42 protein-coding genes (2 of these 42 cut by a window edge) are annotated in these 57671 nt (G+C 34.8%); 31 read left to right on the top strand and 11 right to left on the bottom strand.

What is annotated here, in order from left to right:
* The 3 genes in view from ACHRV5_RS10950 to ACHRV5_RS10940 are tightly spaced (at most 18 nt apart) and all read left to right on the top strand, a layout consistent with a single transcriptional unit that may run on beyond the window.
* Positions 1-333, top strand: the final stretch of a protein-coding gene (locus ACHRV5_RS10950) for a SusC/RagA family TonB-linked outer membrane protein (RefSeq protein WP_395426761.1). The gene continues 2631 nt to the left of window position 1, outside the view; only the last 333 of its 2964 coding nucleotides appear in the window; its start codon lies beyond the left edge, outside the window; it ends in the stop codon at positions 331-333.
* Positions 334-351: 18 nt separating this feature from the next.
* Positions 352-1782 carry a RagB/SusD family nutrient uptake outer membrane protein gene (locus ACHRV5_RS10945; RefSeq protein WP_395426760.1) on the top strand — a complete coding sequence of 477 codons (1431 nt, stop codon included), beginning with the start codon at positions 352-354 and terminating at the stop codon, positions 1780-1782.
* Positions 1769-4411: a S9 family peptidase gene (locus ACHRV5_RS10940; RefSeq protein ID WP_395426759.1), complete on the top strand. Its 2643-nt coding sequence runs from the start codon at positions 1769-1771 to the stop codon at positions 4409-4411. Before ACHRV5_RS10945 ends, ACHRV5_RS10940 begins: the two co-directional genes overlap by 14 nt.
* 78 nt (positions 4412-4489) lie before the next feature.
* Here ACHRV5_RS10940 and ACHRV5_RS10935 read toward each other — a convergent pair whose 3' ends face one another.
* The 3 genes from ACHRV5_RS10935 to ACHRV5_RS10925 form a co-directional block, all read right to left on the bottom strand.
* Positions 4490-4756 carry a hypothetical protein gene (locus ACHRV5_RS10935; protein ID WP_395426758.1) on the bottom strand — a complete coding sequence of 89 codons (267 nt, stop codon included), beginning with the start codon at positions 4754-4756 and terminating at the stop codon, positions 4490-4492.
* A gap of 106 nt (positions 4757-4862) precedes the next feature.
* Positions 4863-6377: a DoxX family protein gene (locus ACHRV5_RS10930; protein ID WP_395426757.1), complete on the bottom strand. Its 1515-nt coding sequence runs from the start codon at positions 6375-6377 to the stop codon at positions 4863-4865.
* A gap of 380 nt (positions 6378-6757) precedes the next feature.
* Positions 6758-7051, bottom strand: a complete 294-nt coding sequence (locus ACHRV5_RS10925; protein WP_395426756.1) for a hypothetical protein — start codon at positions 7049-7051, stop codon at positions 6758-6760.
* Positions 7052-7831: 780 nt separating this feature from the next.
* Here ACHRV5_RS10925 and ACHRV5_RS10920 point away from each other — a divergent pair.
* From ACHRV5_RS10920 to ACHRV5_RS10890, 7 genes are all read left to right on the top strand, one after another.
* Positions 7832-8227, top strand: a complete 396-nt coding sequence (locus ACHRV5_RS10920) for a plasmid mobilization protein (protein ID WP_395426755.1) — start codon at positions 7832-7834, stop codon at positions 8225-8227.
* Positions 8212-9519: a relaxase/mobilization nuclease domain-containing protein gene (locus ACHRV5_RS10915; protein ID WP_395426754.1), complete on the top strand. Its 1308-nt coding sequence runs from the start codon at positions 8212-8214 to the stop codon at positions 9517-9519. Before ACHRV5_RS10920 ends, ACHRV5_RS10915 begins: the two co-directional genes overlap by 16 nt.
* Positions 9520-9536: 17 nt before the next feature.
* Positions 9537-11513, top strand: coding sequence for a conjugal transfer protein MobC (gene mobC / locus ACHRV5_RS10910; RefSeq protein ID WP_395426933.1), 1977 nt, complete (start codon positions 9537-9539; stop codon positions 11511-11513).
* A 331-nt stretch (positions 11514-11844) separates the two neighbouring features.
* Positions 11845-13401 (top strand): S8 family serine peptidase, encoded by a 1557-nt coding sequence (locus ACHRV5_RS10905; RefSeq protein WP_395426753.1) that lies wholly within the window; start codon positions 11845-11847, stop codon positions 13399-13401.
* A complete protein-coding gene (locus tag ACHRV5_RS10900; RefSeq protein ID WP_395426935.1) occupies positions 13355-14830 on the top strand; it encodes a hypothetical protein in 1476 nt (491 codons plus the stop codon). The genes ACHRV5_RS10905 and ACHRV5_RS10900 overlap by 47 nt, the downstream gene beginning before the upstream one ends.
* A gap of 1 nt (position 14831) precedes the next feature.
* Complete coding sequence (locus ACHRV5_RS10895) at positions 14832-15845, top strand: caspase domain-containing protein (protein ID WP_395426752.1); 1014 nt, start codon at positions 14832-14834, stop codon at positions 15843-15845.
* 2 nt (positions 15846-15847) lie between these two features.
* Positions 15848-17560 (top strand): hypothetical protein, encoded by a 1713-nt coding sequence (locus tag ACHRV5_RS10890; RefSeq protein ID WP_395426751.1) that lies wholly within the window; start codon positions 15848-15850, stop codon positions 17558-17560.
* 285 nt (positions 17561-17845) lie between these two features.
* Here the strand turns inward: ACHRV5_RS10890 and ACHRV5_RS10885 are convergent, their stop codons facing one another.
* Positions 17846-18895, bottom strand: coding sequence for a hypothetical protein (locus ACHRV5_RS10885; protein WP_395426750.1), 1050 nt, complete (start codon positions 18893-18895; stop codon positions 17846-17848).
* 343 nt (positions 18896-19238) lie between these two features.
* Between ACHRV5_RS10885 and ACHRV5_RS10880 the strand changes: the two genes are divergently transcribed.
* The 14 genes from ACHRV5_RS10880 to ACHRV5_RS10815 all read left to right on the top strand — a co-directional run bounded on the left by ACHRV5_RS10880 (position 19239) and on the right by ACHRV5_RS10815 (position 34108).
* A complete protein-coding gene (locus ACHRV5_RS10880; RefSeq protein WP_395426749.1) occupies positions 19239-19616 on the top strand; it encodes a single-stranded DNA-binding protein in 378 nt (125 codons plus the stop codon).
* 35 nt (positions 19617-19651) lie between these two features.
* The gene (locus ACHRV5_RS10875; RefSeq protein WP_395426748.1) at positions 19652-20713 is read left to right on the top strand and encodes a DUF932 domain-containing protein; all 1062 of its coding nucleotides are present in this window, start codon (positions 19652-19654) and stop codon (positions 20711-20713) included.
* Positions 20714-20775: 62 nt separating this feature from the next.
* Positions 20776-21309, top strand: a complete 534-nt coding sequence (locus tag ACHRV5_RS10870) for a prtrc system protein e (protein ID WP_395426747.1) — start codon at positions 20776-20778, stop codon at positions 21307-21309.
* On the top strand, positions 21303-21521 hold the full coding sequence (locus tag ACHRV5_RS10865) for a PRTRC system protein C (RefSeq protein ID WP_395426746.1): 219 nt from the start codon (positions 21303-21305) through the stop codon (positions 21519-21521). The genes ACHRV5_RS10870 and ACHRV5_RS10865 overlap by 7 nt, the downstream gene beginning before the upstream one ends.
* Positions 21522-21578: 57 nt before the next feature.
* Positions 21579-22670 carry a hypothetical protein gene (locus ACHRV5_RS10860; RefSeq protein ID WP_395426745.1) on the top strand — a complete coding sequence of 364 codons (1092 nt, stop codon included), beginning with the start codon at positions 21579-21581 and terminating at the stop codon, positions 22668-22670.
* The gene (locus ACHRV5_RS10855) at positions 22667-23383 is read left to right on the top strand and encodes a PRTRC system protein B (RefSeq protein ID WP_395426744.1); all 717 of its coding nucleotides are present in this window, start codon (positions 22667-22669) and stop codon (positions 23381-23383) included. The genes ACHRV5_RS10860 and ACHRV5_RS10855 overlap by 4 nt, the downstream gene beginning before the upstream one ends.
* Positions 23380-24183 (top strand): PRTRC system ThiF family protein, encoded by an 804-nt coding sequence (locus ACHRV5_RS10850; protein WP_395426743.1) that lies wholly within the window; start codon positions 23380-23382, stop codon positions 24181-24183. The genes ACHRV5_RS10855 and ACHRV5_RS10850 overlap by 4 nt, the downstream gene beginning before the upstream one ends.
* Before the next feature lie 365 nt (positions 24184-24548).
* On the top strand, positions 24549-25466 hold the full coding sequence (locus ACHRV5_RS10845; RefSeq protein WP_395426742.1) for a DUF4007 family protein: 918 nt from the start codon (positions 24549-24551) through the stop codon (positions 25464-25466).
* Positions 25456-28671, top strand: coding sequence for a hypothetical protein (locus ACHRV5_RS10840; protein WP_395426741.1), 3216 nt, complete (start codon positions 25456-25458; stop codon positions 28669-28671). Before ACHRV5_RS10845 ends, ACHRV5_RS10840 begins: the two co-directional genes overlap by 11 nt.
* On the top strand, positions 28671-29777 hold the full coding sequence (locus ACHRV5_RS10835) for a phosphoadenosine phosphosulfate reductase family protein (RefSeq protein WP_395426740.1): 1107 nt from the start codon (positions 28671-28673) through the stop codon (positions 29775-29777). The genes ACHRV5_RS10840 and ACHRV5_RS10835 overlap by 1 nt, the downstream gene beginning before the upstream one ends.
* A gap of 10 nt (positions 29778-29787) precedes the next feature.
* The gene (locus ACHRV5_RS10830; protein WP_395426739.1) at positions 29788-30951 is read left to right on the top strand and encodes a DUF262 domain-containing protein; all 1164 of its coding nucleotides are present in this window, start codon (positions 29788-29790) and stop codon (positions 30949-30951) included.
* Between the two features lie 5 nt (positions 30952-30956).
* Positions 30957-31961: a protein kinase gene (locus ACHRV5_RS10825; RefSeq protein WP_395426738.1), complete on the top strand. Its 1005-nt coding sequence runs from the start codon at positions 30957-30959 to the stop codon at positions 31959-31961.
* A 171-nt stretch (positions 31962-32132) separates the two neighbouring features.
* The gene (locus tag ACHRV5_RS10820) at positions 32133-33320 is read left to right on the top strand and encodes a DUF262 domain-containing protein (protein WP_395426737.1); all 1188 of its coding nucleotides are present in this window, start codon (positions 32133-32135) and stop codon (positions 33318-33320) included.
* Positions 33317-34108, top strand: coding sequence for a HEPN domain-containing protein (locus ACHRV5_RS10815; protein WP_395426736.1), 792 nt, complete (start codon positions 33317-33319; stop codon positions 34106-34108). Before ACHRV5_RS10820 ends, ACHRV5_RS10815 begins: the two co-directional genes overlap by 4 nt.
* A 37-nt stretch (positions 34109-34145) precedes the next feature.
* Here ACHRV5_RS10815 and ACHRV5_RS10810 read toward each other — a convergent pair whose 3' ends face one another.
* From ACHRV5_RS10810 to ACHRV5_RS10800, 3 genes are read right to left on the bottom strand one after another with little or no spacing between them, the layout of a single operon-like run.
* Positions 34146-35582: a restriction endonuclease gene (locus tag ACHRV5_RS10810; RefSeq protein WP_395426735.1), complete on the bottom strand. Its 1437-nt coding sequence runs from the start codon at positions 35580-35582 to the stop codon at positions 34146-34148.
* Positions 35582-37966, bottom strand: a complete 2385-nt coding sequence (locus tag ACHRV5_RS10805) for a hypothetical protein (protein ID WP_395426734.1) — start codon at positions 37964-37966, stop codon at positions 35582-35584. The genes ACHRV5_RS10810 and ACHRV5_RS10805 overlap by 1 nt, the downstream gene beginning before the upstream one ends.
* A 19-nt stretch (positions 37967-37985) precedes the next feature.
* The gene (locus ACHRV5_RS10800) at positions 37986-39125 is read right to left on the bottom strand and encodes a cysteine desulfurase family protein (RefSeq protein WP_395426733.1); all 1140 of its coding nucleotides are present in this window, start codon (positions 39123-39125) and stop codon (positions 37986-37988) included.
* 937 nt (positions 39126-40062) lie between these two features.
* Between ACHRV5_RS10800 and ACHRV5_RS10795 the strand changes: the two genes are divergently transcribed.
* The gene (locus ACHRV5_RS10795; RefSeq protein WP_047778161.1) at positions 40063-40350 is read left to right on the top strand and encodes a helix-turn-helix transcriptional regulator; all 288 of its coding nucleotides are present in this window, start codon (positions 40063-40065) and stop codon (positions 40348-40350) included.
* Positions 40351-40359: 9 nt separating this feature from the next.
* Complete coding sequence (locus ACHRV5_RS10790) at positions 40360-41610, top strand: type II toxin-antitoxin system HipA family toxin (RefSeq protein ID WP_395426732.1); 1251 nt, start codon at positions 40360-40362, stop codon at positions 41608-41610.
* Between the two features lie 614 nt (positions 41611-42224).
* Here the strand turns inward: ACHRV5_RS10790 and ACHRV5_RS10785 are convergent.
* The 4 genes from ACHRV5_RS10785 to ACHRV5_RS10770 all read right to left on the bottom strand — a co-directional run bounded on the left by ACHRV5_RS10785 (position 42225) and on the right by ACHRV5_RS10770 (position 46262).
* Positions 42225-43004, bottom strand: coding sequence for a hypothetical protein (locus ACHRV5_RS10785; protein ID WP_395426731.1), 780 nt, complete (start codon positions 43002-43004; stop codon positions 42225-42227).
* Positions 43005-43050: 46 nt separating this feature from the next.
* Entirely contained in the window at positions 43051-44088 is a 1038-nt protein-coding gene (locus tag ACHRV5_RS10780) for a hypothetical protein (protein ID WP_395426730.1), read from the bottom strand.
* 114 nt (positions 44089-44202) lie between these two features.
* A complete protein-coding gene (locus ACHRV5_RS10775; RefSeq protein ID WP_047778153.1) occupies positions 44203-45621 on the bottom strand; it encodes a hypothetical protein in 1419 nt (472 codons plus the stop codon).
* Between the two features lie 71 nt (positions 45622-45692).
* Positions 45693-46262 carry a hypothetical protein gene (locus ACHRV5_RS10770; RefSeq protein ID WP_395426729.1) on the bottom strand — a complete coding sequence of 190 codons (570 nt, stop codon included), beginning with the start codon at positions 46260-46262 and terminating at the stop codon, positions 45693-45695.
* A 132-nt stretch (positions 46263-46394) separates the two neighbouring features.
* Between ACHRV5_RS10770 and ACHRV5_RS10765 the strand changes: the two genes are divergently transcribed.
* The 5 genes from ACHRV5_RS10765 to ACHRV5_RS10745 form a co-directional block, all read left to right on the top strand.
* Positions 46395-46676, top strand: coding sequence for a DDE-type integrase/transposase/recombinase (locus ACHRV5_RS10765; protein WP_395426728.1), 282 nt, complete (start codon positions 46395-46397; stop codon positions 46674-46676).
* Positions 46677-47316: 640 nt separating this feature from the next.
* Positions 47317-48507, top strand: a complete 1191-nt coding sequence (locus ACHRV5_RS10760) for a glycoside hydrolase family 88 protein (RefSeq protein WP_395426727.1) — start codon at positions 47317-47319, stop codon at positions 48505-48507.
* A 244-nt stretch (positions 48508-48751) separates the two neighbouring features.
* Positions 48752-52351 carry a heparin lyase I family protein gene (locus tag ACHRV5_RS10755; RefSeq protein ID WP_395426726.1) on the top strand — a complete coding sequence of 1200 codons (3600 nt, stop codon included), beginning with the start codon at positions 48752-48754 and terminating at the stop codon, positions 52349-52351.
* 12 nt (positions 52352-52363) lie between these two features.
* Positions 52364-54346: a heparin-sulfate lyase HepC gene (gene hepC, locus ACHRV5_RS10750; RefSeq protein ID WP_395426725.1), complete on the top strand. Its 1983-nt coding sequence runs from the start codon at positions 52364-52366 to the stop codon at positions 54344-54346.
* Positions 54347-55078: 732 nt separating this feature from the next.
* Positions 55079-57671 carry the 5' portion of a SusC/RagA family TonB-linked outer membrane protein gene (locus tag ACHRV5_RS10745; RefSeq protein WP_395426724.1) on the top strand. It continues 563 nt past the right edge of the window, so only the first 2593 of its 3156 coding nucleotides appear in the window; its start codon is at positions 55079-55081; its stop codon lies off the right edge, out of view.

The following is a 57671-nucleotide window of genomic DNA, read 5'->3' as shown; positions in this document are numbered from 1 at the left end:
CCTGAAGGAGTCACCGAGCACTGGCAGAATCCCGGAGATACCGGTCCCTATCAATCCTACAGCAACAGTAATGCGCAAAAAAGAGCCGCAAGTATCCGTTATTCCCAAAGTGATGCTGCCATTAGTGACGCCTCCTTTATTCGTTTAAAGAATGTTGCCATTTCTTTTGATCTGCCTCAAAGCTGGACCAAGAAATTCTTCTGTAAAATTAGCCTTCAGGGACAGAACCTACTGACGATAACACCGTACAAAGGGATTGATCCAGAGTTTCGCTCATCAGGATACCTCCCCCCGCTTCGAATTATCACAACAAGTCTTCACATTAGTTTCTAACCTTAAAAATATAACCTTATGAAAAATCGTAAATTATTCCAAGGTCTTAGGCATTTTTCAAATGACACGATAAAAATACTGTCTTTAGTACTACTGTGGATCGTTCTTTTCTGCTTTACAATAGCCTGCGACAGTTTTACAGAAGTAGACTTACCCTCTTCCCAGTTAACAGCAAAAGACGTCTTTAAAGACAAAGTCACAGCCAATGCCGCAATGGTAGACATCTACACTAAAATTCGCGAACAGGGCATACTTAACGGAGGTCCGTCGGGTATTTCAAGTCAGTTCGGGCTTTATACCGACGAACTTACCTATTATGGTGTATCTAATAGCATTCAGGCTAATTTTTACACGAATTCACTTTTGGCTTCCGATAACGAAATTTTGCAGTTATGGACCAACAGCTACAACCAAATCTACGCTGCCAATGCCGTCATTGAAGGAGTCACCGCTTCGGATGCCTTAAAACCGGAAGATAAAGAGCAATTGATCGGAGAAGCCTTATTTGTACGGGCATTAATCCATTTTTATCTCACTACTATTTTTGGGGATGTTCCCTACATCGTAACCACCGACTACAAGCAGAATACTACAGTCCCGAGAATGTCCGAAAGTGAAGTATATCAACTAATCAAAAAAGACCTTCTACAAGCAAGTAAGCTATTACCTGAAGAATATGTTACAGCAGAAAGGATACGTCCTAACAAGTGGGCATCACAGGCTGTATTGGCAAGGGTATGTCTTTATTTACAACAATGGGATGAAGCTTCAGACGCAGCCTCTTCTGTATTAAACCAATCGGGTTTGTATGAGTGGCCTTCTGATCCTGCTACAGTATTTCTTAAAGGAAGTCCTTCGACCGTCTGGCAATTAATGCCTGCCTCTGATGGAATGAATACACATGAGGCTGAAACCTTTGTTTTCTATCAGGGTCCACCCCCATCATTAGCCATCGCTGATGAACTTGTGAATACTTTTAGTGCTGCCGATCTTCGAAAAGAGAACTGGATAAAAGCCGTTACAGATGGTACAAGCACATGGTACCATGCTAACAAGTACAAGGAAGCGACTAATACAGGCTCTTCCGTAGAATACTCTATTGTCCTTAGGTTAGCCGAACAATACCTCATAAGAGCAGAAGCTCGTGCACATGCGGGTGATATCATTGGGGCAAAAGAAGATTTAAATAAAACCCGAAATCTCGCAGGACTTGACAATACCACAGCGGTTACAGCGGATGAAATTATAACTGCGGTACTCTTAGAACGTCGTTTGGAATTCTTTACAGAATTTGGTCATCGCTTTTTCGATTTAAAAAGAACAGGTCGCTTAGATACCACACTATCACCCGTTAAACCCCAATGGGAAACAACCGACCGTTTACTGCCAATACCGGAATCAGAACTTTTGCTTAATCCCAATTTAGCCCCTCAAAATGAAGGTTATTAATCCAATACAAGCCTCTCATAAATTTAAAAGGTACAAAAACCTTTTAATGGGTTTATTGTATTCTATAGCATGGTTTTTAACCACACCTTGTTGCGCACAGGAAATACCTAAACGTACCTTAACCAAATCGGACTATTCACTTTGGAGCAAACTCCTTGCAGGAAAACTATCCAATAAGGGTCACTGGGCAAGTTATGTATTGATGTACGAGTCTAAAAAAGATACCTTGTTTGTGAAAAGTACCAAAAGGAATATCACCTACTCTTTTCCAAAGGCAAAAGAAGGTGCTTTTAATGGGGAGTCCGAATTTGCCTGTATGGCACGTGATACGCTGCTGCTTATGAATTTAAAAAGTGGGTTACTCACCAAAACTGGTGATGTTGATGATTTTTCATTTTCCGGTAATACTATGTTTTTATCGCTGCTGCTACAACAGTCCAATGATAAATTTAAGCTTGTTGTTCAGGATGTAAAAGGAAATAAAAAGCTGGAAATACCCAATATAAGTCAGTGGCATCATGAGCCCAATCGAAACGGCTTATTGTACTGCGCAACGTCAGAGACCGGCAATGAGATTGGCTATATAATGCTGGGATCAGAAATAAAAAGACATGTTATACTATCTGGTAGTAAAGAAAAGTTTCAGAACCTAAACTGGCGTGGTACTGCCATTGCTTTTGTACAGTATGATAAAAAAGCGCCACAACTTTATAGCTATACTACAAAAAGTGGCAAACTTCACTGTTTTGATTCGCGTAAGGTATCGGGTTTTCCAAAGGATATGAAAGTTTCAGACGCGACGTATCAAACCCTTACCCTCTCGGATGATGGAGAACGTATCTTTTTCTGGATGAAAGAAGCCAATAAAGACCATTTAAATATTGATCCCAAAACCGTACAGGTTTGGAATACAGCGGACAAATTAGTCTTCGATCATAAGAAATTTATAGGCGAGTATACTCTTATGGATAAGATGGCGGTATGGTTTGTCAAAAGCAATCAGTTTCTTCAAATTACAAACCGGCAGCATCCAAGGGGATTTCTAAGTGGTGATTGTAAAAATGCATTTATTTATGATCCTGTGGCTTACGAACCTCAAAGCAGTTTTGACGGTCCTATAGATTTGTATATTATTAATCTGCACACAGGCAATAAAAAACGAATTCTTGAAAAATATTCCGGTGATCATCTGACAATTCCTTCTCCCGGCGGGAAATATTTAGCCTATCCAAAAGAAGGACACTGGTGGATCTATGATATAAATACTGACATTCATGCCAATATCTCTGCTTCGGTTCCACTGTCTTTTTTCAGGCAGAATCAGGATAAACCCACCGAAAAAGCTCCTTACGGACTCGGTGGGTGGACGGTACAGGACAATAGCATTGTCCTGTACGATCAGTATGATCTATGGCAGGTATCAGTTGATGGCAAGATCAAAAAACGACTTACCAAAGGCAGGGAAATTGAAAGAACCTACCGTATTAAAGACCTGACTCCAGCACCTATCTATCCTGAAGATCAAATTGTGGCTAAGGGTAAAGCTTTGTCCTTAGAAAAAGGGCTTTTACTTGAAGCAATACATAAAAATTCAGGGGTATCAGGATTCTTTACATGGACTTCTACAATCGGAGAAAAAAAGAAAGTGTGGGAAGCCAAAAAGATTAATCAGATCATCAAAGCTTCTGACAGTCATAGTTATACGTATGTACAGCAAAGTTATGAAACAGCTCCAGCACTTATGCATTACCAAAAGACATCCAAGAAGATCTTTCAAAGCAATCCGCAACAGCAGCATTTTTATTGGGGTAAAACTGAGGCGGTACGGTATACAATTGGAGACGAAAATTTATCGGGTATTTTGTATTATCCTACAGACTATAAGAAGGAATTTAAGTATCCCATGATCGTCCATATATACGAAAGACAATTTCAATATTTCAATAACTATATGCCTCCTTCTTCTTTTGCTTCAGATGGATTTAATATTACCAATCTTACCTCGCAAGGCTATTTTGTTTTTCTACCCGATATGATTTTTGAAAAAGGCAATGTAGGCGAGTCGGCAACTCAGTGTGTCTTAACAGCAATTGATGCTGTTATTGCCAAAGGTGTTATTGCTCCCAATAAAATAGGACTTATTGGACATTCCTTTGGCGGGTATCTAACGGATCTGATCATAACACAAACGGACCGCTTTGCTACAGCTGTTTCCGGAGCAGCATGGACCGATCTTGTCAGCAGTTATCTCTATATCGGAACTACTTTTAGCAGACCCGATTTCTACCGCGCAGAACACGATCAGCTCCGTATCGGTAAATCATTATTTGAAGACATGGAAAGTTATCTGGATAATTCACCTGTTTTAAAAGCATCCAATGTTACCACTCCTTTACTGGGGTGGACAGGCGAAGACGACAGGCATATCCATTACCTTCAAAGTATGGAATTTTATCTGGCGCTCAGAAGACTTAATAAACGGCACATACTGCTTGTTTATCCTGAAGAGGGTCACAATTTAGTAAAACGGGAAAATCAAAAAGATTTGGGAGAGCGTATCGAAGAGTGGTTTGGATATCATCTGAAGAACAACAAACCCAAAGACTGGATGGCAAACGATTTTCAATAAAAAAACACTTCCTACTATTACTAAAAAAAGATGCCGTCTACTCTTAGACGGCATCACTATTTACTCCAAAAGCTTCAACTATTCTACATTCCTTTTTAAAGGTGTCAGGCAGGTTGAGATTGGTCTGGCATAAAGCTGGCTATCATCGGGCGCAGTGCAGTCAAAATTTCCAGAATTGGAACATTCTTCTACTTTTTCACAAGGAACAGGACCGGAAATATGTTTCCAACCCATAATTGGTGCTGCCTCTGCACTTTTATCAATACCGCTTGTACTCATGGCACTTGTCAATCCAAGTGCAACTACTGCCAATGGCAGAACGAATTTAAAAAGATTACTTTTCATAATAATAAAATTTCATGGTTGATGATCTACTCTTTTACAGGTTTTCGATCTAATCCCTGCTATCGGCCAATAGATTTTTAATACCATCCTAAACAGGACAGTTTGTTTATTTCTTATACTTATATATCAATTTTCTATCAAGATCATAACGAACAATATGACTGCCGATCAAGGCAAATAATTTGTTGTCATACACCACAAAGTTTCTGACTTTTTTGCCCTTTATATCATAGATGCAGAAACTAAACAGATACCGGTTTTTAATAATGTCATAAACATCGATTATACTGGCATTCTTCCATATATCTTTCTCTTCATACCGACCAGGTATAGCGGAATTAACAAACAACAGATCATTGTAAACCGCGCTGCTTTTATTAACGAACAAAGGTGGTTTGCTAAATTTTCTCTGATGGTGTTTTTCGACTTTTACAATACTCAGCTTTGCCCGTGTAATGGTATCAATAGTATTGCCCCTAAAATCAATTTTTAGATCATGGTTAGCAACCGTAAATTGATTTCTATAAGCGTACAGAAATACTATTCTTTTGAGGCCGGAACTATAGAGCAGCTGGCCGTCCGTATCAAATACACCATCAAACTGTTTTTCTAAAATTTTAGGATTTAAAATGGTTTTCGTTGTGTCCCCGAGGTTGATTACTCCCAAAATACTTTCACCATTTATCGCAGAATGTGTCCGCACCGCAATTGCCGTGGAGTCTATAGCTTCTGCTGTTGTAAAGTACTCCCCTCCTTTTTTCCTGATTTTAGCTTTCCAGTCTTTTATAGTTCCTTTGTAAACACAAGGTATTCTTCCATCAACTACAAAGAAATATGGAGCGTGTACTATAATTTTCACGGCTTGAAATGGAAGGTCTTTCCTATCAAGATCAATAACTTTTTTTTCGATCTGATCCAGCTTCATATCCAGGACGGTCATCAATAAAGGAGCGGTAGTATTTCCTAAATAGACCCTATTACTATCAACTCCTGTTATGTAATACGAGTTAAGCAGGATGTCTTGGTTATAAGCTATCGTAACGGGGGTATGAGGAAAACGCCTGATTAATCTGTTATGGTACTGTACAATATTCTCAGATAGCAAGAATAAGACAATCACGATCACTATACTACAGAGTGTAGTGCTGAAAAATACCCCATAAAGTGTCTTCGATTTTACTTTGTCCTTTGCTGCAGCATCAACGGATTTATATAGAAATATAGCCAGGGCAGCCATCACAATAAAAACACAGTTAAAGATTAAATGTTCTGTCCAATTCAATTTCTCCAGGACACCGCCACAAGAACATGGAACAAAGGTGGTATAATGAAGTACTATAAAAATATAAGCGGTGAACATAACCATTAAACCATAGGAGGTAAATAGCCCAATAAAACGAAATCTTGGGACAATAAGTAATATACAGATTACGAGTTCTGTAGCGGGGACCAATACAGAAATCCAATCGGCAAAGGCGCTTAGTAAAGGGGACTGCCCTAACTGTACTTTGAAGTTTTGAAAATCAAACAGTTTACTTGTGGAGGCATACACAAATAAAAAGACATATAGCAGGCAGATTACATCTATAATTATTCTCTTCGTCTTGATATTGAATCTCATAACATGAATGTTTAATTGTCAATAGATACATTACACTGCGCTCAAAATACCTAAGCTCCGGTGCCGGACTAATGCTTTATAAATAATTTTGATGCGCTTTTAGAATTCGTTTTCAATCTCTGTAAGGGGTAAAGTTTCTGGTGTTTATGATTGGGGTAGCTATCTTGAGATTGAAGCATAGTCAAAATTACAGTGGTTTGTTTAACAATAGGTTGCGAAAATCCTGCGAAAACAGCCTGAAATTTTAGAAAATCCTGCCATTTATAATCAAATACAATACGATCGCTTCTTTTCTTACAAAACGAAGCGATAAATGCAAAAATGCCATTCAATAGCTACTATTGAATGGCATTGCCTTTTTTTGAAATAGATCTTTTGATTTACTTACTGCTCTCACCCAGCAGGGTCAGCTTTTCACTGAGTTCGATCAGGCCGGCTTTCTGGAGACATTCATCTGCCAGTACTTTTAATTCCTGTAGCGTTTCATCCGGAATACTTTTCAAAAGGATCGATGGTTTTTCAGTGTCTTTGTTTGATAAACCACGTTCAATAACATGGTTTAATAACAGTACATTCTTTCGTGAAATTTTCAAATCAATCTTCACTACCTCATTCATCCCGGGGATACTAAGTATAGTATCGAACACCTGGGCTACTTCATTTGTTGTTAGCATAATTTTCACTTTTTAAGTTACTACTCTAATTCCCAAAGATAGTAAGCCGGCATCAAAATATCATGGGCATAATATACCCATGTTAGGCGGGATTCATACAGCTTATCTAACTTCGTATTTGAAATGAAGTAGTACAGTTTAAAAAACAAAAAGGTATCGATAGTAGACCTATTAAAATAGGCAAGACATAAAGCAGGATCGTCATGTCTTTAGAATGTTATTTAGTAAAAAATACTATTTCAAAAGACAGTTCACTTTGACTGTATTCCGCTTGTTTTTTATTCCATGAGTCCCCTTAAAAACCTTCCTGAAAACAGTCAGGATTTTAGGGTTTCACAAGGGATTTATTTCTTGGAAAGAGCACGCTTTTTTGATGAGATTGTGCGGAGATGAATTGGCTTGGTTGCTTAGTAATTACAACAAGGGGGAATTATGCGCAGCGTGCACTTTCCTTGAATACGTCAACGTCGAACTGAACTATTTTTTAGTAAAGCTGTAACTATTTTTATTCCATTAGCGAAAATCTTGTGGAAGGGCTGAAATGATGGTGTAAATATAAAATTCTATAAAAAGAGTTTAAAAACCAAAACGTTACGTTTTGAACCTCCTAAAAATGCTAAAATGCCTAAAAACCATTTAAAGCAGCAGGAAGATTGCAACGTTCCTGCAATCGGCAAGATGTCCGGTTGTTAAACAACCGAATCTTGCTGCCCCATACTCCGGAGTCGTGGGCAGTGACACTGAAAAGGAAAAAGAGTTTGAAAATAATGAAAAGGAAAGATGATGAAAAAAGAAGATTCAAACAGGACACGCATAGTCGGGTTGCGGTTCACACCTGAAGAATATGCGAAAATTGAACGCAAATGGAAAGCGAGTACCTGCCAAAAGCTAAGCGAATATGTTCGCAGAATTCTATTTAATAAGGCCATAACAACTAATTATCGGAACCAGTCGGTCGATGAATTTATGGCAGAGATGATACGATTACGAGCCGAGCTGAATGCCATAGGAAGCAACTTCAATCAGGCTGTAAAAAAGCTTCACACCCTTTACCAAATTCCTGAGTTTAAAGAATGGATTATCAGTAGTGAACTGGAGCGAAAAATCCTCTTGAATAAGATTGAAGAGATCAAAAAAAACATCCAGAAAATTGCAGAGAAATGGTTGCTATCATAAAGACAGGACATTTCCTGCACAACATTTTCAACTACAATGAAAATAAGGTAAAACAAGAAGTTGCGCTATGCATTGGTGAAGGTAATTATCCCATTGATGCAGATAAAATGAGCCTTACGATGAAGCTAAACAGGTTACTGAAACAGACGGCGCTCAATGATAAAGTAAAACGAAATAGCGTTCATATTTCATTGAATTTTGATCCGTCAGAAAACCATTCAAAAGAAAAACTGATGGATATTGCCAACACCTATATGAATAAAATTGGCTTTGGAAACCAGCCTTATTTAGTCTATGAACATTACGATTCCGGACACCCTCACCTGCATATTGTTTCAATAAAAATAAGAGCCGATGGAAGCAGGATTGATATGCAAAATATCGGTAGAAACCAATCTGAAACCGCAAGAAAGCAAATTGAGGATTCTTTCGGACTTGTTAAAGCACAGGGACATAAAAATAATGAGGTTACCAAGCTTCGGCCTATTGTTTCAGCTAAGATCAAATACGGGCAAAGTGAATCTAAAAGGGCTATAAACAATGTACTGGAAGAGGTACTCTCTACTTACAAATATTCAAGTCTTGCACAACTCAATGCGATCTTACAACAGTATCGTGTTTTTGCAGATCGTGGCAGTGAAAATTCAAGGCTGTTTAAAACAAAAGGATTAGTATATCGGATACTCGATGAGAAAGGTAATCCCATTGGTGTACCCATAAAAGCCAGCTTGTTTTACAATAAGCCTACTCTGAAGTTTTTAGAAGAAAAATTTGTGGCAAATACTACTGTTAAAATCTCCGATAGGAATAAGATAAAAAATGCAATAGACAAAGCTTTATTAAGAACAAAAATATCAATGACAGAATTAATAACAGTATTGGAAAAAGAAGGAATCAATACTGTTTTTAGGGAAAACGCAGAAGGATTACTATATGGAATTACCTATGTGGACCACGCAACAAAATGCGTTTTTAATGGCAGTACACTTGGAAAAGAATATAGTGCTAAGGCGATACAGCAGCGTTGCTTATCTTCTGAAAAAGCCGAGCCTATGCAAATTTCCAATGTTGAAAAAACAGATCAAACAATATCTCAAACAACCAATCCTATTAGTGCTAAAATTCCTTTTAACGGCGCAACAGAAAATAGTAAAACGGTTGCATCTAATACAAATACGGGACAGCTTCTCGAACAGCTAACCCAGTTCGAGCAAAACCCCAATTATATTCCAAACCAGCTAAAGGGAAAACGAAAAAAGAAAAAGAGAAAAGGACAATCTGATAATCAATAAAATTTGAAACCATGGCAATGCAGACAGGAGAAAACGAACAGGCACTGAGAAAGATCTTAGATATGACAAGACTTATCAGCATCATTATCTTAAGTATTCACTTTTATTACTATTGTTATGCTGCTTTTAAAGAGTGGCATCTTGTAAGTGCTTTTAGTGATAAAATTTTAGGCAACATTTACAACACCGGATTATTCAGCAATTTTCATAAGTCCAAAGGATTTGCCCTGGGATTTTTGATTATTTCACTCCTTGGTGCTAAAGGCCGCAAGGATGAAAAGCTCCAGCACAAAACGGCTTTTGCCTATATAATCACAGGTCTTTTGATCTACTTTATAAGTTACCTTACGATGGTATTGAAAATAGAAATTGTGTTCGCTGCAGCTCTTTATATTGGCATGACTATACTTGGATTTCTATTAATGCTTTCAGGAGGTACGCTCCTATCGCGTATCATAAAGAACAGATTAAATCAAAAGGATATTTTCAATAAAGAAAACGAAACATTCCCCCAGGAGGAACGGCTCTTGGAAAACGAGTATTCTATTAATCTACCGGCCCGTTATCATCTAAAAGATAAGGTGCGTAGCAGTTGGATAAATATTATCAATCCCTTCAGGGCATTAATGGTTTTAGGAACTCCCGGTTCGGGTAAATCGTATTTTGTAATCAGGCATGTGATCACCCAGCACATCAAAAAAGGGTTTAGCCTATTTGTCTATGATTTTAAATACGACGACCTCTCCAAAATAGTCTATAATACCTTTGAAAAATACAAATCCGTTTATAAAGTAATGCCAAAATGTTACTTTATCAATTTTGATAACATCATGCATCGTTGTAACCCATTAGACCCTCAGAGTATGGAAGATATTACGGATGCTTCAGAGTCTGCCCGGACTATTTTAATGGGACTTAACAGAGAATGGATCAAACGGCAAGGCGACTTTTTTGTAGAGTCTCCCATTAATTTTTTATCTGGTATTATCTGGTATTTAAGACGATACAAAGACGGGGAATTCTGTACCCTGCCTCATGTTATTGAACTCATGCAGGTCGATTATGATAGCCTCTTTACCTTACTCAGAACAGAAAAAGAAATCGAGGTGCTCATTAACCCCTTTGTGAATGCCTATCTTAATGATGTTATGGAGCAGTTAGAGGGACAAATTGCTTCTGCAAAAGTAGCAATGGCAAGGCTCTCCTCTCCCCAGCTCTACTATGTGCTTTCAGGAAATGATTTTACACTGGATATTAATAATCCTGAGGAACCAAAGATTGTATGCGTGGGCAACAACCCTCAAAAAATACAAATTTATGGAGCCGTATTATCTCTTTATGTAAACCGTCTGGTAAAGTTGGTCAATAAAAAAGGGAAAATGAAATCGAGCCTCATTTTTGATGAATTCCCTACTATTTACCTCAACAATATGGATAGTCTGATTGCCACGGCACGAAGCAATAAAGTAGCAACTTGTTTAGGCATCCAGGACTTTAGCCAGTTGCGTAAAGACTATGGACGCGAACAGGCTGATGTTATTATGAACATCACTGGAAATATAATTAGCGGACAAGTTACAGGAGACACTTCTAAGCAACTATCGGAGCGGTTCGGCAAGATTATGCAGGACAGGGAAAGTCTGTCTATTAATAGCGGTGATACGTCAATCAGCAGGTCCAAACAATTGGAGTCGGCTGTCCCTCCTTCGAAAATTTCAGGGCTAAGTTCCGGTGAATTTGTGGGAATGGTCGCCGATGATCCCGATTGTAAAATTGAACTCAAAACATTCCATTGCGAAATTGTAAATGACCATGAGGCTATTAAAAAGGAAGAGGAAAATTATATAGAGATACCTGCGGTACGCAAACTTGATAATGCAATGATTCAACGCAATTACTTACAGATAAAACAGGATGTTCAGGATATAATCCATTCTGAAATGGAGCACCTTCTGGGTAATCCTGCCCTCTCCCATTTGGTGATACGCAAATAAAAAACCTGTATATTTTTTATCATAGCAGATAAAAGAGCAAAAAACAGGTATTTCCACCTAGAATTACTTGAGAAAAAGCAGCTAATTTTATAGTGTTTTGGTTTATACCGAAATTAATATCACCCAGACTATTACCTCTAAGCAAAAAATATTCTTGTAAGTACCCGCCTACCTACAATTCCGTAGCAAAAGTCAGCAGTCATGGGTTTATGAAACTTCTGTCAGGATCACTGTTTTTTTTCTATTTCTTATTAATATTTCGATACTCTGTTTATTGAATTGATACGTCAATCAAATAAATGAAAAACATATAAATTAATAAAATGAAATTATGAGTCAAACCTTTCAACTTTATCTAACTGCTGATCCCATATTACAGCAGGAATGTATTACCACCCTCAATGCAAAATTTCAAACAGATGTTGAACCTTGGTACTCTGATCCCAAGGGCAATTTTAAATATTTTTTCAGGCTGAAAACAAGTGATAATAAAAACAAATGGCGAATAGCCAAAGAAATAAAAGATGCACATAAAGGGGTAATAGAAGTAGATCCCGTAATATTCCTTACCGGCCAAACCGGAGCTTATGAAAGTGATGAAGATTATCCTGAACCAGGAAATGTCAAATGGAATCATAGTATAACTAAATTTCCAGAAGCCATTCAAAAAAGCGTTAGTGATGGGAAACTGGATATAAATACGGGGACAGTCACCCGTATCGCACATTTTGATACCGGTATAACAAAGCACCCTGAACTGCCAGATTTCAAAGAAAGAGGATATAATTTTGTTGAAGAAAATGACGATATAACTGATATGATGAACGATGGTCTTTTCAAGCATCCTGGGCATGGAACTGGCACAGCCAGTGTCATTGTCGGGTTGCAGCAAACAGAAAACAATGATTTTAACAATGGTGTATTCCCTTATACTAGTCTTATACCGTATAGAATTGCAAAATCAGTAGTTCATTTTGTCAATTCAAATATTGACGAGGCCATTCTGCATGCAGTAAAAAAAGGGGTTGATGTCATTACTATGAGCATGGGAGGTGCGCCTCCAAGGAGAAGCTGGAAGGAAGCCGTAAAATTTGCTTATGATAACGGAGTGATTTTTTGCTGTGCAGCAGGGAACAATGTTCAATTTGTAGTTTGGCCTGCCGCCTATGATGAAGTTTTGGCTATTGCAGCCATTAATGTAAATAAAGAGCCATGGGAAGGCAGCTGCAGGGGAAATACAGTCGATGCTTCAGCTCCAGGAGAAAATGTCTATGTGGCAAGATCTAAAAAAGATAATACCGAAATGATTTTTGACCAAGGTTTTGGCAGCGGAACCTCTTTTGCCGTTCCTCATGTTGCGGCAGCAGCAGTCTTATGGCTGAACCACTTTAAGGACGAAATTGCGGAGGCCATAGAAAAGCCGAGTGATAAGGTGGATTTATTCAGGACAGCATTGAAATTGAGCGTACAACCACATAAAAATAATAATTATACTACCGAGTATGGACCTGGAATATTAGATGCGTACAAACTATTGGACTTTTCGCCAAAGATAATAAAACAGCAGTATCCGGATGAATATCAAAAAAGCAAAAGTATTTCCCGACAAGGAAGAGGTTTTGGGAATGCTGGTCAGGAATATAATCTAATCCAGAAAGAAATGCTGGATTTAATGGTAAACAAGGATCATGTCGATTACTCGTCTATGATAGAATTTATAAGAGAAGAAGCTACTCCTGATGCCAAAAATGCATTTGATAATCTTATGCCGCTCGCTCCCGCTCCCGCTCAGAATCAATCCTCGGAAGGTACAAGAGCTATGAAGGCTGAAGAATTAAATCATGCACGAGCACTTTTTGCTACGGAGATTATTGCAGGAAATTTCTAAAATATATTTTATGCTGACAGATCAAAATTTTATAGTATTCGTTGGAAATGCCGGAAGTTTCGGAAATGGTCAGGGATATACTTCTAAGCAACAAATAGATGATTTGGTGGATAATATTATAAATTCTGCCAAATCTTCAGTGAGCCTTCATTTCCATGGAGGACTGGTAGGCAGGGAAAGCGGTCTCGAAGGTGCAAGAAGTTTTGTCAACTACATGCAAAATACCGATTCATACCCAGTTTGTTTTATCTGGGAGACGGATTTTGTTACCACATTGAAACAAAGGCTGCTAACCATCAATAAATCTCCTTTTTTTAAAAAGATACTACTAAAAGCCCTTAAAAAATTTGCTGAACGCTACGTTCCTGCTATTAATTCAAGGGGTGGAAAGAATAATATTTCGGAACAGTGGTTACAGGAAGAAATGTCAAAGGAAATTCCTTTTTCCAGCTGGAACCCTGGAGGCGTCAGTTCGAGTCGAGGGCTCTTAAACGATAAGGAATTTGAAAGAGGAGAATGGAGCGTTATACAAGAAATTAAGGACGAATTAGAAAATGATCCGGACATTGAACTGGAACAACTGGTTAAAGAATATAACAAGACTGATGCTGGTTCACCCGGATCAAGAAGTATACTTTCACTGACATCAACAATTATAAGCATTGGAAGAATTATCTGGCGAAGCATAAAGCGTTTTCATTATGACCGCGACCACGGATTTTATCCAACAGTTGTTGAAGAGGTGCTGCGTGAATTTTACATCGGTGAAATAGGTGCTGAGTTTTGGGGTCTGATGAAGGATAAAGCTGTCGATATGTGGAATAAAACAGATGATGAAAAAAACGTAGCTTCTTATTTTATGAACAGTCTAATAAATAAAATGAACGGAGCTACAAATTTAAAAGTCAATCTGATTGGTCATAGTGCCGGATCAATAGCAGTTCTAGAGGGCTACAGATCTTTCTTCAATTGCAATCATTCAAACCTTATCAAAGAAATTATATTTATAGCGCCTGCCTGCCGTTTTGATCTGATGAAAGATGTGATGAAAGTGACTTCCCCATTACATGGAAGATGGAGCATTTTTGGGCTTTCAGACGAAAGGGAAAAATTAGACATTATGATTCCGATCCTTTACCCTCAATCTCTATTGTATTTTGTTTCAGGCTTATTTGAAACGGAAGAAGATGGAGATTCCGACGACGTGTATATTCTTGGAATGGAACGTTTTTGGAAAAAACATTCAGTTTTTGAAAATGATGCTTTAATTAAAGAAGTTAAGAATTTATTCTCATTCCAGCCCCATGGAACTGCATTTGCGGCAGCCTTAGGTGAAACTTTAGGGAGGAGAACTGATGGTCTCCGACATGGACAAATTGATGATGATGAGATAACAAAAGAAAGTATTCAATATTTAATATCAAATTAAGATGGGGTCATATGCATTTGTTGTAGGTGTTAATAATTATGTTCAGGACCCTGACGGCCTGCAGACACTCAATGGCGCCGTGAAAGATTCCAATGATTTTGTAAATTGGCTAAAAAGCCTAAACGATCCCTTGCCTGATGAGAATATATTCCACATCAAAAGTCTCAACAATAATGTTTTCCCAAAAAAAAATGATGCAGAAACTAAACTTATGGAGTTTATAAATGCTGTAGGGAATAATGTTATTAATGAGAAGCTTTATTTTTACTTTGCCGGACATGGTGTTGGGCATCCCGATGAAGTTGATCATAATCTTTTATGCTTTTCAGATTGGACTAAAAAGTGGAGTAACAATGCTTTTGCCTCAGTACCTGCAATTTCTTTTTTTCGCTATATGGGTGTGTTCAAAGAAATAATTTTTATTTTTGACTGCTGCAGGACTCGCTATTTCAGGGCTAGGCTTAGTGAATTTATCACACAAAACATTAGATGCGGAAATTTTAACGACGCATCTGTTTATATAGCATATTCAACTTCATATGATGACGAGGCCCACGAATATGACGCAATAGGCCAGAATGGCATATTGGAGAAAAGAGGTGTTTTTACAGAGGTCCTCCTAGAAGGACTTAAAGGTGCAGCAGCCAATGAAAATGGTGAGGTGGACAACAATACACTTTCTGCATATTTAATGAAAGAAGTAAATACTCTTGCTCAAAAGAAAGGCTTTTCCCAAAAACCGCAATGCTCCGTGATTTTAGGAAATGGTAACGACAGGATAGTATTCACTTCAATTCCTGTTGTTAAGACCCAAATAACATTCCATTTTGAGATACCCGATGAATATATTCTAAACGATTCAAAGGACAAAACCCTTGAGAGCATTGTTACGGTTGATCCAAATGCAGACTTTATCAGGCAACTTTCAAAAGGTTATTACACCTTAATTCGGAATTCAAATAAAGAGGAAAAGATTTTCAGAGTAACTGATTCCGATAACGCTATTACCTTTTAATCATGGAAAACATTAATATCACTTTCGGATGCCTTTCAGATTACAGATTTGCGCTTAAAGTAAAAATTTTTGACGGAACTGATAAAGAAATCAAAGATTTCAAAGCGGAAAAAGAGCAGACTATCCTCGTCAAACCTGGAATCTACACAATCAGGCTTGAACTCAATGGCATCATAAAAGATCACGTTGTCAGAGTACATAAAGAACAAAGATTTGCATTCAGAATTCCTCCAGTTGGCAAACAATGGGAAGATGCTGTTATCTTAAGCCTTCCTATGATATATTCATCAATCCCTTTTGATGATGAAAATTATGATACATATAAAAGCAGCCATGAATATTATAGTTCTTCTTGTATTGCGTGGAGCCAGAAATCAACATCCAAAAAAATGAGGGGTGAGCCAGTTAAAGAATCCTCCTCCTCCATTTTTATTTTTTTTAGATTTCCAAACCACGAACAATTTGAAATATTAAAGAATAAATGGTCACCTGCATTCCATAAATCTTTCCAGCTCTATGATGAACAATATGAATTAATTGAATCATTGGACAAACACACCAGTATAATAAATAAAGAAGTCGGATCTATTGCATTCAATTTGATAGTACAGCCGGGAACATATTATATCAAAATAGCACAAAACGGACCATCACAAATGATACCGGTTCAGGTTTTCGCTAATTGGCATTCTCAGATTTTTATGACTCTCGGCGAACAGCCGCTCTATGGTACACTGAGGATTATCCTATCCCCCGAAAGAAAATTTGATTCAAGAAATGTCGTCAACAAATACATTGATATCCTGGCAGATAAAATACAGAACAATGAAGTTGAATTATCTACCGAATTGATTCAGTATGTAGCAAACCATAAAACGGAATCACCGATGCTGGCATTATTATGTATTTACGCCTACATGAACGGAGAATCTGATGTGAATGATTCTGTTATCGAGAGAATGATTACCGTACTGAATGAACTTATTCTTCCTAACAATTCCAAATCCCCTGACATTATAGCAATTGAATTACTTGCGGAAAGGTATCTAGGTAAAAACGAGGTAAATAATAAGGAGCTTAGCGGCGTGCCAATGCTTCGATTAGGTGTACAGGCAATATCTGACGCAGCAATGCAATGGCCCCTTTTGATAGGCCACAAAGGAATGCTTGATTATGCAATTGAAGGTTTACAGCGTTCTTCTGTCTTTACGGTGTTTGAATGGGATGAAAATAATGTCCTGAATTTTTTTGATAACAATTTCGAGATTTTAACAGACACGCTCACAGGTATGGTCATAAAAGCAAAAGGATTCCTTCAGAAAAAAAACATCACTGCAGATCAAATACTTGAAGCCTCTGCTATTTTCCTAAAAAATATAGAAGATAATGATACCCTCAATAATTCAGAAAACAAATTATATCATAAATTTTACTCTGCAATTAAAAAGATAATTTCGTTCAGAAGATCAGTACAGCCAATCAAAGATCTACCAGAGTCAAAACCAAATATTAATTTAGATCTGAATATTCAAAAAAATGCTGAGAACATCAAGAATAATAATCAAAGTACAACAACAGCTATGTATGTCGCGGATATGGTCATTGAAAATCCCGATATGAGTATTGAGCAGATTTCAAAGGATCTTAATATCCCAGAGCCTACAATAGCACGCGTATTGTCAAAAAACGAAATCAACAGGGATGCAACTTTATGACTTGGCAGATAGGAATTCTATCGTCTATTATCCCATATCTAATCTCTCACGTTAATAAACTTTCGGTATAGGCAACGCTTTTGTCCAAACTTAGGAAATGTATCAAATTCTACAGAAGATTTAAAAACAACATCACATACTTTGTTAATAAACAGCAACTTTGTTTTCTAGGTTTTACAGCTAATATTAAGAACATCATATATCAAAATCCGCAAAAGATATACTTCCAAATATCAATCTCACTTTCAGTGAAGTTGAGGTAGGTTTTACAAGCAGGTGATTCTTTTACTTCTTAAATGAGATGGTAACCCACTCTGGACCATTTTCCACCTCCACCGCCATCCAACCTTTAAGACCAACACTCTTTTGCACAAGTTTTGAAAAGTCAAGAGGGGAGCCTAAAGCATTTTCAAGGCGCATTTTCTTTTTGGTAAAACTGATCGTAATATTGCTTAGTATATCCTCCACATTATAACCGTCCCGCATGTAAAGTTTGATAGGATCAATAGTGTCCGTAATCCCAAAAAGGTATAAAAGGGGGAAATTTTTTACTGAAATTTCATTAAATGAAGGCTGTACCAGATATCCCAGGCCGCTGGCTGTATAGGATGGAACATTCTCATGTCCTGAAGGAAGTGTCCACATATTGTGACACGCCACGGCTGCAGCAGCTTGCGCATACCTTTTTTCCAAAGAGTGATGCCAACTTAATTCCTGATTGGGCCGTCTGGATTTCTCACGACGGATTTTTACTAACCTGTCATAAAGATAAATACCTGCCAAAATCCCATGATCAACTTTTCCGTTCAGGCTACGATGACTGAAGTAATGCGATATCAGGTTATAAAGTTCTACGTCTGTTCCGGCGGGAGCCTGCCTTAATATGTCATGATCGATCGAATAGTATGCTTTTAAACCGTCCAGATCACGTAGCATAGGAAAATCACCTGAATTATCCTCAATCTTCATAGCAAAGTCATGGAATAATATTGATATGAACCAAAGGAATGGAAACAGCGGGTAGTTAAGTTTCGATTTCTTGGCATTCAGAAGATGGGTTTTGAGTATGGTATTCTCCCTGATGAGCAGTCCGAGAAAAAAAACCGAATTGGTATGGAAAGACCTTTCATCATACAGCATGTTGTCCCCAAACTGCTGTAGCATCTCTTCTTTTCCCGAAAGGCGGTAATACCTCCTTATGAAATCCTGATGGGTGTGGATTGAATTCAGGTCTGCTGCAAATGGGCCTCTCAGATGGCCAGGCTGTCTAAAAGCATCATAATAATCCCATACGGAATTATCAAGATTTCTGTAAGCGTCTAGTAGGGTTGCCATATCTTATTAAAAAGTCTGTCAATAATTTCTTTTATTCAGCTATCGTACTGACTATGAAAAGCTAAATTAAGTCTTTTTGTGCAATAATACTGGATCTATTTTATATGTAGAATTTATGTAAAGTTTTCATTCGAAACGGACTAAAAGGGCAGCCAAGATAGTGCCCGCCGTATGCTGCATGCGCATAATGGCTGCGCCACCCTTCGGGACTTATAGCACTCCGCATCCTCATTACCGGTCACTTGATTCTTGCTTTCTTTTTTTCCGTTTTTTCTTTTGAAAACATTGTATGCGGAGACTGGGGAAGAAATCAAAACAGTAGTAATCATTAAAATTTTACATCATGGAAATTACAGGACGATTAACGGCAGATGCACAAGTACACAAAGTAAGCAACGACAAACAGGTGGTTAATTTTAGCATTGCCATCAATGACAATTACAAGGCAAAAGGCAGTACACAAATAACCGAAGTAGTAACTTATATCAATTGCTCCTATTGGTTAAATGTAACAACAGCACAGTGGCTTAAAAAAGGGGCTTTAGTACAACTCTTTGGACGTGTTGGGCTGAATGTCTACAGCAACAGCGAAGGCAAACCCTTGGGTAGCTTAACCTTTCATACCAACAATATCAAAATTTTGGCTTTTGCCAAAACAGAGACAACTACAAAACCCATTAAGGAAGTAAAACAGGAGGTAACAGACGATTTGCCTTTTTAATCAATTCAAACAATAACATTTAAAAATTCAATATCATGGCACATACTATTTATTACAACGAGCAAGAAAAAAAACACAGTTTTTTCAGCGTTAAAGAGAAAGCATGGCACAATTTAGGACAGATAATTTCTGACTATCCAACAAGCAAAGAAGCAATTATCCACGCAGGTTTGGACTACGAAATCGAAAAAAGAAAACTTTTTACCTCTGGTAAAAATGCAATCAGTCCTGAAAGTGAAACCTTTGACAATACAATCGAAGTTCCGAATTACTTTAGTACCGTACGTACCGACAACGATACTGTTTTGGGTGTAGTGGGTAAAGATTATCAAATTGTACAAAACAGGGATGCCTTTTCTTTTTTTGACAGTATTGTTGGTGGTGACGGTATTCTTTACGAAACCGCAGGGGCACTCGGTAAGGGCGAACGTATATTTATAACCGCCAAACTACCCGATTATATCAGGGTTGGCAATAACGACCTTATCGAAAAGTACTTGTTCCTTACCACCTCACACGATGGAAGCGGAAGCATAACCGCCGCTTTTACGCCCATACGAATTGTATGTGCCAATACCCTAAATGCGGCAATGCAAAACAAAACCAATACCGTACGCATTCGTCATACTTCTAATGCCAAACAGCGTTTGGAACAGGCACACAAAGTAATAGGCATATCCGATATGCTGTCGGTACAAATGGAAGCCATTTTCAACAATTGGGCAAAAGTCCGTATCACGGATAACGAAGTTAAAAAACTCATACAGTCTGCCCTTGTTCCCAACAAGGAGGTTTTAAAATCCATACAAGACGGTAAAGAAGAGGAACTTTCTACCTGTTTTACCAATATGGTAGAAAGTGCATTTGAATATGCTATGAGCGACCCGGCACAACTCATGGAAACCACCAAAGGAACAGTATTCGGGGCGTACAATGCCGTAACGGGTTACTTTCAGAATGTCCGAAATTATAAAGACGATGAAGCTAAGTTAACATCACTTTTAATGGGTGGTACAGGACAGTTACGCACACAAACTGCATTCAATTTGTGTATGGATTTCACAAGTAAAGGCGCAGGAGCATTAATCCTTAATTAATCAAAAAAAGGACAGGCAAAACCTGCCTGTCCTCTCTTTTAATTCACTTAAAACACAACAGTATGAATTTCTTTCAATCTCTAATCGCCTTGCAGGTTGCTGGCGATTGGAAAATAAACATAGTCAAAGAAACCCCCGACAGACTTATTGTATCGGTATTGTTTTTTAATGATGCTATAGGCGATGATGCCCGTAAAAAAGTACCTCCCATCCTACTCAAAGGCACAGCCGAGGAATTGGATGCAGGTTTTTTTGAAACCATAGCACAGCCTATAAAAGAAACGGCTCAACTTTTCGCTAGTATGGAGCAGTTTCTTAAAGAAAAAGAACAGGCAAAAATTGCCTCCCAAATGGAAAAGGACAATATCCTTAAGATGGGCAAAGAAAAAACAGAGTTGCAGAAAAACTATGAAGAAGCCATGAAAAAAGCCGATGAACTCGAAGCACTTGGCAAATTTAAAGAAGCGTGGATCAAAGTACCCCGTGCCGACCTTTATCCCGAACATAGGGAAACGATACACAAACGCAAAGCGGAACTCTCCGACAAATTCCCTGTTGACCTTTTTAACACCCCTAAAACCGAAGAACCATGTTAACAGCCAAATTATTAGAAAGGGTCTTTTCCTTTAAAGATAAGGAGCAGGAGATTAAACTCGCTGACCCCTCACCCACATTCAGCCCCGAAGCGGTATTGAACTTTTATGCACAGACCTATCCTATTTTAACCACCGCAACCATTGAGGGTCCTGTAATAAACGATGATGCGGTGCAATACAAATTTGTATTACAAATTGGAACAAAAGGATAAAATGATGAAAACGAAATCCATAACAGGCAGTATCAGACTGCCTAAAAATAAAAAGCAATGCAGACTATACAAACAGTTAGGCGATTGGGCAGAAAATTCCAACCGTCTGCCCGATGCGCAACAGCTAAAAAACAACAAGCCTGTTTCAGTTCCTTTGGAACTCCTGCCAATGATTTTTTAAAACGGCAGTTTCTCCCCTTATGCGAGATTGCCAAAAATGTACCAAACGCTAAACAGACCCAAAAGGATTTTTTTGGTTCGTTGTCTATCCTGTCAGGAGTATACGCATTGGAGCAGACAAAAACAGAACCCCAACCCTATCCGAATGACATCTTGTTGGCACAGCAGTACGCTCAAAAACAACTTAATAAATCAGGACAGGACATAGAAATCATCATACTACAGGACGAGGATGGGATAGTAAAACTGGCAACCAATCATAGTTACAATACTGGCACGACCTTGTATTACATTCCTGTGTTGCCTTTATACCGATTATTGCAGGACAAAAAACAAAAAAAGGCGGGCGAACTATTATTATCCGTATTTGCCTATCTCTACCATATCGTAGCAATACCTTATTACAGGGAGAACCATACCTATCTGTTCTATCACTACGAATGCATGGAAGAATGGATGATAGATGATTTGGAAAGTGAAGAAAATGATACTGCAAATTGCAATCTCACAGAATTTAATAAGGCAAACCACTATGGAGAAGTGATACTACGAAAAATATACAATCCCTATCATCTGAATGTATTTAAACAGCGTATTGAGAATTATAAGCAGAAATCTTCTTTTGATAAGGACTGTCTAAGCGTTGCGCAAAAAGCGTTTGACCTGTTTACTGATTACCCCGATACCAACATTTTTAGAAATACCATGAATCAGGATTTTGATAATGACCAGTACATAATAAGGGCAGAACAGTATATCTCTTTCATTGCGGATAACGATGGGGAATTATATGACAATATCGCCCGTGTTATCAATGATGAATTTAATGAATCCGGAGAAATGGAAGAGCCTTTCTTACAGCAGATTTATGATAGCCAAAGTAGTCCGTCAAAAGAAGGACTTAGTTTTGAATACCGAATTTTTCCTTTGATAAATGAATTGTGTACTCTTTTAAACACTATACCATGAAAGATATAACAGCAGCGTTCGGAACAGTATACAACCCTGTAAAAGCCTTAGTCATATATCAGAAAAATTCGTCTGATAAAAGTATTTATGTAGAAAGCTACGACATGGACAAAAATGGTTATCCTATCAATGCCCATCCACTAAGTTTAAAAGAAAGTACACAGCTTGCTAATGCCTTAGATACCTGTGAAGAACTCAAACGAAATTTTCTAAAGCCTTTGGGACTGCTTCCTAAAAAGGTGTTATACATAAATCCTGACCACGATGGGTATGCGCTTTGGTATACCCCTGCACAAAGGGTGGATTTGTTTTTTGTCGATAGCCTGGGGATTCCAAACGGCAAAGCATCCCTACCGCCTTTACTTTGGAAAGCATCTAAAAGTACGCTTTGGATTTACGCCTTAGAGGAAACTACCGATATCACAGAAGCTACTCCCCTATATCATGCCCCTTTTTTTAATCTGTACCCCGATGGCAGGGTTTGTATGGGGACGGTATCGGTCAATATAAAACCAGACTGTCTCTTGGAAGAATTTATTGACCTATGGGAACAGTATTTTTTTAACAGTTATTTCAGCCACTTGATTACCGAAAAAAGCCCCGTAAAAACAAACATCATACAACTATGGCAAAGTCTTGTGAATACACGAAAAAAGTTCCTCATCAAAGTCCTTGTCAAAAATGGTCTAACCCTTAAAAAACTACTATTATGAACACTTTAAAACCCATGCATTATACAGACAACTATCTCATAAATCCCACCAACCCCATAACGATAAACCTTATTGGCGCAGGGGGAACAGGAAGCAGGATGCTTACAGAACTCGCAAGAATGAACCACAGCCTTATCGCTTTAGGGCATACTGGTCTACAGGTTAATTTATATGACGATGATAGCATAACTACAGCCAATCAGGGGCGACAACTCTTTGCTGATGCTGAGGTAGGACTATACAAAGCGGTAGCACTCATTAATCGAACCAATCGCTTTTTTGGCACGAATTGGAAAGCCGTAACAGAAAAGTTCTCGATCGCTAATCTTAAATCCTTGCCCAATCGTGGAAAGGCAAACATTCATATCAGTTGTGTCGATACCGTATCGGCACGTTTTGACATTGCGCAGGTGTTAAAAGACTATGCAGAAAATAATAGCAGGGAACGCAATAAATCATTGTATTGGCTTGACATGGGCAACGCCCGAAATACAGGACAAGCACTATTGTCTACTATTGGAGAAATCAGACAACCCACTTCCAAACTATACAGGACAGTTGCAACTTTGCCAATGATAACACATGAATTTAAAGAACTCTTAGAAGCGCAGTCCGATAATAATGAACCGAGTTGTTCCCTTGCTGAAAGTTTGGAAAAACAGGATTTGTTTATCAATGCTACATTAGCCAGTATGGGTGCATCTTTACTATGGAAGCTGTTTCGTGAGGGTATGACAGAGTATAGGGGGTTCTTTTTAAATCTGAGTAATTTTAAATCAGAGCCTATATTGGCGGGCTGATGCCCGCCGCCCCGCAATTGCTCTTCCTGCGTCGGGACAATTGCGAGACGTTCTAAGCGGATGCGCCCACTTGTGCAGAACTTTGCCTTTTCGGCAGTTCACACAAGCGGGCGCTCTTTTTTATTACTGCTTTTAGTACTACAAAAAATTTAATAGTGAACAACCTAAGGCTATCCTTAACCACCGTTTATTAGTATCAGTTCAAATAGCACAATAAACTTAAGTGTTAATGAATTGAATAAATTTAAATCTTATTCTTAGATGCAACAAAACAATATATTTTATATCTTGCGAAATTGGTTTCTGAAACTCGTTTTTAACGATTATATTTTGTTAATTTGTGTATTAAAACAAAGCAATTATTTATGGTTGAAGCGATAACCAATAACACATATAATAAATTAACTTTTTCAGGCCACGATACGTTTCATTGTAGACAATTGTGGCTAAAAAAAGGCTATGATTTTGTGAAAAATGGAAATAAATTCACAGATAGTGAATCAGTGGTAATATTAGGTGTAGGTAAAAATATGGTATCTGCAATCTACTTTTGGATGAAAGCTTTTGGATTGATAGATAAAGAAGGTAATACAACTGATATAGCTGATTACATTTTTTCTGTTGACGGACAAGATCCTTATTTGGAAGATGAGGCAACTTTATGGTTATTACATTATCAATTAGTTGCTATAGGACACGCTTCAATTTACAATTTAATTTTTAATGATTTAAGAAAAGAAAAGATTGAGTTTACAAAAGATAACTTCTTGTCTTTTGCAGAAAGAAAAAACACCGAATTTGGATTTTCGCAGTTTAATAAAAAAACCGTTAGCACTGATTTCGACGTACTGACAAAGATGTATATCAGAACTACGGAACAAGTTAAGGATAAAGAAGATACCTTTTCTGGACTATTGACTGATTTAAATTTTATACAAGAAGAGAAGAGGAAAATAGAAGATGTTGGTGTTGTTGCTTTTTTTTCAATACCAAATGGGCATCGAAATTCTCTTCCTGAAGAGATTCTCTTATATACAATTTTAGATAGTGATAATTTCCAAAATTCAATCAGTTTAAACACTTTATTTCAAGAGAGAAATCAGGCAGGATCTGTTTTTGCTATCACTAAAAATGCTTTAATGGAAAAATTGGAATCTGTTTCCAAAAATCCGGCATTTAGAGATTATGGTATTACATTAAGTGATCATGCCGCTATCAAAGAATTACAATTTACATCAAAACCTAATAAGTTTGATGTTCTAAATCATTATTATGGCAGGTAAGTTCACTACATCGACCAATATTATCCGTGATACGGATAGGGAGTTAAAATATATCCCTACTCCAAATGCCATTCGCATTAGCAATCAAATAAGTAATGATTTTAAGCAAGGTATCAGATCTTTCAATATAATTGGATCATATGGAACTGGTAAGAGTTCTTTTCTTTGGGCGATAGAGCAAACACTAAAAGCAAAAAAATCTTATTTTGGATTAAATATGCTCTCCAATCCTAAACTAGAGTTTATTAAAGTTATAGGCGAATATAAGTCTCTTAGGGATTCATTAATTGATAGTCTCGGAATTAGCAATGAAAAGACTGTAACTGAAAACATTTTCTCAGAAATATATAATCGTTATTACGATTTAGGGAACAAAAATCCACTTCTATTCATTGTGATAGATGAGTTTGGGAAATTTTTAGAATATGCTTCTCAAAATGAACCAGAAAAAGAGCTTTATTTTATTCAACAATTAGCGGAGTTTGTTAATAATTCGGATAATAACATTGTGTTATTGACAACAGTGCATCAAAATTTTGATGCATATGCTATTCATTTAGAAACTTCTCAAAGACAAGAATGGACAAAAGTAAAAGGAAGATTCAAAGAAATTACTTTTAATGAACCAGTTGAACAATTATTGTTACTTGCTTCAGAATATATTGAAGAAAAACAATCAACTTTTAAAAAGGAAAAACAAATAAATGATTTGGTAGAAATATTGTCTTTATCAAAAGCATTTAATATAAATGAAGATTATATAAAAAGTATAGCTAAGAAATTATATCCACTGGATTCAATTTCAGCTTATGTACTAACATTGTCGTTGCAAAAATATGGTCAGAATGAACGCTCATTATTTTCTTTTTTAGAATCAACAGATCATACTGGATTATACCAGCACAGTATATTAAATGATAGTTTTTATTCGATTGCTGAAGTCTATGATTTTTTGATACATAACTATTTTTCTTTTCTAAATTCTAGGTACAATCCCGATTTTAGTGCGTGGAAATCCATTAGAACTTCTTTAGAAAAAGTTGAATCATTATTTGATAAAAACCTTTCGGATTATGAAAAGTTAATTAAAACAATAGGCTTACTGTCTATTTATGCACAAGCAGGTTCGTATATCAATCGCGACTTTTTAATAGAGTATTCTCAAAAGAGTCTAGGCTTAGAAAATACCGAAAAATTAATCGAGGATTTAGAGATTAAGAAAGTAATTCTTTATAGAAATTATAACAACAGATACATTCTTTTTGAAGGAACGGATTTAGATATCCCTACAGCTCTATACGAGGCTGGTAATAAGATTGATGATATTACAGACGTAGTAACTTTACTAAATAAAAATTATTCGTTAGCACCTGTACTTGCTAAAAGAGCAATGTTTGAAACTGGTACACCTCGTTTATTTGAATATAAAATATCTTCTCAGCCAATTTCAACAAAACCTGTTGGAGATGTTGACGGATTTATCAATTTAGTATTTAATGAGAAAAACATTTTAAGAGATATTCAAGAAGCTTCTTCTGCTAATCAAGAAGCAATACTGTATTGTTACTATTTGAAATCCAAAGAGATTAGGGATTTATTGTTTGAAATTGAAAAGACAAGAAAAGTAATAGAAGAAAACCCAGATGATAAAGTAGCCGTTACTGAACTTAAAAATATTATTCTACATCAACGTAACCTATTAAATCATAAAATACTAAATAGTCTTTTTGGGGATAATGCTTCCGTATTATGGGTCTTCAATGGAGACCTAAAAGAATTAAAATCCCAAAAAGAGTTTAATGTATTTCTTTCAGAAATTTGTCAGACAGTTTATAATAGAACACCATACTTTAATAATGAGTTGGTGAACAAGCATAAAATTTCTACATCAATTCATACTGCAAAAAGGAATTATTTTAAAGCTCTGGCAAATGAATGGGATGTTCCTCAATTAGGGTTTTCAACTGATAAATTTCCACCAGAGAAGACTATTTATCTATCTCTTTTAGAAAATAACGGCATCAAATTATGTGATGATGAATCATCCAATATAATTGAACCTCATAATGAGAATGGCTTTTATGATTTATGGTTGGCGTCAGTAGAATTTTTAAATAGCGCTAAACTTTCAAAAAGAAATGTTACTGAATTTATAGAAATTCTAAGTAATAAACCTTTTAAATTAAAACAAGGCTTCATAGATTTTTGGGTTCCTACTTTTCTTTTTATTAAGAGAGACGAGTACGCATTATTTAATGAAAATATTTATACTCCAGTAATTAATGAAGATATTTTAGAAAGGTTGGCTAAAATACCAGAAGACTTCGACGTGAAATCATTTGCTTTAGAAGGTGTAAAACTGGATATTTTTAATAGTTACCGCAAATTCCTAAATATTGATTTGAATCAAAACGGGAATGCACAAACATTCATCGAAACGATAAAACCATTTTTAGTTTTTTACAAAGGACTGCCTGATTACTCAAAACAAACAAAGCGTTTATCAAAGGAAAGTATCGCTATTCGGGAAGCCATTGCCAATTCAAAAGATCCGGAACAATCATTCTTTGAAGATTTTCCGACTGCTTTAGGGTGTTCTGTTTCTAAAATACAAAAAGATAGAGCCGAGTTACAGCATTTTATTGTCCAATTACAGGACTCTATTAGAGAAGTCCGTAATAGCTTTGATGAACTCATTAATCGCTTTGAAATTTTTCTGCAAGATAAATATTTTGATAAGCCATTAGTTTTTGAAGAATACAAAATTAAATTCCAAAGCAGGTATAAGAGCCTGCACCGTCATTTATTACTGAATAGTCAAAAATCTTTTGTGCAGAGAATAGATTCTCAAATTGAAGATAAAAAAGCATGGTTAAGTTCGCTAGCCCAATCTTTAATCGGTAGATCACTTGAAAAATTTAAAGATGAAGATGAATTGATGTTATACGACAAATTTGCAGAAATGATTCTCAGTTTAGATAGCTTAAACAGAATCTCAAAAAGTAAGTTTGATGAAGACAAAGAGATAGCACTAGATGTGCAGATAAATTCTTTTGGAGAAGAAATGGCAAATAAAGTTATACGCTTGCCGAAGAGTAAAAGTAAGCAAGTAGAGAAACTTGAAGGAGATATAAAGGCCCTTTTATCAAAAGATAAAAGTATAGACATAGCGGCAATCACTGCTGTTTTAAAAAATTTACTATAATGGGTAAAGTAAGACACGTGTTAGGGATATCTGGGGGCAAGGATAGTGCTGCTTTAGCTATTTATATGAAGCAGAATTATCCTGAATTAGATATTGAATATTATACATCAGATACAGGAAAAGAACTCCAAGATACTTATGATTTAATTGAGAATCTTGAAAATTTTCTAGGAAAAGAAATTATAAAACTACCTTCTCTTTCAGATGATACATTAAATCCTTTTGATCATTATATAAAGATGTATAACGGCTTCTTGCCAGGATCTATGTCAAGGTGGTGTACAAAAAAATTAAAATTAGAACCTTTCGAGAAATTTGTCGGTGATGATCTAGTGATTTCTTATGTTGGAATCAGAGGTGACGAAGACAGAGAAGGATACATATCTAAGAAGTCAAATATTCAGTCTATTTTTCCGTTCAGAAAAAATATCTTTAGTGAAGATGTTACAACTAAATTTCTATCAAACACTAATATTAATAATGTCTTAAAATATTATGAAGCATTAAATTTAGGAGAAAAAAGAGAGCGTATTTTTGAAGTTATTAATGAAGAGATTTCTATCAATTTCAGCCAAACCCAAAAATTGAATCGTCTTTTAGATTTAGGAATTGCAATATACAATCAAGCTGTATTTCAATTTTTACAGATAACGGACTACCCACTTTCAAAAGAAAGTGAATTTCCTCTGATTAATAATGAAGAGATATTAGTTAGGGATGATATTTTTAAAATTTTAGAAGAATCCGGTGTAGGTGTTCCAGCATATTATAAAGCCATTGAGTTTGAAGTAAATGGTAAAAAATCTACTTATGCCCGAAGTCGTTCAGGATGTTTCTTTTGTTTTTATCAGCAGAAAATAGAATGGATCTGGTTGTATGAGCAACATCCTGATTTGTTTTTAAAAGCAATGGAATACGAAAAAGAAGGTTACACTTGGATACAAGACGAATCTTTAGCAGAATTGGTTCAACCAGAGCGAATTGAAAAGATAAAAGAAGAATACATTAAACGTAAAGAACGAAAAAAATCAAAACAACAATCACCTTATCTTTTGGATATTTTGGATGATGCTGAAGGAGAAGGTTGTGCTAGTTGTTTTATATAAAGAATGAAATATGCATTATAAATACTCTACAATCACAATACGTGAATTATTAGAATTATCCATATCAGAGAAAATAAATTTATCACCTTCTTACCAAAGAGGTTTTATTTGGTCTTTACCTGATCAAAAAGCTTTGATAAACACTATTTCTAAAGGATACCCCTTACCTAATCTATTCATAAGAGTCCTTAGTAATGGCCAAATGGAAATGGTAGACGGGCAACAAAGATCAAGAACTATAATAAAGCATAATAAAGGTGATATAAAAATAACCTCTAAAGACAATATTGATTTATGTGATAATGAAATTTTTCTAAATTATATCATACAAGTTGCTTACATATATGAAATAAGTGACGAACAGATAAGGGAAGTCTATTATTTTATTAACAAAAAAGGTATCAACCTTAATGATCCAGAAAGACAAAAAGCATACTATAGTGATACATTATTCTTAAAGTTAGCTGAAGAATTATCAAATAATCAATCATTGATTAATCTTGATCTATTCAGTGACAAAACGGTGAGTAGATTTAATGATAGGGATTTTATCCAGGAACTTCTTGGCTATCTTTTCAAATATGATGAAGATAAAAAAAATCAAATAAATACAGGACTTGAAGGAATAAGAGATAAGAAAATATATATTGAAAAAGAGCTGTTTTCGAAAGATATTAATGAAGATGAATACAATTCTCTACTTAATTCATTTGAAAAGATTATAAATACTTTGTCAAGATGGAATGATATTTATCCAATAAACAAAACTAGATATAAGCAAAAAAATGATTTCTATACAATCTTTGGCTATTTAAATAAATATAATCAACTTCCGAATGATCTTTTAGATTATCAATATAAAATTTTACTTTTTTTAAATCATAAGGACAGCGATGGTAATCAGTTTATTAGGCCTACAAATGAGGAAAGTGAAGCCTTGAAAAATTACGCTATTAATTGTGTTTCACAAAGTAATTCAAAAAAGGCAAGAGAAGAAAGATTGTTGTTTTGGGAATCTATACTTCTAAACAAGGTGGATTTTGAAAATATTGAAAAGAATCCCAATTTGCTAAGTGTGTTAACATATTTAAGTAATCTCTTTACGGAAGACAAAATTGAATTGAAATCAATGTACGAATATCTTCTAATTGATGTAGAGCTATTAAATAATTAATCTTTATGAATTTAGTAAAATTTCCAGATTATATTAAAATTGTGAAAACCAAATTCAATGCGGATATTTTAAATATTGATTTCGAGAATATTAAGAATAATATAATTAATATTAATAATAAGGAATATTTATTTAATAATTTATCGAACAATGGAAACAAAGGTGGGAACTCAATTATTTTAAAACTTTATTCTATTGATGAAGCTGCCGATGCAGAAACTTATGATGATATTCAACCGATAGCAATTTTAAAAATATTAAAATTTTCATTTAGGAAAAAGCAACTTAAAGGTAACGTAACAAATGAATATACTCCTACGCATAAACGTTTTTTTAATGAAATAGATGCTTTAAATAAATGCAAGGAATTAAAAAATGAAAATGTTATTGAGGTTTATGATTTCGGTGAATGTGAAATAAATAATAATCATTATTTATTTTATTCAATGGAAGTTGCTGATTATGATTTAAAATCATATGTCGAAGAAAAACATGATGACCTTCTATTTGAAAATAAAGTTTTATTCTGTTTAGAGTTACTTGATGGTATAAACCAACTAGACAATGCTATCTTTTATCATCGAGACATTAAACCTGACAATATTTTCTTCGCAAATGGAAAATGGAAGCTTGGTGATTTAGGCTTAGTTGATGGGAAAGAACTTCATTATAAATTTAATGAAGAGGGGAAATTCATTGGTCCTCGTGGGTGGGCTTCCCCCGAAGTTATGAATAAGTATTTAAGTGAAAAGAAAGGCTTTAAATATAGTTATGATTGTAAAATTGATCATCAATCAGATATTTTTCAACTAGGTAAAGTTTTTTGGTATATTTTCCAATATAATGCTCCTATTGGAAATATTAATTTCCATGACTTTAATAGAGAAAATGAAAGAGTTTTTTGGATCGTAAGAAAAATGCTGCACCATAGTAAACTTAGAAGATTCAATAATGTTTCAACAATAATTCCATTATTTCAAAAAATAAATCAAGAGTGCATAATTGGATAGTCAATGTTAGACTATTTTAATCTTAAACTTTCCTTTAGATATTCCAAACCAAAATCTAATAAAAAAAGAGGTCTCAATAATTAAAAAATATTAAATTGCAATAGCTTTTTATCTTTTTTGAGGTTCTAAGACAAGAGCTTTCAAAAGCTATTTAACCAATAAATAACCATTATGAATATACAAGAAATTGAAGAGGACAACGATTGGAATGACGACGAAATTAATTCATGGGAAGAAGAAGATTCCGAATTAACTAATCCACAAGTAACGAATAACAGAGAAAAGCAATTAAGGGTTATAAGAACTAATCAAGATTATAACCTTGACTATCTTAATCAAAGTATTGATAAAACTATTGTTTTAGGTCCCCACTATCAGAGAAGGTCAAGATGGAGTACTCTTCAAAAATCCTTATTAATAGAATCTTTTCTTTTAAATATTCCTATTCCTCCTATATTCTTATATGAAAAAGACTTTCATTCATATGAAGTTGTTGATGGAAGACAACGGTTAGAAGCTATTCAAGACTTTTTCTCAGACAAATTTCGTTTAAGAAAATTAAGCTATTATAATCATTTGAATGGTTCTAAGTTTTCAGATTTAACAGCAGAAGATCAAAGATTATTACTGCGGAGATCAATTTCTGCTACTATTCTGATGGCTGAATCACAAGGATTTGATGAAATAGATGTCAGAATGCTTTTATTTGATAGATTAAATACAGGAGGAGTAAAATTAAATGCTCAAGAACTAAGGAACGCAATATTTGCTGGTTCTTTTAATGATTTACTCGATAAACTATCAGGAAATCCTCTTTTTAGATTAATTTGGGGAATTCCAAATCCCAGTCCTAGTGATATTGAGCCACAAAAATCAAGAGCTGAGAAAGCATTGATAAATAATCCAATTTATAAAAGCATGATGGATTGTGAATTGGTTTTACGCACTTTTGGTATTCAAGAAGTCTATAATGATGGTATTTCAGATGGTTCAATGAAATTCATTTTGGATGGTACTATGAAAAAGTATAAAAATTTAGATACTACAACGAGTGCAGAAATGGAAGATAAGTTTAATGATGCTATAAAATTTATTTATGAAACTTTCGGAAATGAATCTATTAAAAACCCTGTTTTATCCCCTCCTCAAAAGGCAAGAAATATTTATGATGCATTAGTAGTAGCTTATTGGCAAGTAGATAAAAGTACTATTCAAGATACAGAAACTATAAAAACTAATTTTCTGAAAATTTTAAATGATGAAGATAATTATGAAAAAATAATTACTAAAGGTAATTCTATTGAGAACATCAAGTTTAGAGTTGATCAGTTTAAAAATATTTTAACTGGATCAATATGAGACATTATTTAGACGATTTTCATAGAGATTTAGATGATATAAGTAATACATTTTCAGTACTTCGAACTTTGGAAGAGCTAAGAACTATTGAACAACCTACTGAACCAATTTCATCAACTTTTTTAGATAAAGCTTTAGAACTTCATCCCTTAGTAGATACTGCTAGAAATGGAATGGCTAAAATTCCAGGGATTTTCATTTTGTATATCGGAGGAAGATTTGAAGACTATGTTAAAACAATTTTTGAAGAGTTCGCTATCCAATTTGCTCAAAAACATCCTGATTATAGTAGCCTTCCGTCAAAGTTTCAAAGCTCAATAGTTCAAGATACATCTCTTGTTATAGCTTCTCCAAGAAAATTTGGATATGGAGATATTATGCAAAAAACATTTATTGAAAATTTATTTAAAAATGTAATAGGTAATGATTTTGGAACGATAAATCACCAATGTTTATCAATAACTGAAGGTAATATGCGTTCAGACATTTTAAATGATTTATTTTCAAAAATATCCATTAGTAATATTTGGAGCGATATCGGGCAACAACTAGCCATACGTACATTTTTTGAAACAGCTGATTCTACAAATGCTACTTCTCAAGCAAGAAAATATTTAGATGAATTTATGAATTTAAGGAATCAAGTCGCTCATCCAAGTGGAGGTTCATTTACTTGGCCTTCATATGATGATGTAATAAAACATATCAATTATTTTAAAGTGCTAAGTCCTGTACTATTAGATTTAGGTGCGATGAAAATTAATTCATTATCATTTTCTGTATCATAATATGATAATAATTTTTAAAGAGTAGTGTTGTAGAATTCTACTCTTTGACTTTTATTATATCATTATATTTTAAAATTAAATCTTTGTGATTAATAAGTCGTTTTTCAATTTCACCTCTACTCCACCATTCAATCCAAAATTTATTTTCTGTTCGTAATTTATCTAAATAATCAGATAATGATTTTGTAAGATAACTCGATACAACTAAAAAATAGCCATCATAGTTTCTGAATTCAATAGTGTCTCTAATATCTGTAACCTTTGATTTGCTAACTCCATCTTTATATGCTTTACATTGAACGATAATTTTTAGCGTCTGATAAGGATTTACATCACCAGTATACATTTTTATTTTAGGAACTTTCCAATCAACAATTAAATCAACACCTCCATCCCGTTCTCTTGTATGAGCTGTTTTTCTCACTCTAGTTACTTCAGGCTCTCTTTCTAACAAATCTTTTATTAAGTCTTCAAATCTTGAATCATCTATTTTTTCCGCCCATTCTAATTCAGAAGGTTTAAATAGAATTTTATATTCTTTTTCATGCCTAATTTTCAATTTAGTCTTTTCATCTTGAAATTTATGATAGCCACAATTGTAATTAAAAGAAAGAATGTATTCATCTCCAATAGCAATAATTCGATTTTCAAAAAAAATAGTGCTTTTATGTTTATCTCCAAGTTTTTTGAAAGTGTCTTTAATTTCTCGATTCTTGAAGTTGCCTAAGTAATGATGACATTGTTCTTCAATATATAGCTTTCCGCTTATTGAATTAAGACTCGTCGCTTTGCTGTTTTTACTTATACTTTCAATAAAAGGATGTAAATCTTTACTCTGAATTAAAGAAATTTTTCTCTTAAAGTCTCTAAAATAAAACCAATTTGGTAGTGTTCTTTCACAATAACTAACTTGCTCTCCAGAACTATTAATTGAGGTCATGACATTTTGCAACCTATTTTCTTCAATTTCCCAATTGTATTCGAAGTCATAACCAAGTTTCTTTCTACAATTTTCGCATGGACATCCAGGAAAACACGACCAGAAAAAATTCTCAAACGCCATTAAACTACTAATCAATTCATCAATAAATTTTAAATATTGTTCACTTTTTTTATTGGCAAAATTATTATTGATTTGAAATGGGGTTAAATATTTAGAATATATTTCATCATCTGCTCCAGTAGCTGGGTTATGCACATCCGTAAAATATAAACTACAGATATTTAGTCGCTTAATGAACAAAGCGAATATAATTGGAATTATATCATGCAGATCAGTTCTTTCACCATTATATACCCACGAAGTAGTTCTTTGAGAATAGTAAAAAATTATATTTTCTTCTTCATCACATTCAACAATCAATGAAATACCAAGATAAGGACTAGTCCATAGCGAAATTCTTTCATCACTTTTATGTTGAGTTTCTAAACCTATTTCTCCTGCAATTTTATCTATGTAATCTATTATTTTCATTAATCTTCTAAACTTCCCATTAGCTGTTCCATGCCAAAATTCAGTAAAAAATCAGAGTAATAACTATCGAATACATCTCTAATGTAATCATCAATAGTTACTTCTGCTTTATCATCACTGTCCAGAGTAAGCCTATAATTTTTCTTTTTAGTAATCATATAAAGGAATAGGGAGTGGAAATAAACCGAAGCAACGTATCTTTTTTGGGATACAATTATCTGGTTTTCATTTTTAAGTTTCTTTCGATAATTTAAATAGACATTACTGTCTAGATTAATATATATTTTTTCCAATATATCTCCAGAGGCTATAGGGCTAATTACCGTATCGTAACCCATAGGGAGTCCTATTTGGCTTTCAAATTCTTCCCACTGGTCTTTAGTGATTTTTACTAATTCTGGAAGACCTATATTGCTAAAATCTTCCTCTTCTTTTGGTACCGTTTCCTTTTTTTGTTCTTGATCCACAATTTTCAGGAATACAACTTCAGTAAAGTAGTCATCTCCTGCACCTTTTAGAGTTGCCTCGATTTCTATCTCGTCACCTTGCCTTAATTCAATATCAGGATTAAGTGTAATTTTTATAGTACCCTTGTCTGGACTTGATTTTATAATATTAATTAATTCGCCAGGTTCTTTTTCATTGCCCTCAAGGTCTCCACCTTTGCTTTCATTCCGCTTAACTTTCAACACCGCTATTTGAAGATCTCCTGGGTCTTCCGTTCGATCAAAATAATGATCTTCAACGTCAGTTTCAAACCTTAATGTTTTTTCACCTCCTACAGGCACAGGAATAAGGCTGTTAGCTTTGTGCTGTAATTTAAAAAAGCTGGGGAAACGCTCTGGCTTAAACGGTTTTTCTTGCCTTTCGGAATTTCCTTTGGACTCTTTCTTTTCTGGTTTCTCTTTTGCCTTCTCCTCTAGTTTTAAGGTGTTTTGTATCAATTTAAAAAGATCACTGTCCTTGGAAAGGTTCTTAGCAAAGCTTTTAATTAGTTCAGAAGTATCTTCACTCTCTAATCCAATAGAATCCTTCCTTCTTTTATTAATATCATCAAGCTTAGATTTGGTTAGCTTATTTCTAAGATAACTTCTTAACTCTTCTGCCTTGGTACCATCTTTTAACCGATCTCGGGAAGCCATGAATAGATCTTTTCTAAACTCATACTTCATCTTAGTGCAGTCAACATTTATAAGCAGGGAGTCTTTCAATAGATTATATTTTAAGCTTCGTGTAATAAACTCCGAAGTATAATGACCATGCACCTGTCCATTCATTGAAAATAATACGGACATATTATTTTTAAAGAATCTGCGTTGTATATCAGCTTTTGTTTCTTTTACAGTTTTATTATCTTGTTTACCTTTGAAAACATAACATGTCACTTTCATTTTTCCGAAAAGAGTATCTTCATATTCTTCCGAAAACCAGTCTTCTACATAATCTTTTTCTTCTTCTAGACGACGTTGCAATCCATAAACTGTTGTCTCTAAAACTTTATTATTTGGATACCTTTCCTTTGTATCGATAGTAAAAACAGGCAAAACCGGTTTAAACAGAAATTCATTCAGGCTCTGGTTTAAATCTTGGGCGAAACCTGAAATCCCCCTCATCTGGTAAGAATACATTTTAATAATAGACCCGGTTTTGAATTTTCGATTAAATAACTTTAGTTCAAGTTCAGCAATGTCAAATGCTGGAACTCCTCCATCAATTTTTAGATATTCATACCATGTATTCTTTTTAGTTTCCAATTCGTCTTTTGACAGCGGATGTTCACGAACCAATGTAAATCCAAATTTACCTAGTCCGTCAAATCTTTTAGATCCAATTAGTTGATATCCTTTGGTACCACAGAACACTATAGCACCACTTCCACCCATATTATATTTCCCTTGTACAAAATGAATTTCGTTTTTGTTACCACGCATTAGGGAAAGAAAAGTACTCTCAAAATCTTCTGGGTGCTGGCCTTCTCCATTATCATATATAATTACAGAGCTCTCCTTACGGGGCCCATTCGCTATAATTTGAATATTCTCTGCCTGATTTCTCCTGAACGTATTCAAATCCCAATTTTTATTGTCCGGAAAAAATAAGTCAATCGCCGAATCCATAAATTTTGGTACTTCCTTCCCTTTTGGGTCTAGTCCCGATTCTAGGCACTTCTTCATTAATATGGCATCGATGGAATTAGTAACCTTTTCAACTAATGCCGCTATAGGGTTGGATTGTTGATTCTCAATAATACTGAAGTTCGACTCATTTTGTCCGATTGGAGACCAATTTGCTGTATTGCTTAAATACGAATTTGAGGATATTAACGCATCAATATCAGCTTCCGTTTCACATTGATATAGGGATTCAAATAAAGTTTTAAGCATAAGTGGAGGTATGGTTTAATTAGTAATTCATAAAATCCTTTATTCGTTTTATAAGAATTTGTAATTCTCCAAACGTAGTATCTTTACCCATAGAAATTCGCAAACTGTTCATCGCTTCATCATTACTGAGTCCCATTGCCAATAATACATGTGATGGTTGGATCAACGCCGAGCTGCAAGCTGAACCATTACTTACGGCAATATCCTTATTCATTCCTATGAAGATTTCAGTTTCAAATCCTGGAATACAAACGTTAACTGTATTATATATTCTTAGTGTGTCCTTACTGTTGATAAAAGCTCCTTTTATTTCTAATAATTCATTTTCTATAAAATCTCTAAGTTTATCAATTTGCATCCTATTTCCTTGCATCTCATCAACAGCAATTTCGTATGCTTTTCCGAGGCCGGCTATCAATGGGACATTATAAGTTCCGCTCCTTAAGCCATTTTCCTGTCCTCCCCCATGAATTTGAGGTTGAAGCTTATTTTGTTTAAATAAGCCATCATTAATATATATCCCCCCGATTCCTTTTGGAGCATATACTTTATGACCGGAGAAGCAAAGTATATCAATATTAGTTTCGATTACATCTAATTCCAATTTACCAACTCCTTGTGTTCCATCACAAACAAAGTAGACTCCTCTATCTTTTGTTATTTCCCCAATTTCCCTTATTGGATGTATAACTCCAGTTTCATTATTCACCCACATTATACATACCAAAAGGGTATCTTCATTAATACTTGTCTTTAATAGACCTAAGTCAATTACTCCATTGTTATCTACAGGCAAATAAGTAATATCAAATCCGATAGTTTCAAGATAGTGGCAAGTCTCTAAAACTGCTTTATGCTCTGTCGTACAGGTAATAATATGTTTCTTAGTATTACTTGGGTGCAAGGCTAACCCCTTTAAGGCTAAATTAATGCTTTCAGTAGCTCCGGAAGTAAAATAAATCTCATTTTGATCAGAACCAATCACATTGGCTGTGCTAATCTTTGCTCTATCAACAACAAGCTTCGCTTTGTTTCCAAAATTGTATAGACTTGAAGCATTGCCATACACCTCAGTGAGATGAGAAGTAATAACATTAACTACACGATCATCAACAGGTGTCGTTGCATTAAAATCCAAATATGTAAAAATATATTCCAAAGATTAATTTAAAGATAATTATTTTAGCTACGCTAATATAGTATATTTTAATCCATAATCAGGTGTCTAACTTTAATTCCTACTACTCGAAAAAGCAAAAACCGGTTACAAGAAGATTGAACATTATTCAAATACTAAATTCCTTTTATAATGCATACTTTAGTAAATTTACATTAACCCAATGGTTAATGCTTTTTTAGAAAATATATAGCCACAAATTATCAAATCGCTTTCATTCTATTGAGATAATGAATAAAGATTTGTTTATTTTTATTTAGCTCAATTTTTACACCTCGCCATCTAAATACTAGGTTCTTACTCTTTTAGCAGGAAACTGAAACCATATTCATAATTTTAGTATCTTTACAATATGAAAATATTGAGAGTTCTACTATAGTGTACCTATAGGTGTACCTAATAAATTTAAAAGCTAAAAACACACAAATTTACTGAGATTAATATAAAGGTTTCGGAGCCTCTTTCTCCGCTGAACTTTTGAAACCTTCAACTTCTGTTGAAGGTTTTTTCTTTTTATAGTAAAATTGATTCCAGAAACCAATAAATTCCTAAAAACTGATTCTGTTTTTTTTGCATCAGTTGAATCAAAAAATAAAATACCTTCATCGATCAAGACATAGAAAAGAATTGCAAGCTTACTTTTACTATAAGAACTACTGCATTTTTCAGATGATAATAAAGCACTCCGAGATTCATTCATGAGTACTTAAGTTTTCTATATTTTTTAATCTTATACTGAGTTTAAAAAAATATAGAAATAGCATTGTACTATAAAAACAATCGAACAAGGAGAACGGGAAGAACAAGAACAAGAAGAAGAACATAAAACAACCAACAAATGATTGTTATTCCATACAAAATAGTTAATTTTGTATGGAATAACAATCATCAGTAACATCAGTAATATAATATTGAACGTATGAACAGAAAGAAACAAATCATTTATCCTAAATATCAGGAGATGATGGAACAAATGGGAGAAAATATTAAACTGGCAAGAAAAAGACGTAAACTTACTACTGTTCAATTAGCTGAGCGTGCAGATATTGCAAGATCAACATTGTACCTTATCGAACAGGGAAATGCAGGTGTAGCTATTGGTGCTTATTTTAATGTACTTCGTGCCTTAGGGCTTCAGGAAGATTTTCTTAAACTTGCAGCGGATGATGTTTTTGGAAGAAAGTTGCAGGACTTAGAGTTATTATAATTAGAAGAGATGGCACAGAACAAATTTGATATATATGTTTACGCGCATTGGAAGGGTATGCAAAAACCTGAGTTAACAGGCATACTGTCAGCACATTTTGCCAAAGGCAAGAAATCATTCAGCTTCGAATACGATAAAATGTGGATTAATTCTAAAGAACAGATACTTTTTGATCCGGATATTCAGTTTTATTCAGGTCCACAATTCCCAAATAATAAAGAAAACTTTGGCATTTTCCTCGATAGTATGCCTGATACATGGGGGCGAACATTAATGAAAAGACGCGCCAACCAGCAGGCTAAAGAGAACGGAGAAAAAGCACAAACACTTTATGATATAGATTATCTCCTAGGTGTTTATGATGAAAGCCGCATGGGAGCACTGCGTTTTAAGACTGAGCTCGACGGACCATTTTTAGACAATAATAATGCCAGCCCTACTCCACCGTGGTCTTCCGTCCGTGAACTGCAGAACGCTGCAAAAATGCTGGAGAATGATGATGATAAAGAGATCCAAAAATGGCTTTCAATATTAATGGCTCCAGGCTCTTCTCTTGGAGGAGCCCGGCCAAAAGCTAATATTCTTGATGATAATAAGGAACTTTGGATAGCAAAGTTTCCTTCAAAAAATGATACAATTGATAAGGCAGCATGGGAGATGCTTGCCTATGAACTAGCTCTTAAAGCTGGAATAAATATGGCGCCAAGCAAGATTGAAAAGATAGCCGGCAATTACAATACTTTTTTCACAAAACGATTCGATCGGGAAAAAGAACAAAGAATACATTTTGCGTCGGCAATGACAATGACTTCTAATAGTGAAGATACAATTCGAGATAATATGCCAAGCTATCTTGACATCGCTGATTTTATTCAAAACTATGGAGTAAAAATTAATGAAAACTTACAGCAGCTATGGCGCAGGATAGTTTTTAATATTGCCGTTTCTAACACTGATGATCACCTAAGAAATCATGGTTTCATATTAACTAACGAAGGATGGATACTTTCTCCAGCTTATGATATTAACCCCTCAATAGATAAGGATGGACTTGCCTTAAATATAGATACTCATAATAACGAGCTTGATTTTAATCTTGCCAAAAGTGTCGGAGAATATTTTCGTCTAGATGACAACCAAATGGATAAAATCATAAACGAAGTTATTGAAGCTGTGAGTTGCTGGAAAGAAATTGCTAAAAAAATTGGAATCTCAAGAGCAGAACAAGAATTAATGACTGCTGCATTTATAGTATCTTAATACTATCATCAAAAAATATATTTTCTATTTTTATGCAAAAGCGTATAATTTCAAAAACATATGTTTTTTATATTCAAAAGCGGATAATTAACTGGATAAAAAAACATTTAGAAATGCCGTATAAAAGCGGGATAAGAAGCAACAGTTAAAATCCCTCTTCCTCCGCAGAACTTTTGAAACCTTCAACTTTTGTTGAAGGTTTTTTCTTTTTATAGTAAAATTGATTCCAGAAACCAATGAATCAATTACAAAAAATATTGAACAAAAAGAAAGCAAAAATGGAAAGAATTTAAAAGAAGTTTATGTGTTATTCATCAAATATTTTTTTTTAATAACAACAGTTCCAATTCACGTTAGTAAAAAACATATTCAATCTTATTTCGATGAATTTATCTTTAGGATTAATAGCTCTATTTTTAAAGATACTTATTTCACAAAACAATAGAAAGAATGATAAGTGAAATGCATGTTTATCAGAATCAAATAACACAGAAGCTAAATATATAACTCGGCAATTTTATATACAAGATGAAAAATTAATTCAATCTTATAGACAAACAGTTTATAACATATTGTGTTTGTTTATTTTAGATTTTACCTCTGAGTCGTTTAAGCTATTTATTTTCAAATACTAATTTTCTTTTCATTTGATTAATTGCACTGTACAAAATACTAAAAATTGCATCTGATGAAAACCCACCCAATAATGCAAGCAAACTTTTATTGTACAACAAATCTGAAGTTTTCCCATTTAGAAATGGAAATATAAGAATTTCAGACATTAATAAACCAGACATTAATCCTAAAATAATGACTACAGGATAATAAGCTGAATCTTCTGGAATGATCGTAACTTTCCTAATGGAAGAATTTATGCTTCTGAGTAAATAAAACATAACTCCTAAACCAGAAATAGAAATTAAATACCCCAAATTAAATAAAAGAGAGACTCCATGATTGTCCAATACTCCTCTATCCAGTGATTTCATATTGACCATTGAGGAACAGCTTATCCCTATAAAAGATATGAGAAAAAGAAAAGATATAATTAATAAATTTTTTGAAAAAGGCATTCGACTAAGAAAACTTGTATTCTTCCAATCAATAGCTATTTCTTTGTAGAATCTTATAGACTTAGGAGTAACAGGAGAAATATTTGTACATAGTAAATTGTATGCTTCTAGTAAATCGTTTATGCTACTATTTTGGACTAAGATATTAACTTGGGGATTAATTGTTATACCATTATAAGTTGCAAAAGAAATCATACTATTAATATGTTTATTTAATTCGGTGATGACCTCCGTTGAAATACCAAGTTCATTTTGAACATCTGACGATGTAACTAATTTATCATCATTCTGGTTAGTTGGGTGGTTTTCTTTGTTGCTCATTTATTAAAATAATTTTACTTATCATATCTTGATAATTAATATTTTGCTATTCACCTGATAAAGGTGGACTTTCTGGAATTAAACGACTAATGTAGCCTATAACTTGTTTTACATCAGACGTTAATATTATTGTGTCTTTTTCAACATTGTCGCTTTTTGGGCTCTCTATTATATTATTTAGTACAAATGTTCCCATACAAACAACGTTCTCTGAGGTTTTTCTATTACTAGAAAGAATTTCTCTATCCGTAGGATCAAAGTTTCCTTCAACTTCAATTCTGGATCCTATTAAAACAGATTGCGGAATTAATGGAAAACTACCTTTATTACCAATTAAACTTCCATTTGAAAAATAGCCCTTATCTAAACCATCAATTTTCCAAGAGTTGTTATTTAAGATTTCAAAGTTTAACCATGAGCGATAGAAATCAACGCGAAGAAGTTTTAAATAAATTCTTGTGATTTTAGAATTTACATTTAGTGGTATTTCTGCATAATTTTTATGGGAATCGAATATTTTCCATGATAAATTAGAGTCATTCCCACTCAAAATTAAAAAGTCTTCGGAATTAGCGACCGCATCAGCTAAATCAATCTCTATTTCGACTAAGTTAGAGCCGCTGTCAAGTAACTCAACCCAATCAGACGGTTTAGCTTGCACATTATACCAATCTTCTGGAATTCCTCCAAAACCTGAAAGTTTTGAAAAATTATAAGAATTACGCGCACTTTCAAACACTGCTTGTGAATATTTTGAAAATGCATTAGCATTATTAACAATATTCCCCCAAATTTTAGATACAGAATTAAGACTGTCTACATAAGTAGGAAACAGTAATGGAATAGTATCGGACAATAGTGCAAACTGATAAGCAGCCCTATAATCTCCTGTCGGATTTGCACTAGAATGAGCATTTTTATACTGATTAATTTCAATTACAAAAGGAATCGAATTTAGTTGTAAAATGGTTTGGCCGATAGTTTCATTATTAAGATTCTTTAAAACTGCTTTTTTATCTTTTGCACGTTCTAGATTTATTTTTTTTAACAATTCAGAAGCAATCAAAGATGATATATTTCCCATAGATTAATTATTTAAATCGAAAATGGTATAAAAAATGTACCTCTTTCCGCTCAAAACACAATTTGAACAAAATGGGAGTTAATTGAATAGGAAACTCCCTTTTTAATAAAACATCTAATTATTTGAATCTAGTTTTGGAGAGAAAGGAACAATTTTACTTACCCAACCAATTATTTGCATACCTGGAATTTTTATTTCTCCATTTTGAAAATCAGAATCAAAACTATCTTCTGTTCTTCCATAACCATAACTTCCACCAACAGAAAATGGACCATAACCAACCGAAATACTAGTTTTAATCGATTCTTTAAAATGTTCTTCTTCTTCGTGACTAAAATCTGCTTTTATTGTAATATCTCTTGCTACAATGAATGCAACGGGATACATTGGTATGTAATTCGAGGCATTTGTTGAGTCAATTTTGCCATTAGATATTTCACCCTTCTTGAACAGATTGCTGGACCAATAATTTAAACGAAATAGAGATTCGGAAAACCAAGGACGTTGTATATTTACTTTTGCAATCATTGCCGAAATTTCTACACTATCTTTGTCAGCACTGCTAGTTGAATGTTCGAAACTACCTTCAGCGTTGGCTTTTACCTTAATAAGACCATAATTAACATTAGTATCTACACTAAAACTATGTTCTGTTGATTTTGATCTCAATTTAGTATTACCACCACTTATTTTTAATTCTGTAAAATTTGGATTATTTTCATCAGTCCAATTTGCAGGTGAAGGATAGCTAAACAACCATTTATCTGAAAATCCCAGAGAAGAACTAAATTTTTGATCATCACTAATTGCTTCTCTAGCTCGTTGAATAGTTTGTCTAATTCCATCATTAATCGTAGTATTTAAAATTGCTAATGCTTGTTCAACGTACTTAGCGTTACCAACAGCCAATTTTCTAAACGCGACCTTAATATTGTTTTCTAATATAGGGGCTTTCGCTTGCCAATTTCTATCAGCTGAAAACCTAATTGTATCATCTTTAGATCCTAAATCATCCAAATATAGATTATATGTATTTCTATAAATTATTATTGAAGAAACATAATCGTTCATATTAGACTCATAATTTACATAATCTTCACCATTTGTTCTGTTGATTACTACCTCGCCTGTAAATGGATTTTTTTCCTCTCTTAAAGGATGAAGATAATTATAGGCTTTATCATAAATTTCTGCTTGTTTAGTATCCACAGCACTGTTGGAGTTAGCGCTAAGAATTATATCTTCATAATTTTTTGAAAGTGGATTATTTGAATTTTGCCATTCTATAGCCAATGGAGAAATTTGATCTACCATTCTTGAAAATTCTTCGGATGCCTTTAAGTCTCCCAAAGGATTTGATGGAGTTCTGGGATTGGCAAATGATTTAACATCTACTGCTGCATTTTTCGAAAAATGAATAAAAGTTTCCGCTTCTGTAAATGGGTTTGATCCGCTTGCCGGTTGATAAGTAACAGCATCAAATATTCTATCATAAATCGCTTGCAACAATTCTTTTTCTTGTTCTTGTGTCATAGTTTTATTTATTAAATGTTTATTGGGGAGTATAGAAATTGGCGTTATTGCGTTATTTTAATTTAAAAAAGCTAAACTGGAGTTTCATTAATTCCAAGTAAATACCTGAATATGGTTTCAAAAGATATTTTCTTAGATCCTATTTTTTTTCCATTATTTTGGAAGTCATTCAAGTAGGAAATTTTTAAATACAAGACATCAGTTTGTCTTTCTCCATGGTTACTATTTATTAAATCCTTCAAAATATTTCTAAAAGTTACTGTATTAGATAAAACATCAATAATACTATTTCCCGGTATAAAATCTAAAACACTCCTGGTCAACGCATTAATTGCAATATTAACAGGGTAAGTTCCATCGTATCGCTCTTTTTCTATAAATTTAGATATCCCAATATAAATGTCAGGTAAAGTCCTAATTTCGTTTGAAATAAAAACATTTTGATTCATATAAAAGAAATCCACCAATTCAGAAAGTTTTCCAATTATCACAAGTGGCTGCACACCAGCCCCTTGTTCCGAAAACAAAAAATCTCCTTTTGAGCTTTTAATTGCTTTTTTTAAAACACCTCTATCTAAAACAATTCCTTGCCATGGCACTCTAATCAATTGCGAGCTGGGTTCTCTGTATAACTCTATCATATTATTTTAAAATTTTTAGTTCATTTTAAAACAATTTTACATCCAATAAATTTATCTTATAAGTCTTTTTTAATAAATGAAGATAATAAATAGATAAATGGTCCTTTTGATGGAATAAAATAATGCTCCTTTATGGTAAACTTGTTTGATCACCACTATTTATTAATTTACTTATACATGACTACTCCTGAACAAGTTTGGGTTTCTGATCTTACCTACATTGGAAAAAGAAATAATCTGTGTTATTTAAGTTTGATAACTGATGCGTGTTCAAAGAAGAAAATGGAATATTATGTTGCTAAAAATCTAAATACTCAAAGCTGTTTAAAAGCACTAAAGATGGCTCTTAAGCAGAGAATGCAAAACAAACTGCCTTTGATCCATCATTCTGATAGAGGTCTACAATATTGCTGATGAATATCAAAAAGAGCTGGTAAAAAATACAGTATTATGTAGTATGACACAAAACCCAGATCCTTATTAAAATGCAGTAGCAAAAATGATTATCATAATTTTAAAGCAGGTATTTATGATTGACGGATGTCACAAAAACAGAAAGATTACAGCCCAAATAGTAAAAGAAACCATCCGTATTTATAATGATTTTAGGCTTCATTATTCAAATTACATGCTCACACCAAATCAGATGCATTGCCCAATAAAACGAAAATGAGAACTTATAAAAACAGCTACGAGAAAAACTTGTAACCGTCTAATTATTTTATCTAAAAAACTGTATCGTTTATTTAGGACTAGTTATAAAAATCAATTCCATAAACCAATTCTACACCTTTTTTCCATCCTTCATTTCGGACAAGATAAAATCTCAAAACAAAAACCAAAGCTGGTAGGTTTCAAAAACCTGTCAGCTTTAATTCACAAAAACGAAGAAAACTATTTCGTGCTGCATTCCTTAAAAAAAACACCTCTTTTGCAAGGTTCTTAATCAAATTTAAAACGTTTATAATAAAATTTGAAATACCATTTTCTTACTCCGGTTTAATTTCGCTTTACAAACATTCAATTTAACTGAATACTATAAAACGAATAAACTATGAAAAAAATCTGCCATCTATTTTTAGCCTTTTCAACTTTAACGTTAAGTTTATCCGCTCAGTCAATGAGGGATTACTCCTCTTCAGCATGGTTTAAAAATACAACAGAAGTAATTCATTCACAATTAAACAAAGCTGCCGAAACTTATCAACCTGGCAAAAATCCACGTTCCATAAATCCTGATGGGACAATACGATTAGCAGGATTAACCGATTGGACAACTGGTTTTTTTCCCGGCACGCTCTGGTACGGGTATGAGCTAACCGGGGATAAAGTACTGGCAGAAAAAGCAAAAATATTTACACTTGCTCTTGATTCTATTCGAAATATAAAAAACACCCATGATGTTGGTTTTATGCTTTTCTGCTCTTATGGAAATGCCTACAGAATTACGGGAGATAGGGTTTATCTGCCTGTATTAGCAGATGGCGCTGCTAATCTGTATGCTCGATTTAATCCTAAAGTTGGAACGATTCGTTCTTGGGATTGGTTACACTATCCTGTAATTATAGACAACATGATGAATTTAGAGTATTTATATTGGAGCGCAAATCAATTTAAGAATCCAAAGTACGCTGCTGCAGCTAGTACCCATGCTTTAACAACGATGAAAAATCATTTCAGAAAAGATTACAGTTCCTATCATGTTGTAGATTATGATCCCCAAACGGGTAAAGTTTTACGTAAAATGACACATCAAGGTGTAACAGACGACTCAGCTTGGGCTCGCGGCCAGGCGTGGGGACTATATGGTTATACAATGTGTTATGCAAACACTAAAAATCCTCAATTTTTAAAACAAGCCAAAAACATTGCCTCTTTTATCATGAATCATCCTCGCATGCCAAAAGACAAAGTACCTGTTTGGGATTTTGATGTTCACAACGCAATGGATACAGATGTGCCAGCTCCAAGAGACGCTTCTGCAGCGGCCGTCATTGCTTCTGGTTTATTAGATTTAAGCACACAAGTAAAAGATGGAAAAATATATTTTGATTATGCAGAAGACATTTTAAAATCCTTATCATCCGATGCTTATTTAGCGAAACCGGGAGAAAATGGTTATTTTATATTGAAACATAGCGTGGGTGCATTTTTATACAATTCAGAAATTGACACCCCTCTTGATTACGCCGATTATTATTATCTGGAAGCCCTAAAAAGATACGCTTCGATCAAAAAAATCTAAACCCTTTTTATTAAAAACGAAACCATTAAAAGCCTATTGATTCTCTCTATAATCTGTTCTTGCCTAAAATATTTCAGCAGTAAATAAGTCTTATAAAAATATTTTAAACTAGATCGAATTTTGCCAAAATTTTATTCTCAGCACATCGGATACGCTCAGAATAAGATACCGTTTACTTAAAAGAATACATATAAACGCAGTCCTGATAATTACGCTTTATTTAGAAACATCAAAATCAATAATTATGAAAAAAAAATTACTTGCTTTACTTTGTGTGTTTACCTTTTTAGAATCAAATGCGCAAAATTCCAGTTGGACCTATGATTTTGGCAGTACTTCCGCATCGCCTTATGTCTCCGGCACTTATAGTTCAACTTATTTACCTGCACCAACGGCTGGCGGTGGCGTTGCGAGTGTAAGAGCTTCAACTTCAACGGAAGGTTTTATGGAACTAACTACTAATGGTTATGCGGGAGGAACCGGAGCTGAACTTAAAATGACCGGTGGAACTACGACAACTGGTGCTAAATTAGGACTAGCTCCCTTTTCCGGTACAGCAGTGGGTACTTTTCAATGCAAAATAAATGTCTTATCCGGAACAAATGGCAGATTCCTGTTCTATTTCGGAAACGGAAGTAATTTCACTAATGGAAGCGGCATAAATATCTCACAAACATTTGCTGCTTTAAGACTATCTCCAACTGCTGCCGGTGTAAATCTTGACTGGCTTACAGCAGCTGCCAGTCCTAACTATACCACAACGGGGCTTACGCAAACCACTATTAATAAAAATCAAGTTTATACACTGAAGTTTTTCATGAATAACAGTAATAGTGAAGCTTCCTATACAACTTATAATGGTGCAACTCCAATCGCACATAATCTCCCGGCCGGAACTTTTGATGTCTGGCTCGACAATACTAAAATCCTCACCAATGCTGACGCCGGAAATGGTCTGCTAACACAAGGCACGGTTCTAAATGGAATGAATTTACTGAACATAGGCGCAGGCTCATCAGCACCTGTGTTGTGTATCGACGATATAAGTTATACTAATTTTTTAGCAGCGGCACCACCACCAAGTATCACCAATACGATTCTGAATGCAGATTACGAAAACGGCAGTACTAATTCCGGCATTACAGGTGTAACAGCCACTCATGCATTAGCTTCAGATGCCGTTTATATGGTTCCGAATGGCGCGACAGGTAATTATGCAGTTGCTCACAAAGTTGTCCTTGGCAATTCCGATTATTATTCTGATGGATCCTATCGAAGCGAATCTGATGCAGTTTCCGAAAAACAATTCCGCTATTCTCCCGGAGATGAGCGTCGTTATGAATTTAGTGTTTTACTAAAAGATTGGGAGCAATGGAACAGTAACAATCCGGCCTACGGTGATAATATTTTTCAGTTAAAGATGTCAGACGGACAGTTACTGCCTGTTAGGATCCTGACCAGACGTAACTCGATCGTTACTCGTAATTATACGGAACAAAACGATCTGGTGTCTGATTTTCGTCCCTACATTAATCAGTGGATTCGTTTTCGTATTGATGTAAAATGGTCTACAGCTGCTACCGGATATCTAAAAATATACACCAAGCTCCCTGATCAAGCCGATTACAACTTAATGCTTGATAAAAATAATTTTGTCACTTTTACAGGAAATGTTGAAAATGGAAATGTCGGATATATTAAATGGGGAGTGTATCGAGAAGCGGGAAAAGATGCCAACGGAGATGTAATCACCAGCGACAATGTGCTCACTCGTATCGCCTATCACGATGATATTAGAATTTTTGAATTAAATAATGCCAGTGCACCAGTCCAACTCTGGAATAATGCTTTAATTGGTCCTATCGATTTTACCTCATCTATTACTACAGGTAATACTGTAAATCTGAACATTCTCAATGATGGCAGTACTATGCCTGTTTTTTTCTATGGTACTAATGGAGGTCTAAATACTGCCGGAGCATTAAGCGGAAGGGTTTTAATAAACGGATGGACAAATAAAACAACCTCTTCAGATCCTGCCACTTCTTTTAACCCGGACCAATATTTTGAGTTCAAACTGCAACCAGCCAATGGCTATAAGGTGATTTTTTCTAATCTTACATTTACGGCTAGAAAAGGAAATACAACAGACCCGGGCACCTATGTTATGAGATCCAGTTTAGATGGTTTTACCAATGATATCACAGCTCCTCAAAATTTTCCCGTCACCTCAGCGACTTCACTTACCTATGATCTGTCTCCATTATCGAATGTAAAAACACCCATTACCCTACGTTTATACTGGTACGGATCAGATAGAACAAGCGGAACTTCTTTAATAGGTATTGATGATTTTACTTTCAATGGTCAAACGAAAGCCATTCTTGCTATTCCTAATAAATCTGATATAACGAAGAATACCGATCAGGGTTTAGGAACCTATACCGCTAAAGAAAGTGAATTAGACATCACAGCCATTAACAATTGTAGTGCAGCTACTTACAGTTATTCGCTCACCGGAAGCACTACAGCTACTGGCATCGGATCTTTAGCAAATAAAATATTTAATACAGGCGAGACTACTTTAACCTGGACAGCAACAGATGACTGCAATAGCGCTTCCACTACATTTAAGATTAAAGTAATAGATTTAGAAAAACCTGTTTTTTCAGAAGCTGTAGAAATAACCGCAAATAATGACCCAAATCAATGTAGAGCATTACTAACATTACTAAAACCTGAAGTTTCAGATAATTGTGCTGTTGCAAGCGTGACTAGTGACGCTCCATATTTTTTTCCTTCAGGAACAACAATCGTAACTTGGACCGCTGTCGATACAAATGGTAATACCGCCATAACGACTCAGAAAATTACTGTTCTCGATGTGGAATCACCTGTACTAAATTCTATCCCTGCTGTTACACTATGTTATGACCCGGGGAATCATTATATACTTCCGGCTGTCACAGCAGTTGATAATTGCGACATTAAATCTATTTTTTATCACATTACAGGCGCAACCAATAGAGATGGAAATGGCCTAAATGTCGATGGTAATTTTAATGTGGGAGTATCCTCAATTACATGGACCGTTACTGACCATGCCGGAAATAGCAGCACCGCTACTACTACAATTACAATTAACAGTGAGTTCTCAGTAAACATTCCCGATATTTATGCGGTAAGTCCGGGAGGTAAACCAAATACTATTTATTTAGGTTACGGTCCGTCCTCGCTAACCCTGACTGCAACTACTCTGAACGGAAAAGCGCCTTACACTTATGCATGGAATAATGGCGCCACAACAGCCAGTATTTTAGTGAATCCTTCGGTTGAAGGGGTACATCCTTATACCGTTACCGTTACAGATGCCCTTGGATGTTCCTCCACCGTAACAAAAGAAATCACTGTAACCAATATTCTTTGTGCCGGTAAAAAAGTAAGCATATGCCATACGAGCAGCCCTAATCACGATAAAACACTTTGCATTTCCTCAAATGCAGTTTCGGCTCATTTAGCACACGGCTGTTATCTTGGTAGTTGTGAAATGGATTACAGTAAAACCCCAAAAGAAGAAATAACTCTCGCAGAACAAGAAACCAATGAGTTCATCGTAACCGCAATTCCTAATCCATCGAAATCTGAATTTAATTTAAACATTACAGGAAAATCCAATCAAACTTATTCTGTAAGTATCTTTGATGTGTTAGGACGAAAAATAAAACTTTTAAATGCAAAAAGTGGTGAAACGTTCACCGTTGGTCATGAGCTAAAAACGGGTTTATACTTTGCGGAAATAACGGAAGGTCAGAATAAAAAAACAGTTAAGCTAATCAAACAATAGTCAAAATTTCGCATGAAAAATCTAATAAAAACAATCCTTTTTACTTTCGCAATATTGACAATTTCTTTCGGTAATGCTCAGGAAAAGGAAATTACAAAAACGAGTTTCGATAATGTTAATCTTGCTTATCCGGGACTGGAAAAAGTAAATAAACTGTTTGAGGCCGGCAAGTATACTGATGCTGCGAATGAATTATTGACCTATTATCGCACTCGCAAAAATAGTAAGCTCTCTGATTTTAATTTGGGCGATGAAGCTAAATTTAAAGGAAAAGAAATTGGAAAAGCAGATCAGGAAAAGGCAGACAATGCCCTACTACACCAATTTAAACCGCAAAAAGGATATGGATTTTTTGATTATGGAAAAGACATCAATTGGGATTACTGGCCTGTAAAAGATAACGAAATTCGCTGGCAGCTGCACCGCGTAACGTGGTGGCAAAGTATGGGTATCGCCTACCGCGCCAGTGGAGAGGAAAAATATGCCAAAGAGTGGATTTTTCAGTTTCGTGATTGGGAAAAGAAAAACTATTTAGGACGTTCTATCGAAAACAATCACATTGCGTGGCGTCCTTTAGAAGTTTCTGAGCGTATACAAAGTCTTCCCGGAACGTTTAATTTATTTGTCGCATCGCCTAATTTCACGCCGGCATTTTTAATGGAATTTCTAAACAGCTTTGACAAACAAACCGCTTATATTCCTGAAAATTATAGTAAAGAAGGGAACCACCTACTGTTTGAAGCACAACGTGTTCTGGGCGCCGGCGCTTTTTTTCCGGAATTAAAAAAGGCAGAAGAGTGGCGCAAAAGTGGTATCGAGGTTTTAAATCGTGAAATAAAACTTCAAGTACTTCCTGACGGTGTGCAATGGGAGCTATCCCCTACTTATCATATTGCCTGCATTGATATTTTCTTAAAAGCTTATAATTCAGCTAAAATGGCAGGAGTTGAGAAAGAATTTCCAAACACTTACAGCGAAACGATTGAAAAAATGATCACGGCAGTCGCAAATATCTCTTTCCCGGATTATAACAACCCAATGTTTGGTGATTCCTGGCCCGTAGAAAAACGTTTACGAATGAAACAATTTACAGACTGGTCAAAAATATTTCCGGAAAATGAATTAATGAAATATTTTGCTACTAATGGCGCTAAAGGTAAAGTACCTGATTATTTATCAAGTGAATTGCCAAATGCCGGTTTTTATACTTTTAGAAATGGATGGAACGATCAATCGACGGTCTTGATTTTAAAAGCCGGTCCTCCTGCTGAATTTCATGCTCAGCCCGATAATGGAACATTTGAATTATGGGTAAAAGGAAGGAATTTTACACCGGACAGCGGTTCCTATCTCTATAGCGGTGACGCAGAAATAACCAAAAAGAGAAATTGGTATCGCCAGACCAAAGTGCACAGTACTTTGACTTTGAACAATGAGAATATGATCATTACCAAAGCCCAACAAAATAAGTGGAAAACCTCTAAAAACTTAGATATTTTAACCTATACGAATCCTAGTTATACTGATTTAAATCACCAGCGTACCGTTTTCTTCATTGATAAAAAATATTTCGTAATTATAGATCGTGCCATTGGTAAAGCAACCGGGAATTTGGGCATCCATTTTCAATTAAAGGAAGACAGTAAACCCGTTTTTGATACTGCTAAAAATAAGATTTATACCACTTATGCCGATGGCAATAATCTTTTGATACAAGCAATACATTCAGATCATGTAACACTTACTGAAGAAGACGGAAAAGTTTCCTATATATATGCGAAAGAAGTAAAAAGACCCGCCTTTGTATTCGAAAAGATTAAAAACAATAACCAGAATGAACTATTTGCAACGATCATTTTCCCTTATGAAGGCAGTAAAGCTCCTGAAATAACGGTGAAACCTAATAGAAACAATGATTTTGAGAAAGGAAATATTGACTTAAACATTACTGTAAATGGCAAGAAAAGCAAAATAACAGCCCAATTAATCGATTGATTTTTTCACCTTATTAAAATGCGCTCTGTAAAACACCTGAAATTATTTAGGTGTTTTTTTTTTATGATTTTATTTTTTAAAATTATTCCATTATTTGAAATAAATACAAGAACCTAATCGGTAAAGTCAACCCATTAAATTCCAGATTATAATTAAACCCAAACAGTATTAAAGTTAACCTTACAATACCTTTGATTTAACGCTTACATAGTTATACGATTTGAAAAAGTAAGATAAAAACGCTGTTTTAAAAACCTCAAGAACACTCCTAAATACGGGTTATTTCGTTAAAAATCAACCATTACACATACACATTAATCAAATTCAATAGCTTTTTAGTTATTTTCAAAACAACCGTTTGTACTCGATTTCTATATTTGTTTTTATCAAATCAAACTTTTAACATGACTAAACCAAAAAAAAATGAATCAACTAACACACCAACCGTTTTTACACCTGGAAGTAAAACATCACAACTCTTTTTTTAAGTTACTAAATCGTTATCCTTTTCTGCTTAAAGAAAAAACCAATACAGCTGTTTTTAGGAAAACCAAACTCTAAAAAAGAAGCAACAGTATTTTAAACACTTTTTGAAATTAGTAACTTCAACTTATCAGGTAAATTAAATGAATCTGAGACAGTCGAATTTAAATTATTCAAAAAGACGGGAATCAACCAAACAATATTAATTAGGGATAAAATTTCAATTTAATTCCTGTTTTACAATAGATTATGAAAAGGACTATATTTTTATTTTTACTGCTTACCACATGTAAGGTTATGTACGGACAGGATGTTATTACTGTAAAAGGTCTGGTAACCGATTCACAGAAGATGCCTATGCCGGGAGCGACTGTTTCTGAAAAAGGGACAACAAACAGTACCACGACATCAATGGACGGGATTTATTCCATTAAAGTACATTCTAATGCTGTACTGGTCTTTTCTTACATCGGAACCAAAACAAAAGAAGAACCGGTTAAAAACCAAACCAGCATCAATATCAGACTTCAAGATGACACAAATAATCTGGATGAAGTAGTCGTGGTAGGTTATGGAACTAAATCAAGAAAAGATCTTACGGGAGCTGTTTCCTCAATTAAAGGTAATGAACTGGCTAAAATCCCTGTACAAAACGTGGCACAGGCTTTACAAGGGCGTATTGCCGGAATGCAGGTCACCATGTCTGACGGCAGACCGGGTGGAGAGCCTTCTCTAAAAATCAGAGGAGGAACCTCTATTACACAAAGTAATGAACCTTTGTACGTAGTTGACGGCGTAGCTCAGACTACCGGATTGGCTTTTTTAGACCCAATGGATATAGAATCTGTAGATGTCTTAAAAGATGCAGCATCCACTTCAATTTATGGGGCTCAGGGAGCAAATGGAGTTGTTTTGGTTACTACAAAACAAGCTAAAGGAGGAAAACTGACCTTAAGCTATGATACTTATGGCGGAATAAAAACATTAGCAAATAAGCTGGACGTAATGAAACCTTACGATTATGTGAAATTAATGTACGAAGGAGCATTAGCAGATCCGGCAAGATTGCAAAAATTCACAAATAATTACGGCACTTTTGAAGAGTTGGAAGGTTTATACAAAAACAGACAAGGTGTCGATTGGCAAGAAGAAGTTTTTGGTAAAGCTGTGGTAAGCCAATATCATAAATTGAGTATTAGTGGTGGCGAAAATGATACTAAATACAATGTCTTTTATTCGAATAATAACGATCAGGGTATTATGTTAGGAAGTGAATCTATAAAAAATATTGCGAAGCTTTCTGTGACCAATAAAGTCGGCAAGAAGTTCACCATTAATTCTATTGTAAATTTTTCAAATCAAAAAATTACTGGCCTGTCTACAGGAGAAGGCGGAAATGCCCGATTAAGTATGCTGCAGGCTTTATTACAATACAGACCAACAATTGGAAAAAATGGTGTCGATGAAGATTTAAAAACCCTGGTAGTTGACCCATTAGACAATCAAGATTCTCCCGTTTTTCAAAGTCCGGTGCTTACTATTGAGAATCAGCAAAGAGAAACCATCAAAAAAACGCTAAATATGAGTTTTCAGCTCTTATACAATATCACGCCACATTTGACCTACACCGGATTAATCAATTACTCTGACAATAGTTATAAGTACAAATTATTTAACGGTGCCGAAGGTATTCAAGCAATCAGAAGCGGTGGAGCTAATGGTTCTGTGACACACAATACTGCTACACGTCTGAATTATAATAACGTTCTAACCTACAGTACTAAATTTGGCGAAAAGCATAAATTAGATGTTACCGCAGGACAAGAATATATTTATAATTATGCCGAAGGAATGTCTGCTTCAGCTTCAGCATTTCCAGATGTTAACTTAAGCTGGGACAAATTGCAATTAGGAACGATTGCTGGAATTCCTACCACCTACGCTGAGGATGATAAACTACTGTCTTTTTTCGGAAAAACAAATTATTCTTATAAAAACAGATATCTTTTATCTGCCAGTTTAAGAGCAGATGGATCTTCGAAATTTGGTACTGAAAACCAATGGGGCTTTTTTCCGTCAATCTCTTTAGCATGGCGAATTATTGAAGAAGATTTTATGAGAAGCATCCCTCAGTTTTCGGATTTGAAACTGCGTGTAAGTTATGGTGAAGCAGGAAATAATCGTATTGCAAATTATGCTGCATTAGGTATTTTTGATTCCGGATCTTATCCGCTCAACAATCAGCAGACCGCAACTGCTTACCAAGACAATCTCCCTAATCCGTTCTTGAAATGGGAAGCAACAAAATCAACCAACATTGGTTTAGACTTAGGTTTTTTTAAACAACGCATCAGCCTTACGACAGAACTTTACGATAATAAATCTCAAGATTTGTTGTACAATACCCGCGTCCCTGCAAGTTCCGGTTTCAGCCAGCAATTTCAAAATATTGGAGCGACTTCCAGCCGTGGACTAGAATTTACGTTAAATACGACAAATATTAAAACGGATCATTTTAATTGGAGTTCCAGTTTTAATATTGCCTTTAATAAAACCAAAGTCTTGGAATTAAGCCAAGGTGAAACTTCACTTATTACCAATAGTTATACAACCACTAATGACTACATCTTACAAGTTGGTAAACCGGTCGGTATTATGTACGGTTATGTCAGAGACGGATTATATCAGGTAAACGATTTTGACTACAATCAGGCAACCAATACTTATGCTCTAAAATCGGGTGTGGTAAAAGATAATATTGTCGTACAACCCGGATTTATCAAATTTAAAGATATCAGCGGTCCCAATGGAACACCGGACGGAATTATAAATGATTTAGACC

Source organism: Flavobacterium sp. FlaQc-52 (assembly GCF_044007495.1).
Lineage (GTDB): Bacteria > Bacteroidota > Bacteroidia > Flavobacteriales > Flavobacteriaceae > Flavobacterium > Flavobacterium cupriresistens.
This window is presented reverse-complemented; position numbering and strand designations above follow the sequence as displayed.

Coding starts and splice junctions, on each gene's coding strand:
- ACHRV5_RS10945 (WP_395426760.1), top strand. CDS start 352: ATGAAAAATCGTAAATTATTCCAAGGTCTTAGGCATTTTTCAAATGAC.
- ACHRV5_RS10940 (WP_395426759.1), top strand. CDS start 1,769: ATGAAGGTTATTAATCCAATACAAGCCTCTCATAAATTTAAAAGGTAC.
- ACHRV5_RS10935 (WP_395426758.1), bottom strand. CDS start 4,756: ATGAAAAGTAATCTTTTTAAATTCGTTCTGCCATTGGCAGTAGTTGCA.
- ACHRV5_RS10930 (WP_395426757.1), bottom strand. CDS start 6,377: ATGAGATTCAATATCAAGACGAAGAGAATAATTATAGATGTAATCTGC.
- ACHRV5_RS10925 (WP_395426756.1), bottom strand. CDS start 7,051: ATGCTAACAACAAATGAAGTAGCCCAGGTGTTCGATACTATACTTAGT.
- ACHRV5_RS10920 (WP_395426755.1), top strand. CDS start 7,832: ATGATGAAAAAAGAAGATTCAAACAGGACACGCATAGTCGGGTTGCGG.
- ACHRV5_RS10915 (WP_395426754.1), top strand. CDS start 8,212: ATGGTTGCTATCATAAAGACAGGACATTTCCTGCACAACATTTTCAAC.
- mobC (WP_395426933.1), top strand. CDS start 9,537: ATGCAGACAGGAGAAAACGAACAGGCACTGAGAAAGATCTTAGATATG.
- ACHRV5_RS10905 (WP_395426753.1), top strand. CDS start 11,845: ATGAGTCAAACCTTTCAACTTTATCTAACTGCTGATCCCATATTACAG.
- ACHRV5_RS10900 (WP_395426935.1), top strand. CDS start 13,355: ATGCACGAGCACTTTTTGCTACGGAGATTATTGCAGGAAATTTCTAAA.
- ACHRV5_RS10895 (WP_395426752.1), top strand. CDS start 14,832: ATGGGGTCATATGCATTTGTTGTAGGTGTTAATAATTATGTTCAGGAC.
- ACHRV5_RS10890 (WP_395426751.1), top strand. CDS start 15,848: ATGGAAAACATTAATATCACTTTCGGATGCCTTTCAGATTACAGATTT.
- ACHRV5_RS10885 (WP_395426750.1), bottom strand. CDS start 18,895: ATGGCAACCCTACTAGACGCTTACAGAAATCTTGATAATTCCGTATGG.
- ACHRV5_RS10880 (WP_395426749.1), top strand. CDS start 19,239: ATGGAAATTACAGGACGATTAACGGCAGATGCACAAGTACACAAAGTA.
- ACHRV5_RS10875 (WP_395426748.1), top strand. CDS start 19,652: ATGGCACATACTATTTATTACAACGAGCAAGAAAAAAAACACAGTTTT.
- ACHRV5_RS10870 (WP_395426747.1), top strand. CDS start 20,776: ATGAATTTCTTTCAATCTCTAATCGCCTTGCAGGTTGCTGGCGATTGG.
- ACHRV5_RS10865 (WP_395426746.1), top strand. CDS start 21,303: ATGTTAACAGCCAAATTATTAGAAAGGGTCTTTTCCTTTAAAGATAAG.
- ACHRV5_RS10860 (WP_395426745.1), top strand. CDS start 21,579: ATGCAGACTATACAAACAGTTAGGCGATTGGGCAGAAAATTCCAACCG.
- ACHRV5_RS10855 (WP_395426744.1), top strand. CDS start 22,667: ATGAAAGATATAACAGCAGCGTTCGGAACAGTATACAACCCTGTAAAA.
- ACHRV5_RS10850 (WP_395426743.1), top strand. CDS start 23,380: ATGAACACTTTAAAACCCATGCATTATACAGACAACTATCTCATAAAT.
- ACHRV5_RS10845 (WP_395426742.1), top strand. CDS start 24,549: ATGGTTGAAGCGATAACCAATAACACATATAATAAATTAACTTTTTCA.
- ACHRV5_RS10840 (WP_395426741.1), top strand. CDS start 25,456: ATGGCAGGTAAGTTCACTACATCGACCAATATTATCCGTGATACGGAT.
- ACHRV5_RS10835 (WP_395426740.1), top strand. CDS start 28,671: ATGGGTAAAGTAAGACACGTGTTAGGGATATCTGGGGGCAAGGATAGT.
- ACHRV5_RS10830 (WP_395426739.1), top strand. CDS start 29,788: ATGCATTATAAATACTCTACAATCACAATACGTGAATTATTAGAATTA.
- ACHRV5_RS10825 (WP_395426738.1), top strand. CDS start 30,957: ATGAATTTAGTAAAATTTCCAGATTATATTAAAATTGTGAAAACCAAA.
- ACHRV5_RS10820 (WP_395426737.1), top strand. CDS start 32,133: ATGAATATACAAGAAATTGAAGAGGACAACGATTGGAATGACGACGAA.
- ACHRV5_RS10815 (WP_395426736.1), top strand. CDS start 33,317: ATGAGACATTATTTAGACGATTTTCATAGAGATTTAGATGATATAAGT.
- ACHRV5_RS10810 (WP_395426735.1), bottom strand. CDS start 35,582: ATGAAAATAATAGATTACATAGATAAAATTGCAGGAGAAATAGGTTTA.
- ACHRV5_RS10805 (WP_395426734.1), bottom strand. CDS start 37,966: ATGCTTAAAACTTTATTTGAATCCCTATATCAATGTGAAACGGAAGCT.
- ACHRV5_RS10795 (WP_047778161.1), top strand. CDS start 40,063: ATGAACAGAAAGAAACAAATCATTTATCCTAAATATCAGGAGATGATG.
- ACHRV5_RS10790 (WP_395426732.1), top strand. CDS start 40,360: ATGGCACAGAACAAATTTGATATATATGTTTACGCGCATTGGAAGGGT.
- ACHRV5_RS10785 (WP_395426731.1), bottom strand. CDS start 43,004: ATGAGCAACAAAGAAAACCACCCAACTAACCAGAATGATGATAAATTA.
- ACHRV5_RS10780 (WP_395426730.1), bottom strand. CDS start 44,088: ATGGGAAATATATCATCTTTGATTGCTTCTGAATTGTTAAAAAAAATA.
- ACHRV5_RS10775 (WP_047778153.1), bottom strand. CDS start 45,621: ATGACACAAGAACAAGAAAAAGAATTGTTGCAAGCGATTTATGATAGA.
- ACHRV5_RS10770 (WP_395426729.1), bottom strand. CDS start 46,262: ATGATAGAGTTATACAGAGAACCCAGCTCGCAATTGATTAGAGTGCCA.
- ACHRV5_RS10765 (WP_395426728.1), top strand. CDS start 46,395: ATGGTAAACTTGTTTGATCACCACTATTTATTAATTTACTTATACATG.
- ACHRV5_RS10760 (WP_395426727.1), top strand. CDS start 47,317: ATGAAAAAAATCTGCCATCTATTTTTAGCCTTTTCAACTTTAACGTTA.
- ACHRV5_RS10755 (WP_395426726.1), top strand. CDS start 48,752: ATGAAAAAAAAATTACTTGCTTTACTTTGTGTGTTTACCTTTTTAGAA.
- hepC (WP_395426725.1), top strand. CDS start 52,364: ATGAAAAATCTAATAAAAACAATCCTTTTTACTTTCGCAATATTGACA.